Source organism: Aeromonas sp. TS_SC_11, assembly GCF_057318915.1.
Genome location: NZ_CM170470.1, coordinates 4,318,336 through 4,376,006 on the forward strand (window position 1 = coordinate 4,318,336; position 57,671 = coordinate 4,376,006).

Below are 57,671 nucleotides of genomic sequence, written 5' to 3' on the forward strand. Positions count from 1 at the left end.
GTTCTGCGCGTAGGCACTACCTCAAACAAATTGAAGCCTGAATCATTGGCTGCAATTTGCACCGTCGGTGACACCTGAATATTGCGCTGGCCGGTATCTCCCTGAAAGAGATAATTCCCGCTGGCGTCTTTGATAAATGGCTGGGTCTTGCTCTGGTTGCCACCAAAAATAAACTCGCCCTGAGAGTTCTTGCTGTTCATCAGGTCAAACATCTGTTTTTGCAACCCTTCCAGCTCACTGGCAATCGCCAGACGGTCATCTGCGCTCACCGCGGAATCGTTGGATTTCTGGATCAGGGTCTGGGCACTGGTCATGGCGGTGTTGAGCGCGGTCAACACCGTCTCTTCATGACCCAGGCTGTTCTCAAGCAGGCTGCCATTGACGCCATACTGCTTGAATAGATCGATCTCCTTGGTCAGCGCCATCTTCTGGCTCATGCCGGAGGGGTCCTCCCCCGAGGTCTTGAACTTGTCCCCGCTCTGCAGCTGTTCATAAGCCGTGCTCAACCTTTCGTTGGCATTGTTCAGCGAGGTGATATTCCGGCTATAGACCATGTTGGTGGTAATACGCATGCACTTACCTCACTGAAGACAACAGGGTATCGAAGATGGTTTTGGCGGTGCTGACCACCTGGGCCGATGCCGCATAAGATTGCTGGTAGCGGATAAGGTTGGCCGCCTCCTCCTCCAGGCTCACGCCAGAGACGCTCTCGAAAATACTGGTGCTCTGGTTCAATTTTGTTTCGTTGGCCTTGAGCAAGGTCTTGGCCTGGTTGGTCTGGTTGCCTATCCCTGTCACCAGGCCCGAGTAAGCCTCGTTGAAGGTCATCTTGTCATTGCTGGTGCCGGCATTGGTGCTCTTACGCACCAGGTCCTTGTTTTGCAGCTCCGCCAGTGCCAACCCGTTGGCATTGTCGGCAAAACCATCCTGGTTGTAACTCAGGGTGAAACTGTCACTGGCCCTTACCGTACCTGTGATGCTGAACTCATAGCCAGGCGCCTGGGTCGGGTCGGCATAGACCTTGGGTCCCCCCAGCGGGCTCTCGATGGAGGCCATCAGATCCTGACCCTTGCTGGAAGCCGGCGCCACGCCGATGAGGGTAGTGCCATCTGCCGCATAGACTTCGTAGTTGCCGCTGCCATCTATCTTCACCACCTGGGGCGCTGCCGGATCCAGCGTATTGGTGCCAAAACCCGAACCAGTGCCTGTATTGAAGACACCGCCAAGCTTGATCTCGGCAGAACCGAAGTTGTCCTTGTGCTTGTCGACCTTGAGGGGGGATGCCAGCGCCAGATCCTCCGGGCGGGTGGCCGCTTGGCCCAATCCGGCTGCCGCCTGCTTGGTGGGTTGCAGCAAGATCCTGTCCCCTGCCGCAGGTGTGCCGGATAAGTCTATTTCGATGCCATGACCTGCCAGTTGGAAAGTGGCTGGTGGTGTGCTGCCAGTCGCCAGCGAGGTGCGGTTGCCATCCTTGTCCAGCGAGAACACCTCGTAACCGGTGGCGCTGCTGAACTGCACCTCGTAATCAAAGGTGGTGACCTCGGTGCCCTTCCCTGGCACGAAGCTGACTTTGGCGGCGCCAGTGCCTGTGTTCTGCTCATAGGCCAGCCCATCGCTGGAGGCAAGGGAGAAGAGATCTCCTCCCAGCTCGTTATCCAGATCCATCCCCAACCGGTTCTGCCGGTTCATGGCATCGGCCATGGCCGCCGCCAACTGACCGAGCTCACGCTTGCTCGGCTCCAGATCATTGCGAGCGGAAAACAAGCCCCCCACTCCGCCACCTATGTCTTTGTCACTGATAGTGGTTTTATTGGCCCCCATGGTCAGCTGCAGCTCGGATTCCCGAGAATCCGGGTTACCCGACACAACACTGAACTGGGCGACCCCGCCATTGAGGACCAAAGAGTGGCCCGTTCTCATGTTGACCAGCATGCTGCCATTGGCCTGAGGCACTGTGCTGATCTCCATTTTTTCGGAGAGCTGACGAATGGCTTCATCCCGCTGATCGAACAGCATCAGATTCTCTTCCGGCGTTCCCTGGGTGCGGAGGATGGCCTGATTCAGATCATTGATGCTGTTGATGAGGTTGTTAACCTTCTTGGTCTCGTCACCTATGGTGGTGTTGATGGTGTCGGTCTGCTTGTCCAGCTGGGCTGACAGGGTATGAAAGCGGTTTACCATGCCGCTGAGCTCGCTCAGGGTGGTCTTGCGACCGGCGATGTCGGCGGGAGCCTCGTTGGCGGTATGGAACGCCTTGAAATAGGAGGTAACGGCTGCACCGACACTGTTGCTGGCATCCCCCAGCAAAATGTCGGTATTGGAGAGCTGCTCGTAGCGACTGGCCGAGGCGTAATAGGCGGATGTATCACGGCGCACCTCACCCTGGGCGTAGGTATTGATGACCCGATCGGTCAGCATGTCACCCGTGCCCATACCGACGGAATTGGTATATATCAGCGTACGCTCACGCACATAGCCCTGGCTGTTGACGTTGACTATGTTGTTGCTGGTGGTCTGCAGCAAGCGTTGCTGTGCCAACACACCCGAGGTACCAATTCCAAGCAGATCGCTTGCCATGACTTACAGCTCCATTTCTGTGTTGGTGGTAGCGGAGTAGCCAGCAATGGCATCACTGCGCAACACCTGTTTCAGTTTCCTGGCGTACTGGGGATCCGTGGCATAGCCCGCCTGTTGCAAGGCTTCAAAGTAACGGTCCGGACTGTCCACCTTGGCCAGGGCCCCTTTGTAACGGGTACCCGAGGTCAGGAAATCTACATAGTCGTTGAAGCTCTCTTCAAACGACTCATAAGAGCGAAATGCTGCCTTCTGGCGTGACGCCACCCCTTGTTCATACTCCAGGGTGCTGACCACCGCCTTGGGGCCTTGCCAACGCGGATCCGCCTTGATGCCGAACAGGTTATGGGTGATTTCTCCCTCTCCATTCTTGATCACCCGCTTGCCCCAGCCGCTTTCCAGTGCAGCCTGTGCCACCAGTACCGCCGGGCTCAGGCCCAACTTGTCCGCCGCCTTTTTGGCAAGGGGCATAAGCCGATTGACGAACTCTTCCGGGGTCTCGAACACCTGCGCCGTCTTGTCCAGCGCCTTTGATCCCCGTACAGCACGACCCTCTTGTGCCAGCCCCATGGGGGGAACTATCCGATGGGTGCGATGCGATGAGGCCAACGGCTGGGCAGCCTCGCCCATCTCTTTATCAGCAAAATCTTTGCCAACTTTTGAAGCCGAGATGAGATCGTTGGCCGCCGAGGTCGGTGGCTGGTAGGGTTTATAGACCCGTTCGGTACGCTGCGGCATCTTGAGCACCCGGCCATCGTGGCGGGTAAAGGTCTCGGGGGAAAACTGCTTGATCACCATGTCGGCCAGCCCCATGCCCCCTTTGCTGGCCATGTCGGACACCCGCTGCTCATCCAGCATGCCTTCATAGAACTGGGTATAGCTGCTGCTCATGGGATTGTCCTGGGTCAGCACCTGATTGGCCTGGCGCATCCCCTTGAACAGGGTCTGGGTAAAAATGGATTCAAACTGGCGGGCAGCGCTTTGCAGTGCGGCAGCCTGCCCATCCTTGCTCTGGCTCAACTGGCGCAGGCGATCCAGGTTCTTGATATCCTGCACCAGGCCCATGTTCATGCCGCTGTTGGTGTCAAACTCTGCCATTTTGCTTACCTCATTGCCGCCCGTGGCAACCCCTTGCCGCTTGTTACAGTATGACCAGCTGACCTTCGATGGCGCCTGCCTGTTGCAACGCCTCCAGGATCGCCATCAGATCGCCGGGAGCCACCCCGACCTGATTCACCGCCCGGACCAGATCATCCAGCGTCGCGCCAGTATCGAGCTTGAACATGCGCCCAGGCTCTTGCTGCACATTGATGATGGTGTTGTTGACAACGGCCGTCTCACCACCCGCCAGCGGGTTGGGTTGAACGACCTGCTGGTTCTCGGCGATGGTGACCGTCAAGCCGCCATGGCTGATAGCCGCAGGCTTGAGCCGCACCTTGCTGCCGATGACAATGGTGCCGGTACGGGAATTGACGATGATCTTGGCCGACTCACTGGCGGGATCCACCTCCAGGTTCTCTATGGTCGCCAGATAAGAGACTCGCTGCCCCGGATCCCGCGGTGCATAGACCTTGACCGAGGTGGCATCGAGTGCCTGCGCCGTGTTGGGTCCCACCAGATCATTGACCACATCCGCCAGGCGGCGAGCAGTGGTAAAGTCCGGCCGATTCAGGTTGAAGGTGATGGTATCCCCCTGGCCGAAGGAATTCGGTACCTCCCGCTCCACGGTCGCGCCGTTGGCGATACGGCCCACAGTCGGCGTATTGATCACCACCTTGGAGCCGTCGGCCCCTTCGGCTCCCAAACCACCCACCACCAGACTGCCCTGCGCCACAGCATAGACACGCCCGTCCAGCCCCTTCAGGAAGCTTTGCAACAGGGTGCCGCCCCGCAGACTCTTGGCCTCACCGATGGCCGATACGGTCACATCTATGGTCTGACCCGGCTTGGAGAAAGGAGGCAGGTCTGCATGGATGGCGACCGGGGCCACATCCTTGATCTTGGGCTTGATGTTATCCGGCACCTTGATACCGAAGTTGTTGAGCATGGTACGGAACGTCTGCTCGGTGAAAGCGTTGTTCTTCTCGCCAGTACCAGGCAGACCGACGACCAGACCGTAGCCAATCAACTGGTTGTTACGAACCCCTTCCACCGAGCTGATGTCCTTGATACGGGAGGCGTGGGCCATTCCCAAAGGCATCAGACAGCAGATCAGGGTCACAAGACGGAGTGACTTCATAACATCTCCTAAAGCGGCCACCAGGGGCCATTGAAAAAGCTGGTAAGCCACCCTTGCTCCTGGCTGTTGGCCAGATCACCGGTACCACCGTAATGGATACGGGCATTGGCGACCTTCTGTGACGACACACTGTTTTCGGACGTCACGTCTTCGGGCCGGATCATGCCGGTGATCCTGATGTATTCATTGCCATTGTTGAGCATGATCCACTTCTCGCCGCGCACCACCAGATTACCGTTGGGCAGCACCTTGGCCACGCTCACCGAAATATTACCCTGCAGACTGTTGCTCTGATCCGCCTTGGCCTGCCCCTTGAAGGCACTGTCTTGCGCTAGGGAGGCAGAGAGGTTGTACTTGCCCAGTTCAATCGGCACTCCGCCCAGCTGGCCTGGAGTGATGTTGAGCTTGTTATCCTTGCCACTCTGGGTATTCGCTTTCTTGGAGGCAGAGGTGGACTCTGCCAACTCTATGGTGATGATGTCACCCACTCTGTGCGCCTTGATGTCCGAGTAGATGCCGTTGACCTGATCGGGCTGGAAAATAGCCCCTGTAGGTCTGACCGACACGGGATCCGACTCCCCGTAAACGGGGGCAAACTCGGGATCATCCGGCTTGGCGGTATTGAGAGTGCTGCTGCAACCTCCCAGCGCCAGCAGTCCCAGCATCCATATGGTTTTCATCATGCGCCTCCTACTGATGTGCGCGAGATCAAAAATGAGTTCATGTCGTCCACAGCCAACTTAAGTGCGCTGGATCAGGAAGGACATCATGCCGTCCACCGCAGAGAGAACCTTGGAGTTCATCTCGTAAACTCGTTGTGCCTGAATAAGATTGACCAGCTCCTCGGTCACGTTGACGTTGGAGGTCTCCAGCATGCCCTGCTTGATGACTCCGAGCCCGTCTGCACCGGCTACACCTCCGATGGGCGCGCCGCTGGACTGAGTTTCGAGGAACATGTTTTCACCCATGGGCTGCAGACCGGAGGCATTGACGAAGTCGGACAGGTTGATCTGTCCCACGACTTGGGAAGCACCATCCCCTTTGAGCTGGATCGATACCTGACCATCCGTGCTCACAGTCACGCTCTGGGCATTTTCGGGGATCTGGATCTCCGGCTGCAGCGGATAACCGTTGCCCGGAGTCACTATGGTCCCTTCATCATTGAGGGTGAACTGGCCGTTACGGGTATAAGCCGCGCTGCCGTCTGGCAACTGAATTTCGAAGTAGCCACGGCCGCTGATCATCAGATCCAGCGAGTTGTCCGTGGTCTGCACGTTGCCCTGACCATGGTTCTTCTGGGTGGCCACTACTTTGGCACCGGCACCCAACATCAGGCCTGACGGCAGTTCGGTATCCGCCGAGGAGCGACCACCGGGCTGATTGATGTTCTGATAGAGCAGATCCTCGAAGATGGCACGGGATTTCTTGTAACCCACAGTGCTGGCGTTCGCCAGGTTGTTCGAGGTGACCGATATGTTGGTCTGCTGTGCATCCAAGCCGGTCTTGCTGATCCAAAGTGCAGGGTTCATGTAAAACTCCTTTATTAGCTGATGCGCAGCAACTGGGTTTGGGCTTCGTCATTTTCCTCGGCGGTCTTCATGATTTTGACCTGAGTTTCAAACTGACGTTGCAACCGGATTAGGTTGGTCATCTCGTCGACCACGTTGACGTTGCTGCCCTCCAGAGAGCCTGCAATCAGGCCCACAGTGGCCGAGGCCGCCTCATTCTGGCCATCCTTGCGACGAAACAGTCCGTCCTGGCCCTTCTCCACGGCGTCAGCCGCGGGTTTTACCAGCTTGATGCGCTGGAAGTCTTCCGGCAGGTTGGCGGCAGCCCCTTCAGGACGACCGCTGATGGTGCCATCCCGGTTGATCTCGATCTTTTCCATCGGCAACGGCAGCACTATGGGTTGGCCCCCATCATCCACCACGTTCAGACCGGTTGAGGTTTGCAGGTTGCCCGTTGCACTCAGTTGCAGGTTGCCCATGCGGGTATAGGCTTCCCCGCCTTTGGGATCCTGCACCGCAATCCAGCCCTGGCCGTCAACGGCCACGTCAAGATCTCGCCCTGTCGTCATCAACATGCCGTGCTGCAAGTTCTGACCGGGCCGCTCCGTCATGGCAAACACCCGGGATGGCAGCCCTTCACCGAACGCCTGCATACTGCGCGCCTGCTCGAAGTCAGACTTGAAACCGACTGTATTGGCATTGGCCAGGTTGTTGCCACGAACAGCCAGGCTATTCATGTTTTCCTTGGCCCCTGACATGGCGATGTAAAGCATGTGATCCATGAGATCCTCCGTCAAACCGATGACTCTGATCAGGTAAATGCAATTTGAGTGCCAACGTCTGTTGAATAAACGCCCACGGAAGGATAACGGAAAGGGAACAATAAAAAGGGGCGCCGAAGCGCCCCCTGTAACACCGTCATCATTAACGGATCTGCAGTATGGTCTGCTGCAATGAACTGTTCACTTCCAGCGAACGGGAGTTGGCCTGGAAGTTACGCTGGGCCGTGATGAGATTCACCAGCTGGGAAGTCAAGTCCACGTTGGATTGCTCCACCGCCGAAGACTTGATACTGCCCAAGGTGCCCGAATTAGGCGTACCGGGCAGCGCATCTCCAGAAAGCAGAGATTGGCGCCAGGAGGTATCGCCGACCTGAGTCAGTCCTTGCGAGTTGGCAAACTTGGCCAGCGCAACCATGGCAACCTTTAACGTCGTCGCATTGCTGTAGGTGGCAGAAACAATACCGTCCGGTGTAATCTCCACCTTGGTCAGATTACCCACAGTGGCGCCATCCTGGGTCAGTTTGGTGACGTTGAAAGGGGAGTTGTATTGAGTCACATCACTGAGACGAATTTCCACTGCCTGAGTGGGATCTGCACCGTTGTTAATAATCCCGGCCGCTGTGCCCAGCGTGACGGTTTTGATCGGGGCCGGTGGAGCTGGAATAGTAAGAGCTGGATCCAATTTTCCGCCGGAGGTAAACGTCATCTGGACGCCAGTGGGGATGCCTGGGCCCGGGCTGGGTGCACCACTAGCGATATCAATGGGCTTGTCCCCCTCATACATGTACATGCTCCAGGTACCCGGCGTCATTGGCGTCCCCGGAGTAACCGGATCCTCATGGCGGACAAAATACTTGGTGATCACATGGGGGGCGCCAAGCGAATCATAGATCGTCACGGATGTTGAGTGTGCAAAGGTAGCTGAGTTGGTGGGATCAAAAGCGGCGGGGTCCGTTGGCTTGGTTTTCGACTCAATACTCAAGTTAAAGCTTGCTTCCACCAGCTCGGTCATTTTAGGCTCGCCCGCCCGGTCCGGTACTTGAATCGGCTTGGTGGCGTTGATGCTCACCGCCTTGGGTGTCCCATCCGTGTTAATTTCATAACCTTGCAGATAGTGGCCCTGGTTGTTGACCATATAGCTGTTTTCATTGAGCTTGAAAGCTCCGGCCCGAGTGTAGGTGCGATCCAGATTGGTCAGACCGTCCGATGTGACGAAAAAACCATTGCCCTGGATCGCCAGATCCAGTGCGTTGTTGGTAAATTGCAGCGCCCCCTGATGAAACTGCTGGGCCACCGCCCCCGTCGCCACACCGTTGCCGACCTGTGTCTTGGCATTGACAAAGATCGAGTTGGCATAAACATCCGCAAACTCGGCACGGGACTCTTTAAAGCCCATGGTATTGACGTTGGCAATGTTGTTGGCGGTAACGTTCAAATCTTTTTGTGCCGCGTTGACACCGCTCAAGGCATTGTTAAATGACATATCCAGCTCCTTAGATCGATGCTGTAGGCGTGGTGGTTGGTGGTGTGGTGGTCGCTCCTGCAATCTGCAGGATACTGTTCAGGGTTGTTGTGCCAAGGCCTTTCAGATTGAGCTGTGTCGGGTTAGTTCCATTACCCAAGACCACACTATCAACCTTGCCATAAGCAAACGTAGCGATGCTTTCCGACTTTCCTTCCGAGTTGTTACCGTTGGCCTTGAGGACATATTTGCCTGACGCGACGGGCTCACCGTTCTTGTCTTTGCCATCCCAGGTAAACTCAACGTTCCCCTTTTGATCGCCCTCCAGAGCAAACTCCTTGATAACCTGCCCCTTCTCATCTTCTACGGTAATTTTGACGCTCGTGTACTTGTTCTCGACGCCGACAGCCACAACACCGCCAATGGAACCCTCGTTTTCCAGAAAACCAACGTTGCTCTGCAACAGCACATTTTGCCCCACCAGCGCAGAAGCTTGCAGCGCCTGGCTTGAGGTCATCAGAGTGTTGAGATTACCCATCTGGGTTGACAGGCTATTGATCCCCTCCGAAGTCGACATGGAGGTCATCTGGGACAACATCTGAGCGTTATCCACCGGCTTGAACGGGTCCTGATAGGAAAGCTGCATGGTCAGCAACTTCAGAAAAGACGCCTGATCCAGCTCTTTCTTCGGGGCCGTCGTCGTATCAGTGGTCTGGGTTGTGGTACGGCTGATGCCGTTCACACTACTTGTATCTGCCATCTGTGCTTACCCCTATCAGGACTTGCCGAGGTTGAGAGTCTGCTGCAACATTTTTTTGGCAGAATCGGCAACCTGCACATTGGTCTGATAGCTGCGCGAGGCATTGATCATGTCCGCCATCTCTTCAACCATGTTGACGTTGGGTTTGAAAATATAGCCATCATCGTCCGCCATGGGATGGTTGGGGTTGTACTCCTTGAGCAAGGGGGCCTTGCTCTCGACAATCCCTTTCACCTCGACCCCGACCGATGATTGCTTGTCTGACATCGCCTGATCCAGTTGAGCGGCAAAGATTGGCCGCCTGGCATGGTAAGTTTTTTCCACGCTGGAGCTGACGCTGTCGGCGTTGGCCATGTTGCTGGCCACCGTGTTGAGTCGAACAGACTGTGCACTCATGGCCGAGCCTGCAATGTCAAAGACCTTGAACAAACTCATTACTGTTCTCCTTTCAAGGCCTTCAACAGGCCACTGATCTTGCCGTTCATAAATTCAAGGGAGGTCTGGTACTCAAGGCTGTTGCGCAAGAACTCGCTGCGCTCCTGCTGCACGTCAACCGTGTTGCCATCACCGGTATCCGGCTGCAGGGGATTGCGGTACTGCATCAGACCAGGGGCATCCGATTGCAAGGCAAAGTGCTTCTCACTGGTGGTGGCCATACCAAACCCTTGCTGATGCTGGGCCTGTGCCAATGCCTCTGAGAAGTTGATATCCCTGGCTTTGAAACCCGGGGTATCTGCGTTGGCAATGTTGCTGGATAGCACCTCGGCACGCTTGGAACGAACGCCCAGCGTGTATTGGTGAATCCCGAATGCCTTGTCGAATGAAATTGCCATAGCACACCTCCTGCTTGATAAATTATTAGCAAGAGGTGTGCCAAAGAGGGATTTTAAGCGGGGTTATTTGACTTTGTAGACGATGCCAGGATTGCAACGGACCATTTCGAACCGATCGGTCAGACCAGCCAGTGACTCTGAGGCCCCCAGCATCAGATAACCACCAGGGTTGAGGCTGGCTGCGAACTGATTGAGGATCTTCGACTTCACTTCCGGCGCAAAGTAGATGAGCACGTTGCGGCAGAAGATGATGTCAAACTTGCCGAGCAGGCTGTAGCTCTCCAGCAGGTTCAGTGGCCGGAACGTGGTCAATTTTCTGACACGTTCCACCACCCGCATCTTGTTGTCACCATAAGGTTCGAAGAACAATTTTTTGCGCTCAGGTGACAAACCACGAGCCAGCGCCAGACTGTCGTACACCCCTTCCTTGCACTGATTGAGCATGGTGCTGGAAATATCGGTGCCCACAATCTGCACGCCACCGGGCAAGGTACCCGGCTTCTTGACCTGCTGTTCCAGCGCCGTCATGGCGATGGAATAGGGCTCCTGCCCAGACGAGGAGGCAGCCGACCAGATCTTGATCGGACGGCCACTCTTGCCCAGTTCAGGAAAAAGCTTGTCAGTGAGTAGTTGAAAGGGGTAAGTATCGCGAAACCAGAGGGTCTCGTTGGTAGTCATGGCATCAACCACTGCCATTTTCAGGTCACGCTCACGCACACTCATCGCTCGAGTAACCAGATCAGACAGACTCTCAATACCAAACTGAGTCATCAAGGGTGAAAGCCGACTCTTGACCAGATACTGTTTGTTGTCACCCAGCACGATTCCGCTCTGTACTGCCAGAAAGTTGCTGAATTGTTTGTATAAGTCGTCCGAAAGTGTCTTCATGCAGTTTGTTCTTCTTGATTAGAGTGCGCCTTGTACGGCTTTGGCCAACTCATCCGGTTGGAATTTGGCGATGAAATTGTTCGCACCGACTTTCTGCACCATGGCCTGATTGAACACCCCACTGAGGGATGTGTGCAGAATAACATGTAAGTCCTTGAGATTGGGATTGTTACGGATCTCTGCGGTAAAAGTATAACCGTCCATTTCTGGCATCTCGATGTCCGAGATCACCAAGGCAATCTGATCCTTGATGGGGCCATTCTTGGCCATCTCCAGCAACATGTTGAGTGCCTCACGCCCATCCTTGGCCAGCACACATTGCACGCCAATCGCCTCAAGGGCTCGCTGCACCTGCTTGCGAGCAACAGAAGAGTCATCTGCTACCAGTACGGGACGACCATGGGTATTGTGCTCAACACTGGCATCCACCAACTCGGCACTTACTTCAGTCGACACCGGGGAGATTTCGTTGAGGATACGTTCAACATCCAGGATCTCCACCAGCTCGCCGTCTACCTCCGTGACCGCAGTCATGTAGTTGATGCGCCCTGCCCCTTTGGGTGGCGGCAGAATGGATTCCCAGTTCATGTTGATGATGCGTTCAACCGAATGCACCAAGAAGCCCTGAACTGAACGGTTGTACTCGGAAATAATAATGAAACACTTGCTCAGGTCCTCGATGGGACGTTTGCCCACCGCCATGCTGAGATCAATCACCGAAATGGTCTGGCCACGGATGTGCGCAACGCCACGAATACAGGAGTTGAGCTTTGGCATGACGGTCAAGGGAGGGCATTGCAGCACTTCACGCACTTTAAATACGTTGATGCCAAATCTTTGACGTCCATTGAGACGAAACAACAGCAGCTCCAACCGGTTTTGTCCCACCAGCTGGGTACGTTGGTTGACCGAGTCCATAATACTGGCCATAAACACTCCCTAAAAACGCTTGGCATTAATCATGCATGCGTATTGGCTTGCGTCAGACTATCGATGTCACTACAAACGAATTCTGAAGCAAGCATAGTTAAATATGGTGATATGCGTGAACAACTTATCGGCCTGCGAGAGAAAATGATTAGTAGACTTTTCCTCATCTTACTGCTGTTTTGCGGCATATCTCACGCCACGGCATCCGAGGTGACCAGTTATCTGCAAGAAATGGCGCAAGAGTTTGTGCTCGGCCAGCTCGATATTCCACTCGATGCCCAGGCTCATGTGCAAGCTGCCTCCATTGATGACAGACTACCTTTGAGCCGCTGCGAGCAGCATCTTACCATCAGCCTTCCCGCCAGGATGGAGGTGCGTCGTAACACCACCGTCTACCTCAAATGCGAGGAAGAAAAACCTTGGGACCTCTATTTGCCGGTGCGCGTCAGCATCCAGAAACCCTATGTGACCGTGGCTACCCCGGTAGCCAAGGGCGACATACTCAGTGAGAGTGTCTTGACGCTGGCCTATCAGGATCAGACCCAGATCCGCGGTGATTATCTGAGCGATCAGGCCCCCCTGATAGGAGTACGCAGCAAACGGGAACTCAAGCCGGGTCAGCCCATACGGCTCAGCCAAGTCTGCGTGGTTTGCAAAGGCGACCAGGTCACACTCAGTGCAGAAAACAGCAGCATGCAAATCAAAACCATGGCCCGAGCCTTGCAAGATGGCAGCTTCGGAGACATGATCAGCCTCGTCAATATTCGTTCAGGAAAAACAGTGCAAGGGAAAGTCAGCGCAGTCGGCTCTGTCGTGGTCCCCTTCTGATATGTTTTTCTGGTTATTTTTTTCTAAAGTTCTGACGACGGTCACCGATAAACAGGTAAGCGAACAGCAAAGCAGACGAAGGTAAACACTATGGCTATTAACAATATCAACAACTTGGCGAATAATCGGTTGCAAAACACCGGTAACAGCCAGGGTGCCAACACCAAACAAGCGACCTCGTCTCCCGACAACCGTGCGGCGACTGTCAAGACAGACTCCGTCTCCTTGACCAATGAGGCGCAGCAATTGCAACAGATGCAGAAAAACCTCAACTCAGCCTCCACCGGCAATGAAAGCCGGGTCGAGAGTCTGAAGAAAGCCGTGGCCAATGGTGAATACCAGGTCAACAGCGAGGCGGTAGCCAAAAAGATGTTCAGCTTTGAATCCACTCTGGACAAGCTGCTCGGATGATGGATTTACCTTCGCTGCTGCACACCCAAGACGAATATCTCTCCCGGATGCAAGGTTTGCTGGAGGAGGAATTCAACCTGCTCAAGCAGCACCAAGCATTGGCGCTGCCTGAGCTGGCAGAGCGCAAGCAGAAACTGCTTGCAGATATTGAAGTGCTGGACCAGACCTTGGCCCGGCTGCCCGAACTGCAACAGCAGCTGTCGGCCTTTCCAGAGCAGATGACTACCCTGCGTGAAAAACTCGATGCCTGTCAGGAACAAAACGATGTGAATGGTCGCCTGCTCGAGCTCAGCATCGTCTCCAACCGCCGCTTGGCAAGCTTTTTGAGCCAGTTGCGGGATCGCAACTCCCTGACTTATGACGCCAAGGGCAACACCCGCTCCGGCACACGCTCATTCGGCATCAAGGCCTGATCCCTTTCCGCTCCCCCCTCGCGCAAGCTCTGCCTGTCGCCAACCTATAACACCAGCCTCAACAGTTCTTCGCTGTCCGCACAGGCATGGATGCTCAACACGCCCGTCTCATACCGGCCATAGGTTGCCGCCAGCTCTCCCCGTGGAAAACAGATAGACCCCGGATTCATCAGCACCAGCTCCCCTTCTCGCTGCAGCACGGGTAGATGGGTGTGGCCGCTGATAAACAGGCTGCCGGGGGGCATCGGTACCGCATCCGGGCGATAGAGATGACCATGACTGACAAACCAGCGCCGTCCATCCACCAGCAACTGGTTATAAGGTGCTGTCATGGGGAAGTTCAGCAACATCTGATCCACTTCCGAATCGCAGTTGCCACGCACCGCCATGATGTGCGGCGCCAGCTGATTGAGCCGCTCCGCCACGGCGGCGGGGGCATAACCCGGCGGCACCGGATTGCGAGGGCCATGGTTGAGCAGATCGCCGAGCAGCAGATAGTGATCGGGCTGCCAGGGAGCAAGCTGGGCCAGCACCTGTTCCAATGCGCTCAGGCTGCCGTGCAGGTCTGAAATGATGGCAATCTTCATCGCGAACTCCCTTACTGCTTGCTGAAATAGAGATCCTTGGTGGCGATAGCCCCCTTGAGGTTCTGGCTCGGCAACCCTCGCAGTGTGGGGTCCACCAGCCGCATCTGGTTGTAGTGATACACGGGAATGGCGGGCATTTCGTCCATCAGCAGCTGCTCGGCCCGGCGATAGAGTCCGGTCCGGGTACTACCATCCAGGGTGTCCGATGCCTGCTGCAGCAAGCCATCAAAGGCCGGATTGCAATAGCCGCTCTCGTTCTGGGGATCCTGACAGCGGAAGCTGTTGAGCATGGATGAGGGCTCCACATAATCTCCAAACAGGAAGGAGCGGACCAGCATGAAATCACCACTGTCTTTTGCCACCTGATAGGCGCTCCACTCCATGTTGTTGAGCGACACCTCCACCCCCAGCGGTTTCCACATGGCGGCCACCGCCAGCGCCAGCTTCTTGTGGCTCTCAGACGTGTTGTAGGTCAACGTCAGCTTGAGGGGACGGGCACTGTTGTAACCTGCCTGCACCATCAAGGCGGCAGCCTTGGCCAGCCGTGTCGGCTGATCCTGCAGAGCCAGCGGTGAGCCAAGTGCCTCATAGCCTGGCATGCCAGGCAGCAGAGACCAGGCAGGTCGCTCCCCCTGACCGCTGACCTGTTCGGTCAGCACGTGGCGGTCTATGGTCATGGCCAGTGCCTGGCGCACCCGTACATCCTGCAGCTCGGGACGGCGCAGATTGAAGGTATAGAGATAGGTGCCAAGCAGGGGCAGACCCCAGATCCGCTCTGGCGTCGTCTGTTTGGTCTTCTGGTAATACTCCAGTGCCACCTTGTTGGTAAGCTGGATCTCCCCTGCCTCATAGCGCAGCCGTTCAGCATGCTGGGAGGAGAGCGGCAGATAGGTCACCCGCTTGATCCGGGTGTGCAAGTCATCCCAATAATGGATGTTTCGCTCAGCCTCGATACGTTCATTGGGCGCCCAGTTCACCAGCTTGTAAGCCCCATTGCTGACCAGTTTGCCGGGCTGGGTCCACTCTTTGCCAAACCGGGTGATCGCCTGCTCATTGACGGGAACAAAGGGGCGTTGACTGACCAGTTGCAGGAAATAGGGTACGGGCCGCTCCAGTGTCACCTTGAGGATCTGGCTGCTCTCGGCTTCCACCCCCAGCGACGTGAGCTCGAGAGCCCCGGCATAGATGGATTGAGCATTGTTGATACCGGTCGCCAGCAGCAATCCGGCGGAAGGGGACCCTTGTGCCGGATCCAACAGCCGACGCCAGGCGTAGACGAAATCCTGTGCGGTAAGCGGCTCACCATTGGACCATTTGAGCTGGGGTCGCAGGAAGAAGCGCCACACCAGCCCATCTTCGCTGGTCTCCCAGCGCTGGGCCTGAGCCGGCACTATCTTGCCCTGACCATCTTCGCTTACCAGCCCTTCAAACAAATCCACCAGTACCACTTCCCCCGGAAAACCGGAGCGGATCTGGGCCGGATCGAGGGACTCAGGCTCATCACCGTTGCCCTTGACCAGCGTCTGGCGATCCGACAGTACAGTCTCCTGGGTAACAGTGGTTGCTTGCAGCGACGGGGCCATCAGCAGGCCCAGCAGCAAGGGAGAAAGCCAGCGACGTGCTGGCCGGCGTTCCGGCTGATAAACAGCGGCGCGGTAAACCATGACATAAACCTCGTTCAATTCACTTTATTTCAAGAAGGGGGAAGGCCGGCAGCGCGCCTGAATACGAATGCATGATGCTGCGCTTGTTATCCCCGAAGACGCCCCGTATTGTATCGGGCTTGCCCAAGAGATGGAGTCTTTCGGGCTATTTTTTTCCGTAGTTTTTATGAAATGTGAGTGGCTGTCGCTGGTAACGGCCTGACACGTCTTTCGATCTGGCTACATTCTCAGGAGTTTTTATGGGGTATGAGTGGCTGGCGCTGGCAGCGGCCAGTTTGTGGGCAGTGGCGGCCCTGATTTCGGTCAAACCGGCCCGCCACCTAGGGGCATTTGCCTACAGTCGCTGGCGCATGTTTCTGGTCAGCCTGATGCTGGGCACCGCCAGCATCGCCACCGGAGGCTGGCAATCCCTTAGCGAGAGCGCTCTTCCCCTGCTGGCGCTGTCGGGCCTGATCGGTATCTTTGTCGGGGATACAGCCCTGTTTGCCTGCATGAACCGGCTGGGGCCCAGACGCAGCGGCCTGTTGTTCTCCTGCCATGCTCTCTTCTCCGCCCTGCTCGGTCTCTGGTTGTTTGGTGAGCAGCTCGGCGGCTGGCGACTAGTGGGAGCGCTGCTGGTGTTTGCCGGTGTCATGCTCGCCATCCTGTTCGGCCGGCGTGGCGGCAATCAGCACAACGAGTGGGAACAGGTGCGTGGACACCTTGCCATCGGCATCGGTCTGGGGCTGACCGCGGCCTTCTGTCAGAGCCTGGGTGCCATCATCGCCAAGCCAGTGATGATGAGTGGCAATGTCGACGCTGTGAGCGCCTCCGGCATCCGCATGGGCAGTGCCCTGTTGGCTCACTGCACCTTGCGAGTGCTGAGATTACCGCTCGCCATGCCCCACAACCCCATCGACCGTCAGGTGCTGGGGTTGATTGGCATCAACGGTTTCCTGGCCATGGCCATGGGGATGACACTGATCCTGGTCGCCCTGCGCCAGGGAGAAGTCGGCATGGTGGCGATTCTCTCCTCCACCACGCCAGTCATTCTGCTACCCCTGCTGTGGTGGCATTCGGGCCAGCGCCCCTCCCTTGCGGCCTGGGCGGGCGCCCTGCTGGCGACCCTGGGTACGGCCATGGTGCTGGGGGTCAGCGGACACTGAGCAAGGCGCGCCTTGCTCAGTGTCAGGCGAGCGGCTTAGAACTGGGCGATTTCCTCTGCCGTCAGCTCGCGGTATTCGCCCGGAGCCAACGCTTCATCCAGCGCCAATGCACCGATCTTCTCCCGATGCAGCCCCACCACCTTGTTGCCGATCGAGGCAAACATCCGCTTCACCTGATGATACTTGCCTTCATGGATGGTAAGGCGGGCCTCGCACTCGGCCAGAATTTCCAACTGAGCGGGACGGGTCTTCTCGGTCTCATTGCGCAGAAACACGCCATCGGCAAACAGCGATATGGCGTCCTGATGCACGGGATCAGCCAACCAGACATGGTAGGTCTTGGCACATTCATGGCGCGGCGAGGTGATGCGGTGAGACCATTTGCCATCATCGGTGACCAGCACCAGACCCGTGGTATCGAGATCGAGTCGACCAACCACGTGCAGCTTGCCCATGGCAGGTTCATCCATCAGGAAGAAGACGGTCGGGTGATCTGGATCCTCGTTGGAGCAGACGTAACCTTCCGGTTTGTGCAGCATGAAGTAGCGATTGCGCTGATCCAGCGTCAGCATGACACCGTCAAATTCAACCTGGCTCTGCTCGTTGATGTGAAAAGCGGGTTGTTTGACCACTATGCCATCCACAGTGACCTCTCCCTGCCGGATCAGTTTGCCCGCCAGGGAACGGGTCAAATCGGAACAATCGCAAAGAAATTTATCGAGCCGCATGCACAACCTCAGAGTCCATCAATAAAGGGGCGCCATTATATAGGCCAAGGCCAACAACTCCAGCAATAAGCAGTGCTGGCGTAAACCGTACCACAATGACGAAGCATGGCGCGGATGTTAGACTGCCTGCTGAGGGCCTAACATTACGCATAATAATAAAGTCAGGAAGCCGTATGAAGTCACACACTCCTCATCCCGTCATTCCCGTCAACCAGCTACAAGCAGGCATGTATGTGATCGCCATCACCAGCCAGACCGGTGGCATGGAGATCGCCCAGATGGGGCTGGTGACGACTCGTCAGCAAATTGATGACCTGATCCGGCGCGGTGTGCTCACGGTGCGCGTCGATCTCGCCCGCAGCAAATTGGCTGGCATAGAGCAGATTATCTTTCCCGACCCGGCAGCCTCTTCAATTGCGTCGCAACGCCCGACAGGCAGCGCGAACGGCGAGGGACGTGAGCTCAAGATCCGCCGCCTGTATCAGGAGGCCCGTGAGCTGCAAGGCAAATTCATTCGCCAGCTAAAGGCGGGTGAGCCCATCGACATTACCCCCTTGGCAACCGTGGCCGAAGAGATGGTGGACACCATGTTCACCCACGGCGATGCCATGCTCTGTCTGGCCCGCATTCGTGCCAAGGATGCCTACCTGATGGAGCACTCCATGAACGTGGCCATACTGCTGGCCAACTTCGGCCGTTATCTGGCGCTGGAGCGCAGCGTGCTCAAGGAGCTGACCCTGGGGGGGCTGCTGCATGATGTGGGCAAGATCATGACCCCGGATGAGGTGCTCAACAAACCGGGCAAGCTGACCGATGAAGAGTTCACCGTAATGCGCCAGCACGTGGTACATAGCCATGACATTCTGAGCAGCACCCCGGGCATCACAGCCACCATGCTGGAAGTCGCCGCCAATCACCATGAGCGGCTCGATGGCACCGGCTATCCCCGCCACCTCAAGGGTGACCAGCTGTCTCTCTACACCCGCATGAGCGGCATCGTCGATGTCTACGACGCTGTGACGGCGGATCGGGTCTACAAGCAGGGGATGCAGCCGACCCAGGCATTCCGGATCCTGCTCAAGGGGGCAGACCACCATTTTGATCGACTGCTGGTGACCAAGTTCATCAAATGCATGGGTGTCTATCCGGTGGGTACCTTGGTACAACTTTCCAACCAGCGACTGGCCATCGTCATGCAGCGCAATCCGCAAGAGCCGCTCAAGCCGGTGGTGAAGGTGATCTATCACGCGACCCAGCGCCACTACCTCGAGGTGCAGTGGCTGGATCTGGCGAAGTCCGGGGTACAGGAGAGCATAGAAAGCACGGTCGATCCCAAAGAGTTTGGCATCAGCCTCGCCAACTTCGTCTAGTTGGCGCCCCCTTCCCGTTCGACACAGTGCTGGATCAAAAACTCTTCATCCAGCGGTGACAGATCAAAACGGATGCTGGCCTCTTCAATGGCACGGATATCGTGTTGATGATGCTCGCTGAGCCAGCGTACGGCGCGGCGCAGATCTTCGCCATGGGGCAGCAGAGTGTGGTCGCTCATGGGGGATACCTCCGTTAAGCCATTGGCACCAGCCGCACTATCGGGCTGTCTTTGTATAGCGTAGACCGTCCGCCGCCCCTTCTCGCTCTCCCCCTCCATCGGGCCGCAGACAAAAAACCGAGGTCAAGGCAGGCAAACGCCCTATCCACCACAGATGCCTTGACCACTGCCCGGCCGCCTCTTGGCCCACAAGAGTGGCCGGTAACCAGCAAGTGATCCGTCCTTTGGTGCAAGCCGGTCTGGCGACTTGACGCCAGCCACCCTGTCAAGGGTATGCTCGTCCTCTTGCCGACCCGTCCCGCTGGCAGCGGGATCGCCGCACCTCTTTTAAAAGGCTCTGTCCCAATTACGTGTTGAAAGGCTAAGCTTGAAGTAGGCCATCATCTTGAGGTCTACCATCATGGATACCCCAGCCTTTCAACACCTGTTATCCCTCTTTCCACTGCTTACCCTGCGCCAGCGCCGTGTTGCCCAGCAGGAGCTCACGGCGCCACACGCCATTACCTCACTCAATACCCAGTTACCAGCATGCAGCGGTTGCCCTCATTGTCAGGCCGAACCTGCTCAGCTGGCGCCTTGGGGATGGAGTCGGGGACTGCGCCGCTACCGTTGCAAACTGTGTCTGCGCACCAGCACCGTGCTCACCAAGACGCCCTTGGCCCGGTTGCGCAAAGCCCAGTGCTGGGAAGACTACGCGCAAGCCCTCATTGAAGGGCTGACCGTCCGTCAGGCAGCGCTGCGTTGCGGCGTCAGCAAAAACACCGCCTTCCTCTGGCGTCACCGCTTCTTGCGCGTGATGGCAACCCATCAAGCCACACGGGAAGAGGGCATCGTTGAGGTTGATGAGACCTTCTTCCTCGAATCGTTCAAAGGGCAACGGGGACTGCCGCGTCCGCCACGGCATCGCGGTGGTAAAGGGCGAACACGTGGAACCGGGCCGGATTACATTCCGGTGATGGTGGTGCAAGACCGGGCAGGCCACCATGCGGATTTTCAGCTGGATAAGATGAATGCCGAAACAGTGATAGCGGTCTTGAAGCCCTTGGTTTCACCTGACGCGGTGCTTTGTAGCGATGGTGCGGGCGTGTATGCCAGTTTCAGCCAAGCGCAGGGGGTGACCCATCAAGTGGTGCACAATCGTCGGGGCGAACGGGTGGTTGGTGCGTATCACATCCAGCATGTAAACGGATATCACCATCGGTTGAAAGAGTGGATGGAGCGGTTCCATGGCGTGGCGACCCACTACCTGAAGAATTACCTGGGTTGGCGCAGGATGCTGGAACGTTACGGAAGGGGGGTGAATATCAAAGCGTGTTTGCATGAGGCGCTGGGGCACCCCATGCAACACGTAATTGGGACATAGCCTTTTAAAAGGTAGTCATACAAGGAAGCTGAATGCAAACCAAGGACAAGTGTCTGGCCGCCCTGGTCATCCTCTGCTGGGGGCTGAATTTCGTGGCGATCAAGTGGGGGCTGGAGGGGATACCGCCGCTGTTGCTGGGAGCGCTGCGCTTCGTCGGCGTGGTCTTCCCCGCCATCTTGCTGGTGCCCAGGCCCACCATGCCCTGGCGCTGGCTGCTGGCCTATGGTGGCGCCATCAGCCTGGGACAGTTTGCCTTCCTGTTCAGTGCCATGAAGTTCGGCATGCCGGCGGGCATGGCCTCGCTGGTACTGCAATCCCAGGTGGTGTTCACCCTGCTGTTCGCCATGCTCTGGCTGGGGGAGCGCTGGCAGCCCCATCACTGGGTAGCATTGCCACTGGCGGGCGCAGGCCTCTATCTCATCGCCACCTATGGCGAGGGTAACCTGACCCTGCTCGGCTTCGTGCTGACGCTCTGCGCAGCCGCCTGCTGGAGCCTTGGCAACGTCATCAATCGCCAGATTGGCCTGCGCTATCACACTTCCCTGCCCAGCCTCATCGCCTGGGGCGGCCTGGTGCCCATACTGCCTTTCTTCGCCCTTTCCTGGCTGTTCGAAGGGCCGGAGCGCATTGCCGCCAGCCTGCTGAATGTCAGCTGGCAGGGACTGCTCTGCGTGCTCTACCTCTCACTGGTCGCCACCTGGCTCGGTTACGGCCTATGGGGCCGCCTGCTGATGCGTTATCCGGTGGCCCAGGTGGCACCGCTCTCCCTGCTGGTGCCCTGCGTCGGCATGGTGGCGGCTGCCGTCCTGCTCGATGAGCACCCCACTCCGTTGCAGTGGCTGGGCTCTGGTCTGGTGCTGCTCGGCTTCGTGGTCCATCTGCTGGGTGGCCGGCTGCGCTGGTTCAAGTCACAGACGGCGCCTTGATGACCAGGGCGTTATTTGCCCATCGGCATTGACCCAACTGGCAAAAATTTCCATCATGAGCCAGTCCCTATCGGGACTGACGTCACCAGACCGAGCCTGCAGGATGCAGACCATCAGGAGAGAGCAAGGATATGCCATCGACAGCCTCAGCCGGGGTGAGCCCCGTCCCGACCCTTATTCGCACCACTGCTTACACCGCCGCCATCACCCTGACCTTGTGCTGGAGTCAGTTTGGCTGGGGCGCCGGCCTGCCTGCGGATCTCAAGTGGGAGAGCAACAATGCGGACCCTGTCTACGCCGACCCGGCCGCCAAACGGGGCGGCACCTTTCGCGGATTTGTCACCAGCTTTCCGCTGACCTTGCGCAAATTCGGGCCCGATTCCAACGGCAGCTTTGCCAGCTATGTCAGGGAAAGCAACCTGCCGCTGCTGAGCACACATCCCGTCACAGGCAACCCCATGCCCATGCTGGCAAACGCGTGGGCCTTTGGCGCGGATCACAAGACCCTCTATTTTCGCATCAACCCCAAGGCTCGCTGGTCAGATGGCAAGCCCGTCACCGCCGATGACTGGGTGTTTACCCTCAAGATGATGCGCAGCAAGGAAATAAACGACCCCTGGTACAACAACTACTACAGCACCCAGATCGCAGACGTGACTCGCTTCGATGACCACACCCTCTCCATCACCAGCGGCAGCGAAAAGAGTCGGGAAGATCTGCTGGAATCCCTGCCATTCACCCCGGAGCCAAGCCACGCCATCAAGCTCACGGCCAACTGGGTCAAGGAGTACAACTGGAAAATACTGCCAGTCACGGGCCCCTATCAGCTCGGCGAGGTAAAAAAGGGCAAGTCGGTTAGCTTCAAGCGGATCAAAGATTGGTGGGGAGACGAGGAGCGCTACTTTCAACACCGCTTCAACCCGGACAGGATTGAGATCAAGGTGTTGCGGGATCAGAACATCGCCTGGCAACACTTCTTGCGCGGCGACCTGGATACCTTCCCGCTGGTCATGCCCAACTGGTGGCACGACAAGACCAAAACTGCAGAATTCGAGAAGGGTTATATCGAGGGGCTCTGGTTCTACAACCAGACCCCACAATCCCCCATGGGACTCTATCTCAATACAGCAGACCCGCTGCTCAGCGAGCTCAATGTGCGGCTGGGCATCCAGCATTCCCTCAACCTAGACAAGATGCTCGTCACCTTGCTTCGAGGGGATTACCAGCGACTCAACAGCTACGGGTCGGGCCAAGGGGATTTTACCAACACAGAGATAAAGGCACGCCCGTTTGATCCCAAACTTGCGCGCAGCTATTTCGCCAAGGCTGGTTTCAACAAGGTGGGGCCACAGGGCATTTTGCAAAACGACAAGGGGCAGCCACTGACGCTGACCATCACCTACACCACGGCGGAACATGCCCAGCGGCTCACTTTGCTGCGGGAAGAGGCCAAGAAGGCGGGGCTCAATCTCGAGCTCAACCTGATGGATGCCTCTTCGGGTTTCAAGTCCATGCTGGAGAAAAAACACCAGAGTGCCTGGATGGCATGGAGCGGCGGTCGCTATCCCGCTTATTGGGAGTTTTTCCACAAGGTCAATGCCAACAAGCCCCAGACCAACAACATCATGAACATAGATGATGACGCCATCACTGCCCTGGTGGAGCAGTACGACATGGAGTTCGACTTCGCCAAAAAAGCGGCGCTGTCGCGGCAGATCCAGCAGCGTCTGTATGAACAGGCCAGCTTTGTCCCCGCTTATCAGGTGCCCTATACCCGGGAAGGGGCATGGCGCTGGATAAAATTGCCCAAGCTGCCCGCCACACCCAAAAGTGATCTGCTTTACTGGCCACTCGATGGCGGAAGTAGCGGCTACAGCTACGGCGGTCTGCTCTGGATCGACGACCAGCTAAAAACCGAGACAAAAGCCGCCATCAAAAACGGCAAGACCTTTCCTGCCGTCATGAAGATAGACACCACTTATCGGCAGCCTTGAGACCAAAGTACATATCAAACAAAAGACCCCGTACCAGAGGTGACGGGGTCTTTTTTGTTTGCAACCTTGCTTGCAGCCTTGACGCCAGGGGCGATTAAGCGCGCTTGGCCTGCTTCTCGGCAATGGCGTCAGCCACGTCGGCCGGCGACAGCACTATGCCTTCCTGATCCGGAGTCGGGAACACGGCGACGCACAGCTCGTCCTGCTCCATACCGTCAACCCAGCGCTCCAGCCACACCTTGAGGGTGATGGACTGCGGTTTGCATTCGGCCCATTCACCCTCGGCCCACGCTTGGGCGTACTCAGGATGTGGCCATACAGGGATGCAATCTTCATCGTCTGTGGTCAGCATCATGACGCCGTGCTCGTCGGTCAGGACAAACAGCTCTTCGTACTCGACCAGCTTGCTGATGAAGTGCTCGTAACGGTAGTCGGCATTCAGTTGCAGCGCAGCATTGCGCTCGGTTTCGCTCAGTTCATAGCTCATTGGCCAAGTCTCTCTTTCAATAAAGGGCGCCATGTTCACATCTTGCTGACAGCTTGTCCAGTATGAGAGATCGGTCACCTATTTTTCGGCAATATCAGCCCAGTTCAGGCGTCACCAGGGAGATCTCCGTCGTCTCGCAACAACGCTGGCGCAGCCAGTAGGCGGACTCCACCTCGACGAAGCAGAGCTGATCCCGTCCAGCCAATGCGCCACCCATGATCTGCTCGAATCGCAGCACCTGTTGTTGCTCCCAGGCGTTGGCCAGTTTGGAACCATGGGCTTCGTCCACCACCTCGCGGCGCAGCTCGAACAGGTTGTCGGTGATCGGGCTGTTTATCTTGGCCGGGCTGTGCCAATACATCAGCAGATTGTCCATCATCTCGCTGTCGTAGTTGGCAAGGGCATCCAGCTCGGGCGTCGCTCCGACATCGCTGGCAGCAAAGTCACACCAGCCAGCCGTCAGCGACGCCAGGGTTTGCGCAGCTGCACCCTTGCCATGCTGACGCAATACGGCCACATCCCCCCCCTTTATGGCTGGCAGCCAGACATCGCCCTGATGCTGGTCGAGCAGAGGTAGCAGCAGAGAGGTGGGATAGACAGGGAAACGGGGACCGAGAGTGTGAAGCAGTGATACTAGCGTGATCTTTACCATAAGGGCGCCTTGAACTGGAAGGCCGATATACAGTGCTCGGCCAGAAAGACAAAGGAGAGCCCTATCCTATCATGTTTGAACGCTGGCGAGCGGACTCACATTTTCACTGCTCAACTCGGAGATCCGCGCCCAAAAAAACAGCGTTCAAGCACTCCCCGCACGGATAAAGCCCAATAGTTTGAACCAGCGCCCACTAAAGTGGATCCGGGAATGCTAGTTTGCATACATCTTTAGCGTAAGGAGTGCATTCATGATTGGGATCGACCAGATTTCTAACGACTTTGTAAACGACTTGAAAATACTGGCATGCTTTGATCCGGCCAACATGAGCCTGGGGATCAAGTTGCGCAGTGACATGTCCGACGAGCTGTGTCAAGCGGCTGTACGTCTGCATCAGCAGGGGCTCATCAGCGCAGAAGATGGCGGCTACCTGACTCCTTTTGGCATGACAATGGTTGAGCATCTGCAGCATCTGATAGTCGCACTCAAACCGCTTTGATCGCCTGCGGGGCCCAGAGCGAAAAGTTGACCAACTCCCAGCGCAAGCCCTGGCGCAGCAAACAGGCAAACAGCAAAGGACCTTCGGGTCCTTTTACTTTGCCATCGACCATCCACTCCCCTTCCCGCTTTGGCAAAGGCTGAGCCTTGATCTCATCAGGCTGACTACCATTCCCAAGACGTACCTGAACAAACTGCTGACATACGGCTTTCGCTTCTGTGGCGGATGTACTCTGTGTCTGAAGATCGGCAATGGTCAACAGGCTGGCAGCAAGAAGAAGTGATGGGGTCATGGTGCAATTCAAGGTCAAAGATGATGCTGAATATAGTGAAGATGGCCCATAAACAAAAAGCCGTGGAACCAGAGGCACCACGGCTTTCTTAAATTCTGTAAGAATTACAGAGCAGTTACGTTCTCAGCCTGCGGGCCTTTCTGACCTTGGGTCACAGAAAACTGTACGCGCTGACCTTCAGCCAGGGTACGGAAACCGTTACCGCTGATAGCGCTGAAGTGAACGAAAACGTCCGGGCCGTTTTCTTGCTGGATGAAGCCAAAACCTTTGGTTTCGTTGAAAAACTTAACGGTACCGGTGATCATGTTAGACATATCTTTAACCTGTATTCTAAATAATTACTTATGCTTTTCAGCGGATAAAGCTCAAAAACGGGATTAACTTATGAACAACAGGAAAAGATGTAAAACATCATATTCATTGACATAACTTTGGCCCTTTCAAGCTGGTTTAGATTATACGTGGCTTTGGGGATTACGCAAACAAATTTGTGCCCCGCCAATGGCAGGGCACCGCCGTTTATAGTGCGGGCGATTCCAGTGCCTGAACCAGTACCTTGAGGAAGCGAGCCGCCTCACCACCGGTGCAGGCCCTGTGATCAAAGGTCATCGACAGAGGCAGCACTCTGACCGGGCGAGCCTCCCCGTGGATGAACACCACCTTCTCGAACAACTTGCCCGCACCTATGATGGCCACCTGCGGTGGCGTCACGATTGGGCTGGCATAACGACCCGCGATGGCACCGAAGTTGGTGAGAGTAATAGTCGCCCCCTGCAGCATCTCCCGCGGCACGGCCCGCGCCTTCACATCGGCGATCATCCGATCCAGTCCCTGCCGGATGTCCGCTCCCTCTCGCTCGGCTACGTTCTCCATCACGGGCACATAGAGCCCATGCTTGGAGTCGACCGCAATGGCAACGTTGACCTCATTGAACAGCCGCCTTGAGAGCGTATCGCCGTCAAACCAGGCGTTCATGGAAGGTTCGGCCCGGCAAGCGACGCCGATGGCCTTGATGAGCCGCACTGTCACATCTTCGTCTGGGCGCCAGTGACGCAGATCCACTTCGTCGGTGATGCTGACCGGCACAACTGTCTGATGAGAAAGCTCCATCGCCTTGGCCATGGCCCGGCGCGAGCCCTTGAGGAACTCGTTGCCGCTGCTTTGCTGCGCCTCGAATGCCGCCTGCACATCCTGCTCGGTCACCATGCCGGCGCTGCCACTGCCTTTGATCCGATCGATATCCAGACCCAGTTTCTGTGCCAGCAGCCGCACCGCAGGCATGGCCTGTACCAGGTTGCCACCCGGGGCTATGGCCCCCACCACGAAGTGATCCTCGATATGCTGTTGGTGAGCGCTGACCTTGCCCACCACAGTGCCGTCATCTTCACCCCCTTCAAATTCCACCAGTGGCGCGCCGATGTGGAGTATGTCGCCCTCCTGACCACAGAGCCTGGCGATCACCCCCGCTACCGGCGAGGGCACATCCACCAGCGCCTTGGCGGTTTCTACCGACAACAGCACCTGATCGACACTCACTGTATCGCCAGCACTCACCTTCCATTCGACGATCTCGGCCTCGGCCAACCCTTCGCCCAAGTCCGGTAATTTGAAAAATTTCATGACCAGTTCTCCATCTGCGGGGCAATCACCAAACGTTGGAAGATTCCATGGCTATTTTTTGCTCGGCTGCTGAAGCGCCAAAATTTGAAAAATGTCATAGCCATTTGTTCTCCATCAGCTGGTAAGCCGCATCCGCGATATCCTGCTCTGTGATGAGGTAATACTCTTCGTTGCGATAATAGGGTACGGCGGCATCCACCCCGGTGAGACGCTTGGGCGGCGCCTTGAGGGAAGCCAACGCCTCCTCGGTCACCCGCGCCACTATCTCGGCCCCCACCCCGAAGCTGCCGCACGCCTCGTGCACCACCAGCAGACGGCCTGTCTTGCGCACCGACGCCAGAATGCTCTCCATGTCCAGCGGCTTGATGGTCGCCAAATCCAGCACTTCACACTGGATATCCTGCTCCGCCAAGAGGCTCGCCGCCCGCATCACCTCCTGGATACAGGCCCCCCAGGCAACCATGGTGATATCCCGCCCCGGCCGCAGGGTGAAGCAGACATCCAGCGGCAGGCCGACACCGTCATCCACCACGTCCGACTTCATGGAGCGATAGATACGATCAGGCTCGAAGAACATGACGGGATCCGGGTCACGAATGGCCGATAGCAGCAAGCCATAAGCGCGCCTCGGGCTGGAGGGAATGACCACCCGCAGGCCCGGAATATGGGCAAACAGGGCTTCAACGCTCTCGCTGTGGTGCTCCGGCGAGTGAATGCCGGCGCCGTAGGGAGAGCGATAGACGATGGGGCAGGACAGACGGCCACGGGTGCGGTTACGCATCCGCGCAGCCTGGCAGATGATCTGCTCCATGCCGGGGAAGATGAAGCCCTGAAACTGGAACTCGGCCACCGGCTTGAGTCCCTGAGTTGCCATCCCCACCGCCACCCCGGCGATCAGCCCCTCGGCCAGCGGTGTATCTATCACCCGTTTGAAGCCAAACTTGTCGCGAAGGCCAACAGTGGCCCGAAACACCCCGCCGTTGACCCCGACATCCTCCCCCAGAACAACCACATCAGGGTCGTGTTCCATCTCATGGTGCAGTGCCAGATTGATGGCTTCGAGCAGTGTCATTTCACTCATGCGTCCTCCCCCACTCGGCGTCATCAGCCACCGCATTTCCGTGGCATGTCATGTCGTCACACCAGGCAGGCTTGATGGCATCCTGCAGTCTTATCTCATCGATCATGAGCGTTCCTCCCCGGCGTGATGCTGCATGCCCTTGGCGATGATGCGCTGGCGCTGCCCGCGATAATCCTTGGGCAACTCGGCAAACTGATAGTCGAGCAGGGTTTCCGGCGCCTGCGGGGCCGTGCTTTCATAGGCAGCCACGGAGCGATCGACCTCCCGGCTCGCCTCGGCCAGCAGCGTCTGCTCCTGATGCTCGTCCCACCAGCCCTGTTCAAACATGAATTGTCGCAACCGCTTGACCGGCTCCTTGGCCCAGGCGGCTTCCACCTCGGCAGCATCCCGATAGCGGGTCGCATCGTCGGCCGTGGTGTGATCCCCCAGCCGATAGCTGATCGCCTCTATGAGAGTCGGCCCCTTGCCACTGCGAGCACGCTCGACGGCGATGCGGGTGGCATCATAAACAGCCACCACGTCGTTGCCGTCAACCTGGATGCTGCGTACCCCGGCGCCAACTCCTTTCTGGGCCAGGGTGGGTGCGCTCGACTGCAACTTGCGCGGCACAGAAATGGCCCACTGGTTGTTGTTGATGATCATCACCATGGGCAGATGCCAGACACCGGCGCAGTTGAGCCCCTCCAGGAAGTCCCCCTTGGAGGTACCGCCGTCGCCTATGGTGACCACGGCGACACGAGGCTGGTTGCGCAACTTGAAGGCCGCCGCTATGCCGGCAGCATGGGTGATCTGGGTAGCGATGGGCACGCAGATGGGTAGGTCCTCCGACAGCTCGCCATCGGCCTTGTAAAAGACACAACCCCGTTCGTCCCCGCCCCAATATTGCAGGTTTTTCTCCATGGGCACGCCCCGCACATAAAGGGTGGGCATGTCCCGGTAGTAGGGCACATAAACATCCTGCTCCTGCATGGCGAGACCGACGCCTATCCCGACCGCCTCGGCTCCCAGATGGGAGGGAAAGGTGCCGAGCTTGCCGGTTCGCTGCAGCGCGATTGCTTTCTTGTCATAGCTGCGCACCATCACCATGTTGCGGTAGAAAGTGTGCAGTATCGCCTTGTCCAGCCAGGTCGGTAGTGTAGCGACCGGGCGCCCTTCCTCATCGAGGTAACGAAGGAAAGGGATGTCGACATGGGTCATAACTGGCTCCTTGCCGTTGTCAACGTCACCACCATGAGGTGACCCTTAGAATGTAAATAAGATGTTAACTAAAGAGCAATGTGATTTAACCAGGTAAGACCAGTAGAAACTTCTTTAATTTCAGAAAGACACTGAACTTTTCGGCTGAGCAGATACGAAAAAAGGAGCCGCTTCGGGCTCCCTTTTGGGTGGATGCGGGATCACTCCCACATCAATGGATTCGCGTCACCAGCCGGACGACGCGCAGGTCTATGGCACAGAAGACGGGGTCGGCTCACTCCCACAAACGGGTCGGCACCACCAGCAGCACGGTACGCTGACCGATGGCCACATTGGCGTTGGGGAAGACCACCGCTTCCCGCGTCTTTTCTACCGTGTAGCGCAGTTCACCATCCTCGGCCAGCACGAATCCCTGGGGAAACTCGGTGAAATTGTCCACATCGCTGGCAAACAGGAAGCGAAACTGCTCCGAACGCTTGTTGATCACCCGGTCGATGGCAAAAATGGTGAAGTCATCCGCCCGCCAAGGCTCGAGCACCACCTCATCCCGGGTCACCAGCTCCTGCAGCGCCTGACGGGTCTCGATGAAGCGGGTCATGTCGTTCTCGCCAAACGGGCGCACCTTGCCCAGCTCTACCGTGAAGGCATGGGCACCATGCTGGTGCGAGCTGTAATAGCTGAAGGTGGTGGTGGGGCCGCTGGAGAGCAGTATGGTACGCACCCCGCAGGCACCGAGGAACTGCACCTGTTCCTTGCAGTGCGGCCGCTCATGGGGGAAGGGGTAGACAGCAAACTTCTCGTGGCGCGAACCGCGAATGGCGGTGTGCAGGTCATAGTGATAACGGGGCCGGGCCGGATCGGCAAAGAAGCGGCTCACATACTGCTCGAGGCGCATGGCGCGAATGCGCTCCTGATTGCACAGTCCCTCCCCCTTGCTGTGGGCTCCGGAGAAGAGCCGGTTCATGTTCTCCTCCACTTCCCGCAACCCCAGGTTCATGGCGGCCGGGTTGCCAAACAGGAACAGCACCCGATGACGGGCGCTGAGCTCACCGCTGAGCAGCCGGGTCAGCAACTGGTTGCAGATCTCGATGGGGGCGGTTTCGTTGCCGTGAACGCCGCAGGAGAGGACGATATCCTTGCGTCCCCCGGACTGATCGCCCGCGCCACTGGCAGGCTCCAGGCAGAGCACTCCCGTATCCCAGACGCTCACCCGGGAGCCATCGGGCAGGTCAAACGCGAAGGGCTCAAGCTGCCACTCGTGGTGGCGGGTCAGGGCCAAAAAATCATGCTGGGGAATCATCCATCTCACCCTTTTGTCAGGAACGCTATGGGCGGATTATACGCAAGGCGTGTGGGCTTAAAATCAGTTTTTAAACAAATTCAAACAGTAAGGATACAAAGCTGGCGACAGATAGTGACAAATCGACAAGGTATGGGGTAAAGGAAGGGGAAATCACGGGAAGTAAAACAGCACTGCGGGGAAGCAATAATATCAGGCAATCATTCACACGCTGGCACGGGCCAAGTCGGGATTAAGCAATCAGGATCAGCAGAAAAACAAGGCATCCATGCCCGGCAGATCAACCACGCCAGAAGGGCTTGGTGGTCTCTTGATAACGATCAGATTCGTTCAGGCCGATGTCCTTGAGCAGGTACTCGGGCAGCTCGGAGAGCTGGCGACGGCTACGGCTGCGTTCCAGCCAGGTCAGTACTGTCATTTTGACGCGAGCAGCCAGATTCAATTGGCTGGAATGCTGGTAACCGGCTTCGGTATAAGTCATGTTGGCCATGATGTGGCTCCTCTTGATGATGTCTGCGCAGGTGCACATTTGTTGCGCAAAGCTTAGTCAGGAGGGACAACCGACTCAATTGACGAATTTTGATACAACGCATTAGTAAAGCTAATGCTGCATATCGTCAGCCATTAAAATATAACCAATTGATTTTTAACTATTAAATAACCGTTTTATTCCGCATGAAAACCCGACAGCATATTCTCCTGCGTGGCACACCCCTAACTATGCAGTTTCCTGCCTTGGCTATGCAGTCACCGGATCTAAAGGCGAGGCAGGCAACCTGGTGTTTACATCCAGTTGTTAAACAAGAGATCTTTTATTGATCCTTATTTAACAGAGAGATACAAAAACAACACACCCAAATGGCTATCACTTCTGATGCTCGCCAAGGGCATCAAAAAGGAGGCTCTTGGCTCACTTCCGGCATACTGGTATGGTTATTTATACAGTAGTTCAGCCCCCCCCCCTGCCAACTCTCTTCAGAGGGTGTGACAGGGTCGACCACAGGACATGCCGATGGACACCTTTACTCCGACTGCCGCCCTGCGTCAACAGATGGACGCGCTCGAAGAAGCGCTGGCCCACCTGGCCCGACAGCTGGGTCAGCTACCCTTGCTGGAGGCTCACGTCTATCCCCTTCCTGCCGTACCCCAGGGGCAGGAACACGAGCCCATCGAGCAGATAGAAGTGGGCTATCTGGGTGGAGAGGAAGCATTGGCGGCCACCCTGGCGGCCTATCAGGATCACAGCGCTCGCCCCGGCTGCTCCACCAAGGCTACCCACCGCCTGCCGGGCTGGCTGCGCTTCTCTGCCGCCAGCGCCAGCCAGCTGCGCCCACTGATCGAGGAGATTAACGCCCGCAAACTCGCTTTCAAGGGGCTGGTGCAACAGGCAGGCGGGCGGGATGAGAAATTCGAGCTGGTACACAGGGCCCTGCCCGGGGTAATCACCCTGCAGGTCTACCGCAAGCTGACCCTGCTGGAGGGTGAGTTGCATTCCCTCGGCTTTACCTGGGCCGACAAACAAAGCATCAACCGCCTCAGCCGGGAGCAGGTGCTCGAGATGCTGGAGCGCAGCCGCCGCTATATTCCAGCGCTCTCCAACAGTGAGGAGTGGAGCAAGATGGTGGATCAGGAGGTCTATGACCTTCGCCGCCTGCCTGCCGATGCCGAGCTCAGGATCCGGCGGCCGGTCAAGACCCATCCCATGATCAACCTGCTCTGGCAGGACAGGGAGCCCCGCAAGCAGCAGCTCAAGGCGAGCCTGCCCTTGCTGCTCTGCTCGGACACCCAGCCCGGCGTCACCCACCTTGGCCACTACCCGCCCAAACTGCGGCAGGCGCGGCGAGATCGCAAGATTGGCGGTGAACCCATCATAGAGCGGCTGCACCTCTACCTCTATCAGGGGTAGCCACGAACCGGCAGCCCCCCTCTCCTGATGGTGCGGCAAGATGCCCATTCGCCACTCCGCTGGCCTGGCTGAGCTGCCCGCCCCTTTGACGGGATCTCCAGACATAAACGAAGGGGGAGCGCCTGCTGGCGATCCCCCCTTGTGCACAACCTCCGCCTGATCAGCCCATCAGCAGGGCGCGCAGGCTCTCCACATCCAGCCCGCGCACTTCGGACTGGCCGCTCAGCAGGCCATCGGCCAGAGCCCGCTTCTCGTCGTGCAGGGCGACTATCTTCTCCTCTACCGTCTGCTCGCACACCAGCCGATAGACAGTCACCGGCTGGGTCTGCCCCATGCGGTGGGCCCGATCGCTCGCCTGATCTTCCACCGCCGGGTTCCACCAGGGATCCAGGTGCAGCACTGTATCGGCCTGGGTCAGGTTGAGGCCCGTCCCCCCCGCCTTGAGACTGATGAGGAACAGCGGCACCGGCTCGTGCCGAAAACGCAATATGGAGTCCTGGCGGGACTTGGCGGAGCAGCCGCCATCCAGATAGCAGTAATCCCATTTCTTCTGTTCAATCCGCGCACGCAGCAGGCTCAGCAGATCGACGAACTGGCTGAACACCAGCACTCGATGACCGTTGCCGATCGCCTCGTCCAGCAGGACCATCGCCTCGTCCAGCTTGCTGCTGGTCTGGGACCATTCGGGCATCACCAGCTCAGGGGAGCAGCAGAGTCGACGCAGCCGGGTCAGGCCACTCAACACGTGCATCAGGGCGCGGCCATCGGCACTTTGCACCTGCTGCACCACCTCGCGCCGGGTTGCCTCATACAGCTGGCGCTCCTCGGGGGAGAGACTGATGTGATGAATGATCTCTGTCTTGTCCGGCAGCTCGGTCAGCACCTGCTGCTTGAGACGACGCAGGATGAAGGGGCTGATCACCGCCCGCAGCAGCGCCATGTGCTGGGGATCCTTCACCGCCTTGCCGAAGCGGCGCTTGAACTCGCCCAGGCTGCCGAGCAGACCCGGGTTGATAAAGGTAAACAGGCTCCACAGCTCCCCCAGGTGGTTCTCGATAGGGGTGCCAGAGAGGGCGAGGCGAAAATCGCCGTCGAGCTGGAACAGCAGCTTGGCACGCTGGGTGCCGGCATTCTTGATCTGCTGCGCCTCGTCCAGCACCATACTGGACCAGCGGCGGGACTTGAGCGCCTCCGCCAGGCTGCCAAGCATGCCGTAGTTGATCAGGATCACCTGGCCGGCCTTGGCATCGCGGATCACCGCTTCCCGCTCGGATGGGTTTTCGAACACCACCACCTCGAGTTCGGGGGCGAAGCGCGCCACCTCTTCCTGCCAGTTGGTGACCACTGACTTTGGCACCACCACCAGCGCCGGGCCCAGGTGCTGACGCATGCGCAGCACTATGAGCGCCTGCAGGGTCTTGCCCAAACCCATGTCATCGGCCAGACAGGCACCGAAGCCATGATGGGCCAGGGTCGCCAACCAGCGTACCCCGTCCTTCTGATAATCCCGCAGCGGGGTCAGCAGTTCGGCAGGACACTCCACCTCCTGCCGCCACTCCTGTTGCAGGGAGTGCCAGGCGTCATCCCCCTCAGTGGTGATGACGGAGAGCAGGCGGGTGAGCGGATAGGCCAGCTTGTTGTTGATGCGTTGCTCTTCATCCAGCATGGCGCCCAGCATGGTGAGCCGCTCCACCAGCTTGTCGCTCAGCATCAGGCTGGTTTTCTCGTCGAGCTGGACGGTGCGCTGACCCGGCGTCATCTGGCGCAGGATGAGACGCAAATCGAGGATCTGGTGCTCATCGAGGGCCAGAGCTCCCTCCACCTGGAACCAGTCCTGGCGCCGCTCGATACGCAGGCTCAGGGCAGCTTCGTCCAGACTCTTGAGGCGGGCGCTGTCCTGATGCCAGTGAATGACCACACCGGCATCCACCAGCTCGGGCAAGGCATTGACCAGCGCCAGCGCCTGCTCCCCCTGAAGTAGCCACTCACTCCCTGGCAGCCCTATGGGCAGTGAATTACGCAGTTGCTGGGCCTGCCCCTTCTCGGCGAGAAGATCCCGCTGCCAGTAGTGATAATCCTTGATCCCCTGGCGCACTATGGCCTCTCCCTTGCCAAGGGGAAGCGGCGGCAACTCCCCCTGCCGAGTCACCAGCTTGACCGCCAGCTGGCCATCCTGCCAATCCAGCTGTACCGAGGGAATACCGGGCCAGGGGGCCAATTCGGCATTGCCTTGCAGACCTGCCACCTGGCTGTGCCAGGGCAGATCGGGGATGGCGTCCAGGGTGCGCTGCAATTCGCTTAAGCCCTCGGCGGGCAACAGGGGGATAGATTCCAGTGCAGGCAAACGATCGAGCAGCGCCTGAGGGGTGAGGATGAGCTGCCACAAATCCTGTGCCAGCGGCAGTATATGGGCACCGCGCGCAGCGACGGACGGGCTCAGCAAGGCACTCATGCCCTGCTCGGTGGCGACAATCTGCAACAGGGGCGCACTGACGGCCAGTTGCAACTTCTGCCCCTTGGCATTGAACAGGCGCGGATGAGTGGCAAGGGGAGCCCAGGCCTCTCGTGGCAGCTGGCCCATGACCCTAGGCATGGTGCGCACCAGCGCCCAGTCCTCTTCGTCAAGCAAAGCGGCATATTGAGTCGAGAGCAGCGCGGGATCGACCCGGCGACCTGCGGTCCACTCCCCCTTGGTGCTCTGCTTCTGGATCTTGCACTCCAGCTCTGGCCCTTCGGCGTGCAGCAGCCAGACCAGCCGCTCCTGCGCCTTGCGCACACCGCTGGAACGCCCCAACCCCTGCAGCCAGTTGAGCCAACTGGCCGAGGCGGGGGTCTTGTCGTCCTCGTCCTGGTCTGCGGATGCTTCATCCCCGTTGGCGGCTCGCAGTTGCTGCAGCGGTGCGCGCAGCGCCCCCTGCCCCAACAGGAGTCGCAGCAGATCCTGGCAAAAGGCCATCAGCCTGTGATGGGGTTGTGCCTCCAGCACATGGGAGAGATCCCACTTGTGCAGTATGGCAACCTGGGGGCTCTGCTCCCCGTGCCTGGCAAGGGCGCAGAGATCGAGCCAGAGGTAACCCCAGTGCAACTCTTCCAGCGGCAATTGAAGGGTGTCGAACAGACCGACCGCCTGACCATGACGATCACCGGCCCACTGACCCAGCAGATCCGCCAGCAACGGAAACTGATTACCCAGGCTGCGTTGCCACTTCTTGCGCTGCTCGCTGGCGATCACGGGGTCAGCTTGTTGCAACCAACCGAGCCAGAGCAGAGCACTGAACATCAGCGGCCACTGCCCCTTGGCACCCTCTGCCTGCCACTGGCCCAAGGCACCGAGCAGCCGTTCGGCAAGGGGTTGATCTCCCCCCTGCTCCGCCAACTGCTGCAAGGCGGGCCAGTGTGTGGTGACCTCGCCGGCAAGGTCACCACAGAGCCACTGCCATTCGGCGGCGAACCCTTCGCTCACGCTTTTCAGCTCGGGGGCACAGGCGCTGGCAACCGGTGCGAGTGGCCACTGCGCCCCGGGCTCTGCATCGAGCAGCACTTGTAGGGAGAAGTGCATCAACATCAGTTGCTGCCATTGCGGGCTGGAGCCCGGCAGCAGGCGATGGGCGTCGGTCACGTCGAGCAGGCCAAGCAAATCGGCCGCAAGATAGTAGGTCGGCACCTGACCCGCCTCACCAAGACAGAGCTCCCGTACCAGCGCCTGTGCCATCTCCTGGCCGGTGACAGAGGGCACCCGTGCCCAGTTCGGCATGGGGCAGGCTCCCGAACGTACCGCCAGGATCAGCGCCAGGGTTCCCTCAGCAGTCAGACTCCACTGTTGCTCCCCGCGCAGGCGCACCAGTCCCTGCTGCTGCAACTGCTCCAACTTGTCGATCAACGCCCGCCCGAGCGGCATCTGCGCTTGCAGCTGTTCTTGCAAATAGCGGGTACTGGCGGTGCGCTGCAACTGCAGCTCACTGAGCAGGGCATAACAATCGAAAGAGAGGGTGAACGCAGACATCAAGACTCACGGGCAGGTGCAAAAGCGGAATTTTAACGGGAAAGCGGCGGCGGCTCGACCCTTAACCGCGAAATAACTCAAAAAAAGCCAACTAGCTCATATAAACCAAGGAGCACGGAGGATCACAAAGGATGGAAGAAGACATGCCAAGAGGGGAGAACCTCGGCGAAATGACAATAAAAAAGGCGCCGTAGCGCCTCTTTAGGGAGAAACGTGCCGAAATATCAGCCCTCCAGTAGCGCCAGACGGGCTTCCAGAGCCTGCAACTGTGACTTGAGGGTTTCGACTTCTTCTTCCAGCGCGCTCAACCTGTCCGCCGCCGGGGAGGCATAACTGCTGGCAGGGGATGCCTCGGCCAGCGCCTGCAGATCCACCTCACCGCTGAACAGATGGGCGTAACGGGATTCACGCTTGCCCGGTTCGCGGGGCAACTTGACCACATAAGGCCCCTGCTCAATCAGAGCAGCCAAGGCCGCATCCACCTGAGTAACATCATCGAAGCTGCACAGGCGGTTGGTGCGAGATCGCAACTCACCCGGAGTCTGAGGACCGCGCAGCAGCAGCTCGCAGACGATACCAAGCTCCTGCTCGCTGAACTTGAGAGTACCAAACTCGGTATTGCAGAAGCGGTGCTGGTAACGGGGTACCCGGGCATTGAAACCGGCAGTGTTGACGACCAGACGCTTGCGGATCAGCTCATCCACAACAGCGCGGATATCCAGCTCGGAGAGATCCAACACAGGTTCGCGGTTGCTCTTCTGGTTGCAGGCATTGACCAAGGCATTGAGGGAGAGGGGGTATTGATCCGGCGTGCAGATCTCTTTCTCTATCAGAGCACCGATCACGCGGGCTTCCAATGGGCCTAGCACTAACTCCATTTCATACTCCCTTTCTAAAACAAGACGTTGAGGCCACTATCTTAGTCATGGCGCCTCTGCCGTCCAGCAAAGGCGCCTATTTTTGCGAAGCAGTAGAGCGGTTGGTGAAACATCGCGCAACCTTGCCGTCCTGCTTTGCACCTGCCGCCGGCATCAGGAGGAGGGTTTACCCTCCAGTGCAGTGGCCACGGATTTGGCGGCCGAGCCAGTTAGCAAGGGATCACCCGGATAGAGCATCAAGGCTTGCGTTCGTAGCGCCTGCGCCTCCTCTTGTCGCCCAAGCGCACCGAGTGCGATCACCATATTCGCGTAAATATTGGCTCTGGGGGTATGGCGTACAAATGCCTGACCCCAATCGAGATAGGCTTCCAGCTCCGCCTTGTTATCAGTCTGCAAGCCCACCATCAACCGCACCGAGTTCACGTCAAACTCCACCCGGGTCAACCAGGCCATGGGGTTGACGACATCGAGCAGCAGGGTTGGATCCTTGTAACCGCCGCGCTCGTACTTGGTCACCACCCAGGCGGTATGAATGGCAGTGAGCATGAAGGGCACAACCAGCACAGGGATGGCGATAGCCAGGAAGCGCAGCAGCAACCAGGGGCGATAGACATATTCACGCCAGCTGACTGTCTGCATCCCCTCCTCCACTTCCGCATCCAGCACATGGATCAGCAGCAGCAGAGCCCACCACAGAGCAATGGCGTGATAGAGCGGATATTCGGTCTGGGTGTGCAGCAGTATGGGGGTCACCAGTGCCAGCAGCGCCGCCCCCTTGACCCAGCCCACCCTAGCAAGCCGCCACAACAGAGCGCCGCCCATCAGCGCCATACCGATCATGGGGGCCAGCCCGCCCTCCACCACCCAGTAGAGAAACTCGTTGTGGGGGTGATCGAGGTTGTATTCAATCTGCACCATGGCTGGGTTTAGCGCCTTGTCGGCCATGTAGTGATGCAGAAAGGTGGTCTCAAAACTGCCGTAGCCCCAGCCGGCCAAGGGGGATTCAACAATCAGCCTGGCGGCATAGGGCCAGTAGACGGAGCGCATGCCACCGGATTGATACACCTCAAGCCCGCGCTTGACGCCGCTGATCCCGTATTGGGACGCCAACCCCAGGCCGACACCGAGCGCAACCAGGCCAAGAATACGGGCCAGTTGATGCTGACGATGCAACTGTGGCGCAAGCAGGAGCAGGGCCAGCAAGCCACCCAGTTGTCCCACCCGGGATTGCAACACGACCAGCAGCAAGCTGGCCGCCAGGATCACCCCATAGCGCAGCCCTCGTAGCCAGACATTGGCATTGCCGCGCAGCTCAAGCCAGATGGCGAGGGAAAGTCCGGTCGCCATAAAGGTCGCCATCACATTGGGCTGCTGAAAGATGCCATAAGGGCGATTGGCCCGAGTGTCATAACCGAGCCAGTTGCCTGGGGTCAGCAGGTAATACTGCACCAGCCCGAGCAAGGCCTCTATCGCTACTGCCCCCAACAACAGATAGAGCAACTGATCACGGGCCTGACGAGCCAGTTGCCATTGGTACAGACAAAACAGAAACAGCAGACCGGCAAACAACCCCAGCAGTCGTGGAATGGCATAGTCCTTGAGTTCAAAACCGGGATACGCCATGGGTAGCAACAACAGGAATCCACCAAGCCATAGCCAGGCCTGCAATGACGAGAATATCAATCGCTGTTGCAGGGTGACCTGCCACAGCCCAAGGCCGATGACGAGGCTGGCAAAGACCCAGCCCCAGGCATTGAATGGCAAATAGAGCCCGGCCCCACCGGGGTTGTGCATGAAAAAATGCATGGTCAGCAGCCAATACAGCACGCTGACCACCCCAAAGACCCTTGTTGTCACCCTCATCGGCCCTGACCCCTTGCTTTCATGCTCTTGAACACAATCACCAACCCCAAAAAAAGAAAGGGGGCAAAGCCCCCCATTACTTACTTGGTAAACATTATGCCTGTTCAGGCCGGCGGAAAGCATGGCGTACCAGCACAATGCCGACGCCCAGCATGCCGCCGAGCAGGGCAGCCAACACCACTATCATGGCGCGCTTGGGTTTATCGCGACTCAGAGGTTCTTCCGGAGCCTCAAGATATGAAAAAGGTCTAAAGTTGATGTCATCAAGTTTCACCTTTTTAAGGCGCTCTATTCGAGTCTGCAAACCGGCAAGTTTTGGCTGATAAGTATCCAAGTCAATTGTCTTGAGCACCTTCAGTTTCTCTTCCAACCCTTTGGTGCCCAGAGTGATAGGAAAGCGTTCCCCATTATTATAATTCGCAAGGGGTAGGGAAACACCAGCAGCTTTAGCAATAGAGATTGTTAGTGCCGTTCCGCTAATTTCACGCTTGAGTGCTCGTTCAGCATCCTCTGTTGTGAGCTTTAAATTCGTCATTAGCACATCAAGTTTTATCGATTGCTGATCAGCCAACTCACTGACCAAACGTTGTTGCTGCTTAGTGGAGATGAAACGAATGTAACTCTCCAACATATTTAGTGCATCACTGGAAGTAGCGGCACTCACTGTCAGCATCACGCCAGGTTTAACCCCAGTTTTATCAACAGGCTCGGCAGAAATAAACTTTGCCCAGTCACGTATCCATCTACGTTGTCCCTTCTCATCCAGTTGAGCTGTTGCAACATAATTTTTGAATAACTCACTACTTTTCAAAAATTCACGACGATTCTCATAAGCGTTGAACTCACGAACAAACTCGTTATACAAAGTACTCTTATCAGGAAAACCTGTGACTCCCAGCAACTTGGCTTGACTGGCCACACGCAACATGGGGAGCAGATCCTTTCTCTCGGGTACCTGGATCACAGCATTGGCTGACCAAGTCTGCGGGGCCAATAGTGCATAGGCAATCCCGACGATGGCAAACACACCTGCGACCAAGAGGATCAACAGCTTCTGGCGCCACAACACCAAGACCAACTCACGCAAATCAATCTCATCAGAACCTGTGGGCTGCACCCACTGCGCTGGCACATCTGGCGTTCTCTCTTTCATTTGTTATCTCTTATCCATTAAAACTCAAAAAACTGATGTCTTATCCAAGCTCACAGCATGATGACTAAATCTGACGCCTGACGATCCTTATCAGACAAAGACAGAGGATACTTATCCGACAGTGGCCAATTTATTGCCAATGAGGAAGAATCCCAGCGGATGCAATGCTCATCATCAGGATGATAATAATCGGTACACTTGTAAAAAACATCCGCCATCTCGCTCATCACATAGAAACCATGGGCAAAACCGGGGGGGATCCACATCAGCCCCCCCTGTTCGGCACTCAATATATGCCCCACCCAGGCGCCATAAGTAGGAGAACCAGCCCTGATATCCACTGCAACATCGAAAATGGTGCCAGTTATTACCTGTACCAACTTTCCCTGTGGATGACGTTGCTGATAATGCAAACCTCGCAAAACTCCCCCAAAGGAACGGCTCAAATTGTCTTGTACAAAATCGTACGCCCCACAATGCAGCTCAAATTCACTCAGACGAAAACACTCCATGAATTTGCCACGCTGGTCACGGTATACCTGTGGCGTGAGGATCATCACATCAGCTATATCAGTAGCACGATATTGCATATAAAAACTCATTGTTGTTCCCTGCCCATCGTAGAGCCGGGTCGAAATTAAGATCTACCAGACCATGACAAGGTTAAGATTTTCAGCAAGAGTGACGAAAAATCTCCTGTCATTTACCACCAATCTGATAACTCAAGCTCAACCAACTTAAAAGCCAGCGAGTGTTACATACCTTGCTTTCCTGTATAGAAAAAGGCTCTTATCAATGTATTGGCAAGTCAGCCTCTGATGTCAAAAAATCAATATCAGTAACAGCTGGGAATACTGGTGCTCCTTGCCTGGCCACTCTGGCTTTCCAAACTAAATCACATATACCATCTGTCGGAGTGAAGCCCGCAGGAATACTCAAGAGTAATTGTCTAATTTTCTCATGATCAAAGCCATGGCAAGCCGCGTCTAACTCGACCAAAAATGCACGAAGTTCTGACCAAACCAACATTTGCTCGGTAGCCTTCATAATTCTTGGATGTTCAGTGCCTTCTACCTGCTCACCAATCAATAACTCTTCATATAATTTCTCACCAGGTCGTAAACCTGTTATTTTAACCTCAATATCACCATCAGGGTTCTGCTCACTCTTAAAATCCAACCCACTTAGTCTGATCATCCTATGTGCTAGATCCAGAATTTTCACAGGTTTACCCATGTCAAGCACAAAAACATCACCGCCCATGCCCATGGCTCCTGCCTGGATAACTAACTGAGATGCTTCGGGAATAGTCATAAAATAACGAATAATATCAGGATGCGTGACAGTAAGTGGTCCCCCATCTCTGATCTGCTGACGGAATAATGGCACGACAGACCCTGAAGATCCCAACACATTACCAAAACGAACCATACAAAAGCGAGTATGGCTTTGCTCTGCAGCCAACGCCTGCAAGACCAATTCAGCCAAGCGCTTGCTTGCCCCCATGGTATTAGTTGGACGAACAGCCTTATCCGTTGAAATCAAGACGAACGTATCGACACCAGATTCTATTGCAGCTTGTGCACAATACAATGTACCAAAGACGTTGTTGCGAACACCTTCAACAACATTATATTCGACCAAGGGAACATGTTTATAAGCCGCTGCATGATAAACTGTTTGAATATTAAAATTACTCATCACAGCTTTAAGACGATGTTGACGCTGCACAGATCCAAGCAATGGAATGACTTCAACTTCTATACTCTCCATACGACAGATCTCATTTAACTCCTTATCGATGACATACAAACCATATTCGGAGAGCTCAAATAATATTAGCTTTTCTGGTTTACAACGAAGTATTTGACGACAAAGTTCAGAACCAATAGATCCACCGGCACCTGTGACCATAACACGCTTACCATTAATGTTGGCGTTCATTAACTCAGGTATAGGATTGACAGCATCTCGACCTAATAAATCCTCAATAGATACTTCTTTCAATTCGTCGATATGTGCTTTGCCATCAACAAGATCAACCATTCCTGGAATGGATAGTACCTCACAGGGGAAATGTTCCAGACGATGGATAACATCTTGGCGCACAGCGCGTGACGCGCTGGGCATTGCCAACAGGATTTTTTTGATGTCAAAGCGAGAAACCAAATCACCAATCAAATCTGGGCTATAAACATTTATGCCTTGGATCACTGCTTTACGAATCGCGGGATCGTCATCTACAAACGCAATCGGAAAAAATTCGTGCCCCTGATTGAGGGCCAATTGTAACTGACGGCCTGATGACCCTGCACCATATATCAATACAGGTGTACGATTATGCTTACCCTGATTCACCAACATTCTGAAAAATAGCCTGACACTACCAACAAGCAGTACTGCAAAAGCAAAATAAATAACAGAGACCGTTCTTGGCAAGGCCACTTCCATAAAAAATGCCAACATCACTAGAGATATTGTTGAACAAAAAACACCCAGCGCTACAGTCCATAAGACTTTAAATCCGACATAGCGTAATACGGCACGGTAGAGACCCAGTTTGACGAAAATAAAAACAGTGAAAGGCACGAGAATGGCCAAAAGCTCCCAGTGCAGGAGACTTTTAACGGGCATTGCCGTATCCAATCTTACCCAATACCCACCCCAAAAAGCAATACTAAGCAAAACCGCATCTATAATAACAGAAATAATGCGCTTGAATGGCCGAGATAATCCTAGAAAAAATGTCAGCATATAATAATATCCATGCAGCAATCATGAGGGACAACCATAAAGCAATAGTCAGTGTTTCACTCTATCACCGCTTCCTTTACCAGTTACTGTTTGCAGAATATATGTAAAATAACTTTTCAGAGTTAAAGACTCAATCATCTTTGCATCTGTTTCCGCAAGCAACTGAGGAGTTGACATATCAATAGAATTAACCTGAGCCAAACCGGTAATCCCAGGTCTAACGTCAAATACGTTGTACTTTTCACGCTCAGAAATCAGCACCTCCTGATTGAACAGACAGGGACGCGGCCCTACCAAGCTCATTTCGCCTTTCAAAACATTCCAGAGTTGTGGGAGTTCATCAAGTTTACTTTTACGTAAGAAATTGCCAAAAGGGGTAATGGCTGATGCATTGGCTAAATGGCTGGCAACGGAAGCCGTACCTACTTTCATAGTACGTAGCTTAACGAGAGTGAAGGGTTTTTTATGTCGCCCGACCCTCACTTGACAAAAAATCGGTGAGCCTGTTTCAAATAAACCGATCAAAATCAGCACCAGGATCACAGGTGATGCACACACCAATCCTAATAGAGAGAAAATAATGTCAAGTGTGCGAATGAGAAACGTGGTCATATTCTATACATCCCGTACTGATGATTGCATTGAGGCGGCCATCTTAGCCAATTGCTGATCCATCGTCACCGGTGGCTTCCATCCAAGCATCTCCTTGGTGTGGGTAATATCCACTTGCAATGAACCACATAGCCTATCCGCCACCGCCTTGTTACCTAGCAGACTTGCCACCCTCTGGATCCAGCTCATAGGTATTGGCAGCAGTTTTGTTTTCTTACCAAAGGCATGGGCGACCTTTTGCAATAACTCAGTTGTCGACACATCCTGATCATCGCTAACCAAAAATGTTTGGTTTACAGCCTTGGGGTGCTCAAGACAATTCATTATCAAATCAATCAGGTTATCCAACGCAACCAGACTCCGCTGATTATGAATGGCTCCCAGGGGTAGAGGTAAGCCTTTCATTACTGCCTTTACCAATTTGCCAAAGTTCCCTGGTGCATTAGCACCATAAACCAATGGAGGGCGGAGTATCACATACTCCATGCCAGTGGCTGAACAGAGAGCCTTCAATCCCTCTTCGGCCTCCAGCTTGGAGCGAGAGTAATCATCCCAAGGGGCCGGTTGATCCTCGATGGTAAAAGGGGACTGTGTTAAATTTCCATTAACTCCTATCGAACTGATGAATATGAACCTCTTTACCCCATTGGCCGCTGCCATTTTTGCAAGACCCAAGGTACCATCCACGTTAACCTGTCTAAAAGCAGCGAGCGGATCTTGCAGGTTATCTTTTAAAATATGGGCCCTTGCCGCACAATGAATAATGACATCAACATGTTCAAATGCTGCAGTGTCAACTGACAATGCTGACAGCTCTCCGAATATGACTTGTTCACTACCCACAGGGACATAATTATCATTTCTAACCAGTGCCGTCACCTGATGGCTTTTGGCCAATAACTGGCCTAACAGCGCACGACCGACAAAACCATTGGAACCGGTTAAAATCACCTTGCTCATAGACGCCCTCTGGCTATTTAGAATCCCCATTAGATGGGCTATTTAAATTTATTAATTGCTGAAATGACCTTGCTGATGGCCTCTTCTGACATTGTTGGATCTAAAGGCAGCGAGAGTACCTGCTCATGAATTTCTTCGGTTAGAGGCAATGAGAGCTCACTCCACTCAGAGTATGCTTGCTGCTTATGGGGAGGGATAGGATAGTGGATAAGAGTCTGAATACCCTGTTCTGTTAGATATGACTGCAGTGTAGTTCTATTTACACTACGAATGACAAAAAGATGCCATACATGCGCCTTGGTTTCTGTCAGGTGTGGAAGATAAATGGCTTCATTATTTATTTCTGATAAATAGCGAGCAGCTATCTGCTGACGACGAGCCGTATCAGTTTCAAGATACTGTAGTTTAACCCGCAGCATCGCAGCTTGAATCTCATCCAGGCGACTGTTGACACCTTCATATAAATTTTCATATTTACGGTGGGAACCGTAGTTACGTAATGCTCTCAGAGTCTGCGCTAACTCATCATTATTAGTGGTGATTGCACCCGCATCACCCAACGCCCCCAAATTCTTACCTGGGTAAAAGCTGAAACCAGCAGCATCACCCCAGTTACCAGCACGCTTGCCGTTAAGCTCGGCACCATGTGCTTGCGCGCAATCTTCTAACACCAACAGGTTGAATTTTTTGGCAATGGCCATTAACTCCGGCATAGGTGAAAGCTGACCGTAGAGATGAACTGGCAGCATGGCCTTTGTTTTGTGACTGATTGCAGCACACACAGTTACGGGGTCGAAGTTATAAGTAGAGGGGTCAGGTTCAACCAATATCGGAACCAGGTCATTTTCGGTAATCGCCAGAATCGACGCAATATAAGTATTGGCCGGCACAATGACCTCATCACCTGCATGCAGCATACCAAGCTCTTTCCAAGCCCTTAGCGTAAGAATCAATGCATCCAATCCATTGGCCACACCAATGGCATGCTTGGTGCCACAAAAGGTCGCAAATTCGCTTTCAAACTGGGCTAGCTCATTGCCCATGACATACCAACCAGAATCGATAACGCGAGCACATGCAATCTTTAATTCAGTTTGATATCGTGCATTGATGGATTTTAGATCAAGAAAGGGAATCATTGTCATCACCGAATTGCCATATAATTAATTGGGAATTTTAATTTTCATTTACAAACTTTACTACTTTTGCCGGATTCCCTATGACCACAGCATAAGGAGGAACGTCTTTTGTAACTACAGCACCAGCACCAACCATACAATACTCACCCAATGTAATACCAGGTAATATCGTCGCATTGGCACCGATAGAACAGCCTTTTTGTAATACAGTTCTCAAGAAGCAGTCAGGATATACTTTTGAACGAGGATGTTTGTCATTGGTGAATGCTGCACAAGGCCCGATAAAAACATCGTCTTCGACAGTTATACCATCCCAAAGATAAACACCTGACTTTACCGTAACGCGATTTCCAATAATGACATCATTTTCGATCAAAGTATGTGCACAGATATTACAATCTGAACCAATTTTAGCCTGTTTTAAAATAACCGAAAATTGCCAGACTCGAGTATCTTTACCAATGTCAGACGTTTGCACATCACTGAGGGGATGAAGAAACATTGCGAGTAACCTCTAAAAATTTCTGATAATCCCGAATATAATCACTTTCATCATAATTTTCACTAGCAAGAACCATTAGAATGCAGTCTTCACTGAAATCATGCATTTCTCGCCAAGTCACCCCATCTATATACAATCCTTTACTGGGTGACTCTAGCAATACAGACACCCTATGATGCCCATCATCTAATATAAAACGGCAATTACCTTTAACACAAACAGCAACCTGCTTCAGTTGCTTGTGTGCGTGAAAACCTCGTGCCACATCCTTTTGCGTACCAAATATGTAATACACTCGCCTAATGTCAAAAGGGATATTCTTATTGCTTTCTAAGCTAACCAAGGATCCTCTTGCATCACCAAGAATATCAAAATCAATAGTTTTTATTAAACTCATAAGACTACCCTAATTGCATCAAAAATATATCAATCTTATTTTTTCATTATAGACTGAATAGCTCTTTTAAAGTTAAACAAATAGTGATCAAAAACAAAGTGAACAATCACAATCCATATCCAACGAGAAGGGGATATAAGCATATAATTTTTGGTTAACGTTTGCATTTTATTTTTAAATACAACGCGCCTATCCAATTTTTTAATCGTATTATTCTGATGTGAACGATAAAAAAACAGAGGCTCATCCACAACGCTAAAGCTAGTTTCAGCTGCGCATCGGATAGAAAAGTCCCAGTCCTCTATTTTCAATCCCTCATCAAACCCACCCACCCTATCAAATAGCGACCGAGTAAACATGATTGTTCCGGCAGCATAAGGCTGATGAAAAAACACACTGCCGAGAACTTTACCCTGAATAATTTTTTTAGGAAACTCGCGTATAGCATCCCCACTTTCAGAGTCAAACTCTCTCGCCTTGGTATAACAAAACTCGGAGCCTGGATACTGTGCAATTGCTTTTATCTGTTTTTCTATTTTTTCTGGATGAAAATAGTCATCTGACGCCAAGATACATATATACTCCCCATGGGAATAGCCCTGGATAGCCTTATTCAGAGTCTTTGATATACCGGCGTTAGACTGCTCTATAAGAAAAAATGATTCACCGTATGATAAACCCCTCAAAAATTCAACTGAACCATCGGAAGAACCATCATCAATAACTATCAACTCAATATTGCTGTAACTCTGTTCGAGCACGCTTTTCAATGCATTCTCAACATATTTAATATGATTATACGATGGTATGACTACAGTAACTAAAGGCAATGTCATATATAAACTCAGCTTTGTAATTTTCTATAGAAATTAAATAACTTACTTTCTTCTCGAGACCAATTATACTTCTCAGTCACTGCATTCAAACCATTATTACCCATTTCACTCGCCATATCAGGATTGGATATTATTGAATCAATCGCAGTTGCAATTTCCTGAGGGGAAAGAGGGTCTACACACAACCCACAGTTATTACCGGCGACAATTTCTTTCCAAAGTGGAAAATTTGATGACAAAACCGGAACTCCGGCCCTCATATACTCAAACATTTTTACCGGCAATGCCTCTATAAAATTTGGCATAGGATGAAGCGTGACAAGTCCCAATGACGATTGTTTAATTAAGGTATCTACACTGACACGATCTAGCCACCCATGGAATACAACGTTATTCCAGCCTTCACATTGAGATAACTTGCTTTTAAAATCTTCAGATGAAAAACTTCCAGATAAATTCAATTTAACTTCATACTCAAGCAGGCTAATCGCCTTCATAACTTCAACAATTCCCCTATCAGGCTCAATCGTACCAACAAAACAAACAGATTTTATTTCATTGTCAACTTTTGGTTTAAACTGAGCCCCCTCATTAAGAATAGGGTAATTGTTAATGTTCTCAGATATTCTACTTTTTCTAGCGAAATTTTGTTGAATAGATTCGGTTGCACAAACAACGCCATCAATTCTTGAGCATATAAAAGATTCCAAAAACGAATATGACTTAGCAATTAACATGCGAAGCAATCTGGGAATATACGACTTATTCAAAAGCTGCTTGTAAACATCTTCATGTGAATCAAAGACAGCCAACTTCCCTTTCTTTTTTAATTTAAATAAAAGCGGAAGCAATTCCGGATCATGTGCATGATATATATCAGCATTTATTCTCATTGCCACATCATAAGCTAGCTTGGTTGCATAATATACCCGATGAAACCTACTTCTAGGAAGCCCAATGTCAATAATGTTAACACCATTAACTATGTCATCACCCAAGCCATCGGCGACGACTAAATATACGTCATAGCCAGCAGTAACAAGAGACGTACATTCTTTAAAAAAAATTCTAACATCATGTCGTTTGTGTACTGTTGTAATATGTGCAACTTTCATAAGTTATAGTTACCAATAATAAAAACAATCCTAATTAATACATACCAGCTCAACTAAACTAGTCTTGCCAACATGGCCGAATAAATACTTCACTATCAAATATCATTTGATATGCTATTCCAGAACGAACATTGAGCCTCTATATTTTAACTTATTTACAACGATGGCAATAATGTATATTGAAATCGATGGAAATAGCATCCAAAAAACTGAAAGATTATTGAGTTCCCCCTTGGGGTAGAGCATATAAAAACCAATGATGAATTTGGCATAAAATATCAAGAAAATCGCACTTCTAGTTTTAATCATTAAGTTTCTAATTAAAGCGCCTAGCGCGCCAAAGAGAAACATACCAAAAATAAAACCCATATACGAAAAATTGACATACATCTCACCAATACCTGTGACTGGTAAGTTCCCATCTTGGGTATGCATGTACCATTGTTGCTTAGCTAATACTGCGGGCATTTCAACAAGCCCAAATACATTAGGGCTAACAAAATTGAATATAGGGTGTAATATCGTAGAGCCATACATGTACCCTATATCATATGACCATGAATCAATCACCTTCATGAGTAAGGCAAAGTTAGGAGTATAGCCCTTATCAAAGAGTATATGTGAAAGGTAATCAAAACTAAGGAACTCACTTATATACGTTGATAGTTCAAACCCGCCATCAACCGTATTTAAACTCAAACTACTCGCGATCCTTAAACCATATACACTAATCCCAACTAGAACTAGAAGCATACCTAGAAACGAATACCTAACGTTTAATTTATAACTTCCATTGTAATAGTAATATATTATAAGAAACGTTGTAAGATAAAAAATAGACTGTGCGATTCGTCCATTCGATATCATAATCAAAAATGAAGAAATTACTATAATGCTTATCATAGTATTAAGCTTGCGATTCTGCATTGCAGAAATGAAAAATATATAGCAAGCAATATACATACTATGATAGCCAAGCGTTGTTACTGGTCCTTGAAAATCATAATACCTCATGGATATAGTTTTATAAAATAGCACAATATCGCCTGAGGATATGATAAATATATTAATCATAAAATTCACGAAACCAATAACATATAAAAAAACTGCTATATAGAATATAGTCTTTGAATCGAAAGCACTAGAATGAAAAGGCTTATAGACACGAGAATTAGTTGAGAAAAACCAATATCCGGTTAATGCAGAAATGTATGAGACGATTAATGCTATGAGCCCGTACATGTATACAGTATCGATGTTGTTATAGAAATTAGTGGTAGAGATAAAATGATTATTATTTAATCCATTAACCCTCAAAATATATGCAGAGGCTATAAACGTTACATAACAAAGTGAAAAAAGATAGAACGGATCAAATAAGTCTTTATTTTTTGGTAGAATCAAAAATGCCGAAACAATAGCAAAACTAAAGAATATCAATGCAAACTCAATTCCTTCGCCAGGATAAGAGTTTAATAATGTCAGTGTAAGAAGTAATATCATACTCCATACTGATAAATTAAAATATGAAAATTTATAATTAAAATATAGCATAATTTTTACCTAATAGTCTCCATGACCATTTTAACTTTTATCCCAAACCGGAAAAATCATTTAAAGTCATTATCATCAATGTGACTAATAGCTAATTCGACAAGTTCTTTTGTTTTTATTAAGTCTGCATGCTCTGAAAAATATGATGCTAATATCGTTCTATTATTAATTATCTCATCTAACTCTAGCTTTGAATTAAGTAATTCTTTATTTAGCTCCAATTCCTCAACTGAATATATTGTTGCGCCTAGCCCCTTAAAGAAAGTATAAATAGCCGATTCTGATCGTAAAAAAACTTTAGCTCCTAGGTACATCATTATAATGATATTCCCCATGGCTTGTTGCCGGACATGATTCATTATTACAAACCCACACTTTTGTAATAATTTAATGTAGTCATCTATTGGCATAAATTTTTCTATTGGACAGAAAGATTCACCTAGATTAGCTGCGCCGTAATCCTTTATTTTTTTAGCATAATTATTGTCACCATAACTTAATGGCGTAACTATCTTATATTTTGAAGAATTTAAATCAAGTTTAGATAATAGTCTTATAGCCTCTAGATGATTATTAGTAGCCCCAGCACTGTTTCCCAATAAAATCCAGTCGCCAGATACTCTTTTTCCCATAAAATTTCGAACAAAATCATTCTCTAAGTTTCCATAATTCCATGGGGCATATTTAGGGAAAGATTTAACATTGAATTTATTCTTTACCATATTATATTCAACGGGTAAAACAGGTGAAAAAATATCAATTTTATTTAGGGCCCATCTAAATAAAATTTTACTACCTAAAACCTTATTCACTACCTTTATCAAACGTGACTTTATACTATATTTATTAATTCCTGGTAAAAGTCCGTCGTTAATAACCCTCCTCGTTTCATCTAGATATAGACCCACATCAAGAGTATCAGCAGAGAATGCTCTACTATAATAATCATATCCCATTCCTAGCCATATTATTTTTGCTCTTTTAGGCATTAGAACTATAGGAATCATAAAGTTTGCCAATGAATGCAGAACTATAATGTCATATTTCCACAACAATTTAGCAAAAAAAGGATTTAGCACTTCTAATTTACTTTTCTCTATGAAAAGATCATTGTTTTTTATAAATTGCCATGTTTTTTTTGTAAATATAAAAACATCATTGCATTTTGGATATGCTCGCTCGAAAGAGCGATATGCCGTATCAATAAAGATGCTGTCAAATGCAATATGAGCAATTTTGATGTTATTTTTAATAAATTTATTATCCATTAAACCACCGAATTTTCATGAAAAATTCAATATCGATATTTAAGAAAGCGATAAATAGCACCATTAATCATTAAAAAAACCAGGCCAAATAAAGATATAAGCATCAAACTTTGAAACCTAGAATAGGCCTCCAAGTGTAGAGGTAAATCACATGAAAAATAAATATAATATAAGGCTACCGGCATGGTTAAAAAAGGAGTCACATCATTCAATATCCACTTGAGATGTTGCTTGGGTATAAATTTTTTATGTACAATTCCTGTCCATATAATCATGAACAAAAAGTTAGAGGTACACCAAACCTTAGCTGCGCCAACGGCACCAAAATGCTTGGTTGCAAAATAAATCGCCGGAATGATAGTTAGTGCAAAAATGACATTTCCAATAATATGCAAACGGATATTTCCATAAGCACATTGTAAATAATATGAGAGGCCCGTAAGTGCTAATGCACCATTCCCCCAAGCATACCAGTGCATAATGGGGGCTACATTGTCTGAAATTACCCAACTCCCAGTCCAAATATAAACAATTTCTCTTGAAAATGTTCCTGTCAAAATAGATACAGGTGCAATAATCATTGCCATCACTCTGGATGCAGATCTATAAACACTTACGATTTCAGATTTATTGTTTTGTGCATGCAAAGCAGCTAATCTAGGAGAGACTGCCTGAGATAAAGGGCCACTGAGCAAACTAATTCCGCCAGCAGCTGTAACAGCCATGGTGAAATATCCATATTCTTTTAGAGGCAGTAATGAACTTAACAGCAATTTATCCAGCTGGGTGATCAGTACCCAAACGGCTGAGGTAAATGCGATACCAAGGGAAAATTTAAGCGTCGGTTTTATCGAGGATAGAAACTCCCAATCAGGCAAGGGAATCGCTTCTTTACTGGGGATGTATTTTTTGACAATAATCCAGAGTAAGAAAAATTCAACACATGAAATCACTATCTGATACTGGAAAAAAGCATCTATAGAATCCTGAGTAAGGATTAACACAACCACAGACCCAGGGAAACGAAATGTTGCCAGCACCATATTGACAACATTTAGCTGAACTTGGCGCTCAAGCCCCATCAGAGTGCTACGCAAGGGACCACTCTGCCAACGGATGCAAACAGAAATAACGATACAAGATAGTGCAAAAATGACAGTTTCTTTTGGTAGGGTGGTTTTCAACCAACTAGTTGCTAACCACTCCCGAGCACCAAAACTCAATACAGCCACAATACAGGCGATTAGTGCGAAAAGAATAAGTATTAGTTGTTGTAAACGCTTGAAACGAAAAGCTTCCACTAGATCAAAACGAGACCTTGAAGCCTCACGCGCCAGCATGGTTGAGATCCCCATATCCAGTAGCTGCATCCACCCCTGAAGCAAGGCAAAAAAACCAACCAAACCATATCCTTCAGCACCTAATCGCTCAACGTAAAATGGAACGATGACAATACCAAGTATGGCTAAATAGATCTGACCAATATAGTTAGCTATGGCATTTTTTCTAATTGACAATTTATGACCCTATACAAATTTCTTTATTCAATTGCATTTCTATTTTTAATAGATCACGTTTACGATTTGCAATTTTTTTAATAGGAACACCAGCATATATACCAAAAGATTCACAACTCATATTAACCAGTGAAAGTGCTCCAATGGCGACCCCCTCATCCAATATAGTATCAGGTAGAATAATACATCCACTTCCAACAATAACATGCGGTCCTAAAAACACATCAGCATGATTTACGTTAGTGAATTTTTCAGGAACCATTGGATTAGTCATAAATGAACCTGAATAATCATCATTACTAGAATATATAGAAACTCTGGAAGATATATTACAGTAATCTGATATTGTTATCTTACCTGCACCTATCAATGAGCTAAATACGGCTATATGGATATAACTTCCAATATTGATCCCACCCTCTCCGGCAGATACAACACAGTAATCATCAATTCTGACATTACTTCCAATTTTTATTTTATTTGCACCATAAATAGATGCTTTATCAGATATTTTTACATTCTCTCCATACGAAATAAAGCCAAAATGCTCTAACTCTTCCTTGTTAAGATATGCCATAAAAAACCTTAATAAACTGTAACTTAGTAATAATGAAATAAGTAAAGTATAGATATAAAATTAAATAAGAGCCCTTATCGCTGCAGTAACGCTATATATATCATTCAAAGTCATGTTATAGTGAAGTGGTAAACATATCATCCCTTCTGCAGCCTGATGACTATTGTCACAACCAAAGTTAACACATTGTGGAAAAACGGTATCCAAGGATGGATAAAAATAACGCCGATTCTGAATGCCTTGCTTTGATAAGTGCTCAATGACACGGAGCAATTTCTCCTCCGAGTCTAAATAAATCGGCATGTATGCTCCATTGAAGGAACTGTCTAGATGCCATTCAGGAAGACCCACCACATCCTTCAAGCCTTCCCTGTATGCAGTAAACAAGGCCTCTCGATGCTCCAAAATAAGAGCTATATCATCCAGCAACACCAAACCCACGGCAGCCTGATATTCATTCATTTTTGCATTAATACCAATGCCATCTATGCCATGTTTACCAATCGCAAAATTAATCAATTCTTTGGCTCTTTCATAATTCTCATGCTGTTTAAATACAACTGCACCGCCTTCGACGGTATGATACACCTTTGTCGCATGAAAACTTAATATACTGGCATCGCCGAAATTTAAAATCGACTCACTTCCAACCTTGACTCCAAATGCATGAGCAGCATCATAGATTATTTTAACACCCATATTTTCAGACAATTTTTCAAACGCCTGAACGTCACAGGGGTTTCCATATACATGTGTTGCAATAACAGTGTCTATTTCTGAGTCTCTTTCCAATGCCTTTTGAGCCTGCGTAGAACACAAATTATAACTTTTAGGATTAATGTCAGAAAATGAAAGTGGAATATTTTGCCATAATGCAGAGGACGATGTTGCCACAAAAGAGAAGGGTGTCGTTAAGGCAGATTTAACTCCTAGAACTTCATATGCGACTTGCAAAGCCAAGGTACCATTGGACATTAGCAGTAGATTTTTTATACCTAGATATTCTTCCAGACGTTCTGTCAACTTTTGGTGTAGAGGACCAAAATTGGTATACCAACCGATATTATTCACCTGTTCCAAATAGCTGCTTAGCTTTTTCAAATCAGGCTTGACCGGACTATTGAGAGCAATCATGTTTTTTACCAAAGAGTATAGCATTCTGTTAATGACAATTTATTAATTTAATTGCCAGTACCACTGGTATATTTAAATCATATATGGATGCATTGGCAAACTAACCACTTGCTTTGATAGTTTCTCAGCCACTGGCAAATCACCTTCTTTATAACCAAGATAAGTAAACGCCTTCTGCTGATGCAGACAAGTTGCGTAATAGATCATGGTTGGTATTCCTTTGGCCTTGTATTCAGCCATGGTAGCGTCTCGATCCTGAGTAATGATGGTATATTGTGCCCATGAGCTTAAATAACCAGGCGGCACCATGGGTGTTTTATATTTCCCTGCCAATGCCTGCTCATAGTTTTTAGCCACTTTATTACGAGCAATCAACTCCTCTGGGAAGACGGCCAGTTTCTCTAATAAAATTGCCGCCTGGATAGTATCAAGTCGACTGTTCATACCAATACGAATATTGTCGTATTTGTCTGCTCCTTTGCCATGAACCCGGTAAGACTTGATAAGCTCGGCATATTCATCGCTATTGGTGAAGATAGCGCCACCATCGCCATAGCACCCCAGCGGCTTGGCTGGGAAGAAACTGGTAGTTGCAATATCACCAAAGCTACCGGCCCGTTTTCCGTTCAATTCACCGCCAAAACCCTGAGCTGAATCTTCGAGGAGTTTCATATTGTATTTCTTTGCAATAATTTCCAGCTCTGGATAATTGGCAGGCAACCCGAAGAGATCAACAGTGATAATCGCTTTGAGATTGAGCTTGCCTTCGGCGAGAACCCGTTGAATCTGCTTTTCCAAGTCTTGAGGTGAGATGTTGAAGGTATCGGGATCGGAATCTACAAAAACAGGGGTAGCACCTTCATAAGCGATGGTCTCTGCTGTAGCAAAGAAGGTGAAAGTTGGACAAAAAATAGCATCGCCAGGTTTAACTCCCATCGCCATCATCGCCAGTGTCAGAGCATCGGTACCATTGGCACAGGTAATGACATGTTTAACACCGACATAGTCAGCCAGCTTGGCCTCCAATTCGGCCACCTCAGGCCCCATAATGTAATGACCATGCTCGAGCACTTGCTGAATTCGTTGGTCAATCTTTTGTTTCAGATGCTGGTATTGGGCAGCCAAGTCAATAAATTGCATGATTATCTTTCCAATCTACTGAGGGTGTCACCCTCTAGAACATAGGTTTCTTGAGTGAAAGGGCAAACTGTTGTGGCCTGGCCATAAAGAGGGAGATCGAGCTTTTCACCGTAGGCACTCATCCAACCTATTTGCTTGGCGGGTACGCCCACCATAAGAGCAAAGGGTTTGACCTCTTTGTTCACTACTGTCCCGGCACCGATGAAAGCGTACTCGCCAATGGTAACACCACAAACAATGGTACAGTTGGCTCCCAGGGTTGCTCCTTTCTTGACAAGGGTGTCACGATATTCAGCTTTGCGTTCGATCAAGGCTCTTGGGTTATAGACATTGGTGAAGACCATGCTGGGACCACAGAAGACCCCCTCTTCCAAAATTACATTATCGTATACCGAAACATTGTTCTGTATCTTGCAGCGATCACCAATAACTACTTTATTGCCAACGAAGACATTTTGACCAAGAGAAACTCCTGCACCAATCTTTGCCCCTGCACAGACATGGGCCCAATGCCACACTCTGGAGTCAGCCCCAATCTGCGCACCCACATCAACTATCGCAGTTTCATGCACCAGATAGTTCATGCTTAATACTCCAGCGGCAAACCAACTTGACGGCCATCACGGGCTGCCAGGTAGGCGGCAATCAACAGTTCCAGTGAGGTCAAACCCTCACGACCGTCAGTTTCTGGCTCAGCTTCGCCACGCATAACATCCACTACATTCTTGTAGTAAAGAGGATGCCCAAAGCCGTAGACAGAAGTGGTCTCATAGTTTGCCTCGCTGATCTGGGCATCGTAATCTTTCTCTTCAGCAAACTGCCATTGCTGAATTTCGTTGACTGCAAGCCCGCCAATTCGCACCGTACCCTGCTCACCAAGGATGGTAATACTACCTTCCAGATTACGTGGATAAGTAAGCATGGTAACGCTCATAGAACCTACTGCACCATGACGCCACTTGATGTTCAGCACACCAGTGTCTTCAGCTTCAATATCCCGAGTCGTGGTCATCATCGCCTGAACTTTTTCGACAGGGCCAATCAGCCAGTGCAATAGATCAACATAGTGGCTCGCCTGATTCATGAAGGCACCACCATCAAACTCCCAATTACCGCGCCAACCGCCAACATCGTAATAGGATTGGGGACGAGTCCAGAACACATTGATATTGACCATATGGATCTTGCCAAAACGCTTCTCAGTGATGGCACGCTTCAACAGTTGCAGAGTGGTATTACGACGATTCTGTTTGACAACGAAGAGACGCACTCCTGCTTTGTCACATGCCTTGACCATTTGCTGACCATCTTGCCAACGAGTCGCCATAGGTTTTTCTGTAATGACATGTACCCCATGCGCAGCAGCGAGTATTGCCTGATCAGCATGCAAGCCACTGGGGGTGCAAAGGCTTACGATATCGATCTGCTCTTTTTCCAACATTTCTTGCAGCTTTTGATAGGCTGGGACCTGATATTGCTGCTGGTGCTCAACGAGCGTAGTCGGATTGATATCGCAAATCGCAACTAGCTCAAAGTGATCTGCATGTTGGGCGATGGAACCAAAATGGTTTTTGGAAATGCGGCCACAGCCAACAATGGCGATTCTGATCTTGCGATCTTTGATGATAGGGTAGCTTTGAATTAGCACAAT

At 52.4% G+C, this 57,671-nt stretch carries 57 protein-coding genes (1 of these 57 running past the window's edge); 10 read left to right on the top strand and 47 right to left on the bottom strand.

The window, feature by feature from the left end:
* From flgL to AC1P02_RS19980, 13 genes are all read right to left on the bottom strand, one after another.
* On the bottom strand, positions 1-572 hold the 5' end (the start) of the coding sequence (flgL, locus tag AC1P02_RS19920; RefSeq protein ID WP_087755349.1) for a flagellar hook-associated protein FlgL. Its footprint begins 637 nt before the window's first position; 572 of the gene's 1,209 nt are visible here — the first part of the coding sequence; it begins with the start codon at positions 570-572; its stop codon lies off the left edge, out of view.
* 4 nt (positions 573-576) lie between these two features.
* Positions 577-2,577: a FlgK family flagellar hook-associated protein gene (locus tag AC1P02_RS19925; protein WP_059168696.1), complete on the bottom strand. Its 2,001-nt coding sequence runs from the start codon at positions 2,575-2,577 to the stop codon at positions 577-579.
* A 3-nt stretch (positions 2,578-2,580) separates the two neighbouring features.
* Positions 2,581-3,672, bottom strand: coding sequence for a flagellar assembly peptidoglycan hydrolase FlgJ (flgJ, locus tag AC1P02_RS19930; RefSeq protein WP_485183056.1), 1,092 nt, complete (start codon positions 3,670-3,672; stop codon positions 2,581-2,583).
* A 43-nt stretch (positions 3,673-3,715) separates the two neighbouring features.
* The gene (locus tag AC1P02_RS19935) at positions 3,716-4,813 is read right to left on the bottom strand and encodes a flagellar basal body P-ring protein FlgI (RefSeq protein ID WP_485183058.1); all 1,098 of its coding nucleotides are present in this window, start codon (positions 4,811-4,813) and stop codon (positions 3,716-3,718) included.
* Positions 4,814-4,821: 8 nt separating this feature from the next.
* On the bottom strand, positions 4,822-5,493 hold the full coding sequence (gene flgH / locus AC1P02_RS19940) for a flagellar basal body L-ring protein FlgH (RefSeq protein WP_485185496.1): 672 nt from the start codon (positions 5,491-5,493) through the stop codon (positions 4,822-4,824).
* Positions 5,494-5,553: 60 nt separating this feature from the next.
* Complete coding sequence (flgG, locus tag AC1P02_RS19945; protein ID WP_005320202.1) at positions 5,554-6,342, bottom strand: flagellar basal-body rod protein FlgG; 789 nt, start codon at positions 6,340-6,342, stop codon at positions 5,554-5,556.
* Positions 6,343-6,356: 14 nt separating this feature from the next.
* Positions 6,357-7,103, bottom strand: a complete 747-nt coding sequence (gene flgF, locus AC1P02_RS19950; protein ID WP_005320205.1) for a flagellar basal-body rod protein FlgF — start codon at positions 7,101-7,103, stop codon at positions 6,357-6,359.
* A 142-nt stretch (positions 7,104-7,245) separates the two neighbouring features.
* Positions 7,246-8,586 carry a flagellar hook protein FlgE gene (gene flgE, locus AC1P02_RS19955; protein ID WP_017412904.1) on the bottom strand — a complete coding sequence of 447 codons (1,341 nt, stop codon included), beginning with the start codon at positions 8,584-8,586 and terminating at the stop codon, positions 7,246-7,248.
* A 10-nt stretch (positions 8,587-8,596) separates the two neighbouring features.
* Complete coding sequence (locus tag AC1P02_RS19960) at positions 8,597-9,325, bottom strand: flagellar hook assembly protein FlgD (RefSeq protein ID WP_005320209.1); 729 nt, start codon at positions 9,323-9,325, stop codon at positions 8,597-8,599.
* 15 nt (positions 9,326-9,340) lie between these two features.
* Positions 9,341-9,760, bottom strand: a complete 420-nt coding sequence (flgC, locus tag AC1P02_RS19965) for a flagellar basal body rod protein FlgC (RefSeq protein ID WP_005320210.1) — start codon at positions 9,758-9,760, stop codon at positions 9,341-9,343.
* Entirely contained in the window at positions 9,760-10,158 is a 399-nt protein-coding gene (gene flgB, locus AC1P02_RS19970; protein ID WP_005320212.1) for a flagellar basal body rod protein FlgB, read from the bottom strand. Before flgB ends, flgC begins: the two co-directional genes overlap by 1 nt.
* 63 nt (positions 10,159-10,221) lie before the next feature.
* Positions 10,222-11,046: a CheR family methyltransferase gene (locus AC1P02_RS19975; RefSeq protein WP_005320215.1), complete on the bottom strand. Its 825-nt coding sequence runs from the start codon at positions 11,044-11,046 to the stop codon at positions 10,222-10,224.
* An 18-nt stretch (positions 11,047-11,064) separates the two neighbouring features.
* Positions 11,065-11,976: a chemotaxis protein CheV gene (locus AC1P02_RS19980; protein ID WP_021139249.1), complete on the bottom strand. Its 912-nt coding sequence runs from the start codon at positions 11,974-11,976 to the stop codon at positions 11,065-11,067.
* Positions 11,977-12,198: 222 nt separating this feature from the next.
* Between AC1P02_RS19980 and flgA the strand changes: the two genes are divergently transcribed.
* The 3 genes from flgA to AC1P02_RS19995 all read left to right on the top strand — a co-directional run bounded on the left by flgA (position 12,199) and on the right by AC1P02_RS19995 (position 13,628).
* A complete protein-coding gene (gene flgA, locus AC1P02_RS19985) occupies positions 12,199-12,804 on the top strand; it encodes a flagellar basal body P-ring formation chaperone FlgA (protein WP_058394317.1) in 606 nt (201 codons plus the stop codon).
* Between the two features lie 90 nt (positions 12,805-12,894).
* Positions 12,895-13,215, top strand: coding sequence for a flagellar biosynthesis anti-sigma factor FlgM (gene flgM / locus AC1P02_RS19990; protein ID WP_005320221.1), 321 nt, complete (start codon positions 12,895-12,897; stop codon positions 13,213-13,215).
* Entirely contained in the window at positions 13,212-13,628 is a 417-nt protein-coding gene (locus AC1P02_RS19995) for a flagella synthesis protein FlgN (protein WP_485183064.1), read from the top strand. Before flgM ends, AC1P02_RS19995 begins: the two co-directional genes overlap by 4 nt.
* Positions 13,629-13,672: 44 nt before the next feature.
* Here the strand turns inward: AC1P02_RS19995 and yfcE are convergent, their stop codons facing one another.
* Positions 13,673-14,215, bottom strand: coding sequence for a phosphodiesterase (gene yfcE / locus AC1P02_RS20000; RefSeq protein ID WP_346209154.1), 543 nt, complete (start codon positions 14,213-14,215; stop codon positions 13,673-13,675).
* An 11-nt stretch (positions 14,216-14,226) separates the two neighbouring features.
* Complete coding sequence (locus tag AC1P02_RS20005; protein ID WP_485183066.1) at positions 14,227-15,879, bottom strand: peptide ABC transporter substrate-binding protein; 1,653 nt, start codon at positions 15,877-15,879, stop codon at positions 14,227-14,229.
* Between the two features lie 239 nt (positions 15,880-16,118).
* Here AC1P02_RS20005 and AC1P02_RS20010 point away from each other — a divergent pair, with 239 nt between their 5' ends.
* Entirely contained in the window at positions 16,119-17,024 is a 906-nt protein-coding gene (locus tag AC1P02_RS20010) for a DMT family transporter (RefSeq protein WP_485183068.1), read from the top strand.
* 35 nt (positions 17,025-17,059) lie between these two features.
* On the opposite strand, the gene rsuA is transcribed toward AC1P02_RS20010, so the two are convergent.
* Positions 17,060-17,752: a 16S rRNA pseudouridine(516) synthase RsuA gene (gene rsuA, locus AC1P02_RS20015; RefSeq protein ID WP_485183070.1), complete on the bottom strand. Its 693-nt coding sequence runs from the start codon at positions 17,750-17,752 to the stop codon at positions 17,060-17,062.
* A 173-nt stretch (positions 17,753-17,925) separates the two neighbouring features.
* On the opposite strand from rsuA, the gene AC1P02_RS20020 reads away from it, so the two are divergent.
* On the top strand, positions 17,926-19,122 hold the full coding sequence (locus AC1P02_RS20020) for an HD-GYP domain-containing protein (protein ID WP_058394211.1): 1,197 nt from the start codon (positions 17,926-17,928) through the stop codon (positions 19,120-19,122).
* Here the strand turns inward: AC1P02_RS20020 and AC1P02_RS20025 are convergent.
* The gene (locus AC1P02_RS20025; protein WP_005320234.1) at positions 19,119-19,301 is read right to left on the bottom strand and encodes a hypothetical protein; all 183 of its coding nucleotides are present in this window, start codon (positions 19,299-19,301) and stop codon (positions 19,119-19,121) included. The two genes, AC1P02_RS20020 and AC1P02_RS20025, sit on opposite strands and share 4 nt — an antisense overlap.
* Before the next feature lie 400 nt (positions 19,302-19,701).
* Between AC1P02_RS20025 and AC1P02_RS20030 the strand changes: the two genes are divergently transcribed.
* The 3 genes from AC1P02_RS20030 (at position 19,702) to AC1P02_RS20040 (ending at position 23,584) form a co-directional block, all read left to right on the top strand.
* Complete coding sequence (locus AC1P02_RS20030) at positions 19,702-20,664, top strand: IS1595-like element ISAs23 family transposase (protein WP_485183072.1); 963 nt, start codon at positions 19,702-19,704, stop codon at positions 20,662-20,664.
* Positions 20,665-20,696: 32 nt separating this feature from the next.
* Positions 20,697-21,590: an EamA family transporter gene (locus tag AC1P02_RS20035; RefSeq protein ID WP_485183074.1), complete on the top strand. Its 894-nt coding sequence runs from the start codon at positions 20,697-20,699 to the stop codon at positions 21,588-21,590.
* Between the two features lie 131 nt (positions 21,591-21,721).
* Positions 21,722-23,584, top strand: coding sequence for an extracellular solute-binding protein (locus AC1P02_RS20040; RefSeq protein ID WP_485183077.1), 1,863 nt, complete (start codon positions 21,722-21,724; stop codon positions 23,582-23,584).
* Positions 23,585-23,678: 94 nt separating this feature from the next.
* Here AC1P02_RS20040 and AC1P02_RS20045 read toward each other — a convergent pair whose 3' ends face one another.
* Positions 23,679-24,071, bottom strand: coding sequence for a DUF2750 domain-containing protein (locus AC1P02_RS20045; protein ID WP_005320236.1), 393 nt, complete (start codon positions 24,069-24,071; stop codon positions 23,679-23,681).
* Positions 24,072-24,165: 94 nt separating this feature from the next.
* Entirely contained in the window at positions 24,166-24,723 is a 558-nt protein-coding gene (locus AC1P02_RS20050) for a hypothetical protein (protein ID WP_485183079.1), read from the bottom strand.
* 250 nt (positions 24,724-24,973) lie between these two features.
* On the opposite strand from AC1P02_RS20050, the gene AC1P02_RS20055 reads away from it, so the two are divergent.
* Entirely contained in the window at positions 24,974-25,222 is a 249-nt protein-coding gene (locus AC1P02_RS20055; RefSeq protein WP_005320240.1) for a TIGR02647 family protein, read from the top strand.
* Here AC1P02_RS20055 and AC1P02_RS20060 read toward each other — a convergent pair.
* The 7 genes from AC1P02_RS20060 to AC1P02_RS20090 all read right to left on the bottom strand — a co-directional run bounded on the left by AC1P02_RS20060 (position 25,209) and on the right by AC1P02_RS20090 (position 31,202).
* A complete protein-coding gene (locus AC1P02_RS20060; RefSeq protein WP_485183081.1) occupies positions 25,209-25,514 on the bottom strand; it encodes a hypothetical protein in 306 nt (101 codons plus the stop codon). The genes AC1P02_RS20055 and AC1P02_RS20060 overlap by 14 nt on opposite strands.
* 104 nt (positions 25,515-25,618) lie before the next feature.
* On the bottom strand, positions 25,619-25,828 hold the full coding sequence (locus AC1P02_RS20065) for a cold-shock protein (RefSeq protein WP_005331438.1): 210 nt from the start codon (positions 25,826-25,828) through the stop codon (positions 25,619-25,621).
* Positions 25,829-26,033: 205 nt separating this feature from the next.
* Positions 26,034-27,134: a dihydrolipoamide acetyltransferase family protein gene (locus AC1P02_RS20070; protein ID WP_485183088.1), complete on the bottom strand. Its 1,101-nt coding sequence runs from the start codon at positions 27,132-27,134 to the stop codon at positions 26,034-26,036.
* 94 nt (positions 27,135-27,228) lie between these two features.
* A complete protein-coding gene (locus AC1P02_RS20075) occupies positions 27,229-28,215 on the bottom strand; it encodes an alpha-ketoacid dehydrogenase subunit beta (RefSeq protein ID WP_087755334.1) in 987 nt (328 codons plus the stop codon).
* Between the two features lie 102 nt (positions 28,216-28,317).
* Positions 28,318-29,412 (bottom strand): pyruvate dehydrogenase (acetyl-transferring) E1 component subunit alpha, encoded by a 1,095-nt coding sequence (gene pdhA / locus AC1P02_RS20080; RefSeq protein WP_485183090.1) that lies wholly within the window; start codon positions 29,410-29,412, stop codon positions 28,318-28,320.
* A 274-nt stretch (positions 29,413-29,686) separates the two neighbouring features.
* A complete protein-coding gene (gene astE, locus AC1P02_RS20085) occupies positions 29,687-30,712 on the bottom strand; it encodes a succinylglutamate desuccinylase (protein ID WP_485183092.1) in 1,026 nt (341 codons plus the stop codon).
* 280 nt (positions 30,713-30,992) lie between these two features.
* On the bottom strand, positions 30,993-31,202 hold the full coding sequence (locus AC1P02_RS20090) for a DUF1127 domain-containing protein (RefSeq protein WP_017412738.1): 210 nt from the start codon (positions 31,200-31,202) through the stop codon (positions 30,993-30,995).
* 522 nt (positions 31,203-31,724) lie between these two features.
* Here AC1P02_RS20090 and AC1P02_RS20095 point away from each other — a divergent pair.
* On the top strand, positions 31,725-32,618 hold the full coding sequence (locus AC1P02_RS20095; protein WP_485183094.1) for a DNA replication terminus site-binding protein: 894 nt from the start codon (positions 31,725-31,727) through the stop codon (positions 32,616-32,618).
* Positions 32,619-32,778: 160 nt separating this feature from the next.
* On the opposite strand, the gene AC1P02_RS20100 is transcribed toward AC1P02_RS20095, so the two are convergent.
* From AC1P02_RS20100 to AC1P02_RS20200, 21 genes are all read right to left on the bottom strand, one after another.
* A complete protein-coding gene (locus tag AC1P02_RS20100) occupies positions 32,779-36,621 on the bottom strand; it encodes an SNF2-related protein (protein ID WP_485183096.1) in 3,843 nt (1,280 codons plus the stop codon).
* Between the two features lie 224 nt (positions 36,622-36,845).
* Positions 36,846-37,499 carry a YceH family protein gene (locus AC1P02_RS20105; RefSeq protein WP_282789991.1) on the bottom strand — a complete coding sequence of 218 codons (654 nt, stop codon included), beginning with the start codon at positions 37,497-37,499 and terminating at the stop codon, positions 36,846-36,848.
* 153 nt (positions 37,500-37,652) lie between these two features.
* On the bottom strand, positions 37,653-39,362 hold the full coding sequence (locus AC1P02_RS20110; RefSeq protein WP_485183099.1) for a PglL family O-oligosaccharyltransferase: 1,710 nt from the start codon (positions 39,360-39,362) through the stop codon (positions 37,653-37,655).
* A 94-nt stretch (positions 39,363-39,456) separates the two neighbouring features.
* Positions 39,457-40,515 (bottom strand): LPS O-antigen chain length determinant protein WzzB, encoded by a 1,059-nt coding sequence (locus AC1P02_RS20115; RefSeq protein WP_485183101.1) that lies wholly within the window; start codon positions 40,513-40,515, stop codon positions 39,457-39,459.
* 50 nt (positions 40,516-40,565) lie between these two features.
* Positions 40,566-41,117 (bottom strand): dTDP-4-dehydrorhamnose 3,5-epimerase, encoded by a 552-nt coding sequence (gene rfbC / locus AC1P02_RS20120; protein ID WP_485183103.1) that lies wholly within the window; start codon positions 41,115-41,117, stop codon positions 40,566-40,568.
* Between the two features lie 190 nt (positions 41,118-41,307).
* Positions 41,308-43,269, bottom strand: a complete 1,962-nt coding sequence (locus AC1P02_RS20125) for a polysaccharide biosynthesis protein (protein ID WP_306638597.1) — start codon at positions 43,267-43,269, stop codon at positions 41,308-41,310.
* 48 nt (positions 43,270-43,317) lie between these two features.
* Entirely contained in the window at positions 43,318-43,881 is a 564-nt protein-coding gene (locus AC1P02_RS20130; RefSeq protein WP_271787868.1) for a sugar transferase, read from the bottom strand.
* Positions 43,882-43,884: 3 nt separating this feature from the next.
* Positions 43,885-44,841, bottom strand: coding sequence for a UDP-glucose 4-epimerase family protein (locus tag AC1P02_RS20135; protein WP_485183106.1), 957 nt, complete (start codon positions 44,839-44,841; stop codon positions 43,885-43,887).
* Positions 44,842-44,879: 38 nt separating this feature from the next.
* Entirely contained in the window at positions 44,880-45,986 is a 1,107-nt protein-coding gene (locus AC1P02_RS20140; protein WP_271787866.1) for a DegT/DnrJ/EryC1/StrS family aminotransferase, read from the bottom strand.
* A gap of 31 nt (positions 45,987-46,017) precedes the next feature.
* Complete coding sequence (locus AC1P02_RS20145; protein WP_271787865.1) at positions 46,018-46,482, bottom strand: acyltransferase; 465 nt, start codon at positions 46,480-46,482, stop codon at positions 46,018-46,020.
* On the bottom strand, positions 46,460-46,879 hold the full coding sequence (locus AC1P02_RS20150) for a sugar 3,4-ketoisomerase (protein ID WP_485183108.1): 420 nt from the start codon (positions 46,877-46,879) through the stop codon (positions 46,460-46,462). Before AC1P02_RS20150 ends, AC1P02_RS20145 begins: the two co-directional genes overlap by 23 nt.
* A 35-nt stretch (positions 46,880-46,914) precedes the next feature.
* A complete protein-coding gene (locus AC1P02_RS20155) occupies positions 46,915-47,715 on the bottom strand; it encodes a glycosyltransferase (protein WP_485183110.1) in 801 nt (266 codons plus the stop codon).
* A gap of 8 nt (positions 47,716-47,723) precedes the next feature.
* Entirely contained in the window at positions 47,724-48,830 is a 1,107-nt protein-coding gene (locus AC1P02_RS20160) for a glycosyltransferase (RefSeq protein WP_265421187.1), read from the bottom strand.
* 114 nt (positions 48,831-48,944) lie between these two features.
* Complete coding sequence (locus tag AC1P02_RS20165; RefSeq protein WP_485183113.1) at positions 48,945-50,384, bottom strand: O-antigen polymerase; 1,440 nt, start codon at positions 50,382-50,384, stop codon at positions 48,945-48,947.
* Positions 50,385-50,440: 56 nt separating this feature from the next.
* Positions 50,441-51,652: a TDP-N-acetylfucosamine:lipid II N-acetylfucosaminyltransferase family protein gene (locus AC1P02_RS20170; RefSeq protein WP_485183115.1), complete on the bottom strand. Its 1,212-nt coding sequence runs from the start codon at positions 51,650-51,652 to the stop codon at positions 50,441-50,443.
* A 26-nt stretch (positions 51,653-51,678) separates the two neighbouring features.
* Positions 51,679-53,169 carry an oligosaccharide flippase family protein gene (locus AC1P02_RS20175; RefSeq protein ID WP_271787859.1) on the bottom strand — a complete coding sequence of 497 codons (1,491 nt, stop codon included), beginning with the start codon at positions 53,167-53,169 and terminating at the stop codon, positions 51,679-51,681.
* 1 nt (position 53,170) lies between these two features.
* Entirely contained in the window at positions 53,171-53,746 is a 576-nt protein-coding gene (locus AC1P02_RS20180; RefSeq protein WP_485183118.1) for an acyltransferase, read from the bottom strand.
* Positions 53,747-53,806: 60 nt separating this feature from the next.
* On the bottom strand, positions 53,807-54,880 hold the full coding sequence (locus AC1P02_RS20185; RefSeq protein ID WP_485183120.1) for a DegT/DnrJ/EryC1/StrS family aminotransferase: 1,074 nt from the start codon (positions 54,878-54,880) through the stop codon (positions 53,807-53,809).
* A gap of 72 nt (positions 54,881-54,952) precedes the next feature.
* Positions 54,953-56,020 carry a DegT/DnrJ/EryC1/StrS family aminotransferase gene (locus tag AC1P02_RS20190; RefSeq protein WP_485183122.1) on the bottom strand — a complete coding sequence of 356 codons (1,068 nt, stop codon included), beginning with the start codon at positions 56,018-56,020 and terminating at the stop codon, positions 54,953-54,955.
* A 2-nt stretch (positions 56,021-56,022) separates the two neighbouring features.
* The gene (locus AC1P02_RS20195) at positions 56,023-56,604 is read right to left on the bottom strand and encodes an acyltransferase (protein ID WP_265421180.1); all 582 of its coding nucleotides are present in this window, start codon (positions 56,602-56,604) and stop codon (positions 56,023-56,025) included.
* 2 nt (positions 56,605-56,606) lie between these two features.
* The gene (locus AC1P02_RS20200) at positions 56,607-57,668 is read right to left on the bottom strand and encodes a Gfo/Idh/MocA family protein (RefSeq protein ID WP_429178793.1); all 1,062 of its coding nucleotides are present in this window, start codon (positions 57,666-57,668) and stop codon (positions 56,607-56,609) included.
* Positions 57,669-57,671: the final 3 nt, after the last annotated feature.

Coding starts and splice junctions, on each gene's coding strand:
- AC1P02_RS19925 (WP_059168696.1), bottom strand. CDS start 2,577: ATGGCAAGCGATCTGCTTGGAATTGGTACCTCGGGTGTGTTGGCACAG.
- flgJ (WP_485183056.1), bottom strand. CDS start 3,672: ATGGCAGAGTTTGACACCAACAGCGGCATGAACATGGGCCTGGTGCAG.
- AC1P02_RS19935 (WP_485183058.1), bottom strand. CDS start 4,813: ATGAAGTCACTCCGTCTTGTGACCCTGATCTGCTGTCTGATGCCTTTG.
- flgH (WP_485185496.1), bottom strand. CDS start 5,493: ATGAAAACCATATGGATGCTGGGACTGCTGGCGCTGGGAGGTTGCAGC.
- flgG (WP_005320202.1), bottom strand. CDS start 6,342: ATGAACCCTGCACTTTGGATCAGCAAGACCGGCTTGGATGCACAGCAG.
- flgF (WP_005320205.1), bottom strand. CDS start 7,103: ATGGATCACATGCTTTACATCGCCATGTCAGGGGCCAAGGAAAACATG.
- flgE (WP_017412904.1), bottom strand. CDS start 8,586: ATGTCATTTAACAATGCCTTGAGCGGTGTCAACGCGGCACAAAAAGAT.
- AC1P02_RS19960 (WP_005320209.1), bottom strand. CDS start 9,325: ATGGCAGATACAAGTAGTGTGAACGGCATCAGCCGTACCACAACCCAG.
- flgC (WP_005320210.1), bottom strand. CDS start 9,760: ATGAGTTTGTTCAAGGTCTTTGACATTGCAGGCTCGGCCATGAGTGCA.
- flgB (WP_005320212.1), bottom strand. CDS start 10,158: ATGGCAATTTCATTCGACAAGGCATTCGGGATTCACCAATACACGCTG.
- AC1P02_RS19975 (WP_005320215.1), bottom strand. CDS start 11,046: ATGAAGACACTTTCGGACGACTTATACAAACAATTCAGCAACTTTCTG.
- AC1P02_RS19980 (WP_021139249.1), bottom strand. CDS start 11,976: ATGGCCAGTATTATGGACTCGGTCAACCAACGTACCCAGCTGGTGGGA.
- flgM (WP_005320221.1), top strand. CDS start 12,895: ATGGCTATTAACAATATCAACAACTTGGCGAATAATCGGTTGCAAAAC.
- AC1P02_RS19995 (WP_485183064.1), top strand. CDS start 13,212: ATGATGGATTTACCTTCGCTGCTGCACACCCAAGACGAATATCTCTCC.
- yfcE (WP_346209154.1), bottom strand. CDS start 14,215: ATGAAGATTGCCATCATTTCAGACCTGCACGGCAGCCTGAGCGCATTG.
- AC1P02_RS20005 (WP_485183066.1), bottom strand. CDS start 15,879: ATGGTTTACCGCGCCGCTGTTTATCAGCCGGAACGCCGGCCAGCACGT.
- AC1P02_RS20010 (WP_485183068.1), top strand. CDS start 16,119: ATGGGGTATGAGTGGCTGGCGCTGGCAGCGGCCAGTTTGTGGGCAGTG.
- rsuA (WP_485183070.1), bottom strand. CDS start 17,752: ATGCGGCTCGATAAATTTCTTTGCGATTGTTCCGATTTGACCCGTTCC.
- AC1P02_RS20020 (WP_058394211.1), top strand. CDS start 17,926: ATGAAGTCACACACTCCTCATCCCGTCATTCCCGTCAACCAGCTACAA.
- AC1P02_RS20025 (WP_005320234.1), bottom strand. CDS start 19,301: ATGAGCGACCACACTCTGCTGCCCCATGGCGAAGATCTGCGCCGCGCC.
- AC1P02_RS20030 (WP_485183072.1), top strand. CDS start 19,702: ATGGATACCCCAGCCTTTCAACACCTGTTATCCCTCTTTCCACTGCTT.
- AC1P02_RS20035 (WP_485183074.1), top strand. CDS start 20,697: ATGCAAACCAAGGACAAGTGTCTGGCCGCCCTGGTCATCCTCTGCTGG.
- AC1P02_RS20040 (WP_485183077.1), top strand. CDS start 21,722: ATGCCATCGACAGCCTCAGCCGGGGTGAGCCCCGTCCCGACCCTTATT.
- AC1P02_RS20045 (WP_005320236.1), bottom strand. CDS start 24,071: ATGAGCTATGAACTGAGCGAAACCGAGCGCAATGCTGCGCTGCAACTG.
- AC1P02_RS20050 (WP_485183079.1), bottom strand. CDS start 24,723: ATGGTAAAGATCACGCTAGTATCACTGCTTCACACTCTCGGTCCCCGT.
- AC1P02_RS20055 (WP_005320240.1), top strand. CDS start 24,974: ATGATTGGGATCGACCAGATTTCTAACGACTTTGTAAACGACTTGAAA.
- AC1P02_RS20060 (WP_485183081.1), bottom strand. CDS start 25,514: ATGACCCCATCACTTCTTCTTGCTGCCAGCCTGTTGACCATTGCCGAT.
- AC1P02_RS20065 (WP_005331438.1), bottom strand. CDS start 25,828: ATGTCTAACATGATCACCGGTACCGTTAAGTTTTTCAACGAAACCAAA.
- AC1P02_RS20070 (WP_485183088.1), bottom strand. CDS start 27,134: ATGAAATTTTTCAAATTACCGGACTTGGGCGAAGGGTTGGCCGAGGCC.
- AC1P02_RS20075 (WP_087755334.1), bottom strand. CDS start 28,215: ATGAGTGAAATGACACTGCTCGAAGCCATCAATCTGGCACTGCACCAT.
- pdhA (WP_485183090.1), bottom strand. CDS start 29,412: ATGACCCATGTCGACATCCCTTTCCTTCGTTACCTCGATGAGGAAGGG.
- astE (WP_485183092.1), bottom strand. CDS start 30,712: ATGATTCCCCAGCATGATTTTTTGGCCCTGACCCGCCACCACGAGTGG.
- AC1P02_RS20090 (WP_017412738.1), bottom strand. CDS start 31,202: ATGGCCAACATGACTTATACCGAAGCCGGTTACCAGCATTCCAGCCAA.
- AC1P02_RS20095 (WP_485183094.1), top strand. CDS start 31,725: ATGGACACCTTTACTCCGACTGCCGCCCTGCGTCAACAGATGGACGCG.
- AC1P02_RS20100 (WP_485183096.1), bottom strand. CDS start 36,621: ATGTCTGCGTTCACCCTCTCTTTCGATTGTTATGCCCTGCTCAGTGAG.
- AC1P02_RS20105 (WP_282789991.1), bottom strand. CDS start 37,499: ATGGAGTTAGTGCTAGGCCCATTGGAAGCCCGCGTGATCGGTGCTCTG.
- AC1P02_RS20110 (WP_485183099.1), bottom strand. CDS start 39,362: ATGAGGGTGACAACAAGGGTCTTTGGGGTGGTCAGCGTGCTGTATTGG.
- AC1P02_RS20115 (WP_485183101.1), bottom strand. CDS start 40,515: ATGAAAGAGAGAACGCCAGATGTGCCAGCGCAGTGGGTGCAGCCCACA.
- rfbC (WP_485183103.1), bottom strand. CDS start 41,117: ATGAGTTTTTATATGCAATATCGTGCTACTGATATAGCTGATGTGATG.
- AC1P02_RS20125 (WP_306638597.1), bottom strand. CDS start 43,269: ATGCTGACATTTTTTCTAGGATTATCTCGGCCATTCAAGCGCATTATT.
- AC1P02_RS20130 (WP_271787868.1), bottom strand. CDS start 43,881: ATGACCACGTTTCTCATTCGCACACTTGACATTATTTTCTCTCTATTA.
- AC1P02_RS20135 (WP_485183106.1), bottom strand. CDS start 44,841: ATGAGCAAGGTGATTTTAACCGGTTCCAATGGTTTTGTCGGTCGTGCG.
- AC1P02_RS20140 (WP_271787866.1), bottom strand. CDS start 45,986: ATGACAATGATTCCCTTTCTTGATCTAAAATCCATCAATGCACGATAT.
- AC1P02_RS20145 (WP_271787865.1), bottom strand. CDS start 46,482: ATGTTTCTTCATCCCCTCAGTGATGTGCAAACGTCTGACATTGGTAAA.
- AC1P02_RS20150 (WP_485183108.1), bottom strand. CDS start 46,879: ATGAGTTTAATAAAAACTATTGATTTTGATATTCTTGGTGATGCAAGA.
- AC1P02_RS20155 (WP_485183110.1), bottom strand. CDS start 47,715: ATGACATTGCCTTTAGTTACTGTAGTCATACCATCGTATAATCATATT.
- AC1P02_RS20160 (WP_265421187.1), bottom strand. CDS start 48,830: ATGAAAGTTGCACATATTACAACAGTACACAAACGACATGATGTTAGA.
- AC1P02_RS20165 (WP_485183113.1), bottom strand. CDS start 50,384: ATGCTATATTTTAATTATAAATTTTCATATTTTAATTTATCAGTATGG.
- AC1P02_RS20170 (WP_485183115.1), bottom strand. CDS start 51,652: ATGGATAATAAATTTATTAAAAATAACATCAAAATTGCTCATATTGCA.
- AC1P02_RS20180 (WP_485183118.1), bottom strand. CDS start 53,746: ATGGCATATCTTAACAAGGAAGAGTTAGAGCATTTTGGCTTTATTTCG.
- AC1P02_RS20185 (WP_485183120.1), bottom strand. CDS start 54,880: ATGATTGCTCTCAATAGTCCGGTCAAGCCTGATTTGAAAAAGCTAAGC.
- AC1P02_RS20190 (WP_485183122.1), bottom strand. CDS start 56,020: ATGCAATTTATTGACTTGGCTGCCCAATACCAGCATCTGAAACAAAAG.
- AC1P02_RS20195 (WP_265421180.1), bottom strand. CDS start 56,604: ATGAACTATCTGGTGCATGAAACTGCGATAGTTGATGTGGGTGCGCAG.